Genomic DNA, 57,671 nt, shown 5'->3' with positions numbered 1-57,671 from the left:
GCCCCGGTCGACGAGGAGCCCGTGCTCGAACGCCGGGTCGACGCGGAGCGTGAGGGAGGAGCCCGGTTCGAGCTGGATCTCGGCGCCGAGCAGGGGCGTGAAGGTGCGCACCGGTGACGTGTCCCCGGCCAGCGAGCCCAGGAACACCCTGATCTCGGCGCCGTCGGTCCGCACGGGCACCGGCACGTGGTGCTGGAAGTCGCGCGGGGCGTGACGGTGCGCGTCCGGCAGCGCCACCCACAGCTGCACACCGTGCAGCGTGCCGGTGCGGGGGGTGGACACCTCCGAGTGGCTGATGCCGTGCCCGCCCGTCATCAGGTTCAGCTCACCGGGCCGGACGTAGGCGTGGCTGCCGAGACTGTCGCGGTGCTCGATCTCCCCGCTGAACAGCCAGCTCACCGTCTGCAGGCCGGTGTGCGGGTGCGGTGCGACGTCCATGCCGCCGGTGCGGGCGACGTCGTCGGGGCCGTAGTGGTCGGCGAAGCACCAGGCGCCGATCAGGGTCCGGGCGCGCTGCGGCAGCGTGCGCCGCACCGTCATGGCGCGGGGGCCGCCCAGGGGCACGTCGCGCGGGGTCAGTACGTCCACCCGCCCCTCGTCCGATCGCTCGCCGCCGTCCGTGGATCCGCAGCGCGTCTCTGCGGGTTCCGTCTCCACATTGCTCATCGGGGACCACCTCCTGTCATCATGATACTTTCATATTCAACAACTTGCCGCACCCTTGGACGGCGGCGGCGTGTGAAGGAGTCCGTGTTGAGCAGCCCCGTGCCGGCGTCCGACGCCCGGCGGATCTTCATCGACAAGCAGAGCCCCAAGGCCTATCACGCGCTGGTGCAGACGTCGGAGGCGGTCCGCACGGTCGCAGCCGAGGCGGGACTCGACCGCACTCTCGTGGAACTGGTCAACCTGCGCGTGTCGCAGATCAACGGCTGCGCCTACTGCCTCCACGTGCACACCCGTGCCGCCCTGAGGGCCGGCGAGACGACACAGCGTCTCGGCGTGCTCGCGGCCTGGCGGGACACCGAACTGTTCTCTCCCGAGGAACGCGCCTCCCTCGCTCTGGCGGAGGCGACGACCCACCCGGCCGACGCCGGCGCACAGGACGCCGCCTACGCCGCCGCGCGCCAAGTGCTCACCGACGACCAGATCTCCGCGGTGATCTGGGTGGCCCTCACCATCAACGCGTTCAACCGGGTCTCGATCATGAGCAGGCACCCCGTGCGGCCGTGACGGCCGGCCACGGCCGGGGCACCGCCGATGTCACCCGACTTGAACCGCTCGTTTCCTTGAGCTGTTCGTGTCTGGGGGAGTAGGTTCTCCGCCATGACCGGATCCCGGGCGCCGAAGACCGCCGAGGAACTGCGCGACGCCGGTCTGCGGGTGACCGCAGCTCGCGTCGCGCTGCTCGAAACCGTACGGGCCGGTGACCACCTCGACGCCGAGGCCATCGCCTCGGGGGTGCGCGGCCGCGTGGGCCACATATCCCTGCAAGCCGTGTACGACGGTCTCCACGCGCTCACCGCGGCGGGACTCCTGCGCCGCATCGAACCACCGGGCAGCCCGGCCCGGTTCGAGGGGCGCGTCGGGGACAACCACCACCACCTCGTCTGCCGTTCGTGCGGTGCCGTCGCGGACGTCGACTGCGCGGTCGGCACGGCGCCCTGCCTGACCGCGTCCGACGACCACGGGTTCTCCGTCGACGAGGCCGAGGTCATCTACTGGGGCCTGTGCCCCGACTGCTCCACCGCTCGCAGTACCTCAGCACCTTGATCCGCTTGGTCCGGAAGGATTCCCATGTCCGAGAACCACGACGCAATCGTCACCGACGCGAAGACCGAGGAGGCCGGCGGCTGCCCGGTCGTGCACGGGCGCGCCCCGCACCCGACGCAGGGCGGTGGGAACCGCCAGTGGTGGCCGGAGCGGCTGAACCTGAAGATCCTCGCCAAGAACCCCGCCGTGGCCAACCCCTTCGGCGAGGACTTCGACTACGCCGAGGCCTTCAAGACCCTCGACCTCCCGGCCGTGAAGCGGGACATCGCGGAGGTGCTGACCACCTCCCAGGACTGGTGGCCCGCCGACTTCGGCCACTACGGGCCGTTCATCATCCGCATGGCCTGGCACAGCGCGGGCACCTACCGGATCAGCGACGGCCGCGGCGGCGCCGGGGCGGGTCAGCAGCGCTTCGCGCCCCTCAACAGCTGGCCGGACAACGGCAACCTCGACAAGGCCCGCCGTCTGCTGTGGCCGGTGAAGAAGAAGTACGGCAAGAGCCTGTCGTGGGCCGACCTCATGATCCTCGCCGGAAACGTGGCCCTGGAGTCGATGGGCTTCAAGACCTTCGGCTTCGCGGGCGGCCGTGAGGACGTCTGGGAGCCCGAGGAGGACGTCTACTGGGGCCCCGAGTCCACGTGGCTCGGCGACGAGCGCTACACCGGCGACCGTGAGCTCGAGAACCCCCTCGGCGCGGTGCAGATGGGTCTCATCTACGTCAACCCGGAGGGCCCCAACGGCAATCCGGACCCGATCGCCGCGGCCCGCGACATCCGGGAGACGTTCCGCCGCATGGCGATGAACGACGAGGAGACCGTCGCCCTGATCGCGGGCGGCCACACCTTCGGCAAGACCCACGGCGCGGGTCCGGCCGACCACGTCGGGCCCGACCCCGAGGCGGCCTCGATCGAGGAGCAGGGCCTGGGCTGGCGCAACTCCTTCGGCACCGGCAAGGGCGCAGACACGATCACCAGCGGTCTCGAGGGCATCTGGACGGACACCCCGACGACCTGGGACAACAGCTTCTTCGACATCCTCTTCGGCTACGAGTGGGAGCTGTTCAAGAGCCCTGCGGGCGCGCACCAGTGGCGGCCCAAGGACGGCGCCGGGGCGGGCACCGTGCCCGACGCCCACGACCCGTCGAAGCGCCACGCGCCGACGATGCTGACGACCGACCTCTCCCTGCGGTTCGACCCGGTCTACGAGCCGATCTCGCGGCGCTTCCACGAGAACCCCGAGGAGTTCGCCGACGCCTTCGCCCGGGCGTGGTTCAAGCTGACCCACCGCGACATGGGCCCGGTCGTGCGCTACCTCGGCCCGGAGGTCCCGGCCGAGACGCTGCTGTGGCAGGACCCCCTTCCCGAGGTGACGCACGAACTCGTCGACGCAGAGGACGTCGCCTCGCTCAAGAGCCGGGTTCTGGCCTCGGGTCTGTCGGTGTCCCAGCTGGTCTCCACCGCCTGGGCGTCGGCCTCGTCGTTCCGGGGCAGCGACAAGCGCGGCGGCGCCAACGGGGCGCGCATCCGTCTCGAACCGCAGCGCGGGTGGGAGGTCAACGAGCCCGACCAGCTGGCGACGGTCCTGCGAACCCTGGAGGGGATCCAGGAGTCCTTCAACGAGGGCCGGACCGACGGCAGGCGGATCTCGCTCGCCGACCTGATCGTGCTCGCCGGCGGTGCGGCGGTCGAGCGGGCGGCCAAGGACGCGGGCTTCGAGGTCGAGGTCCCGTTCACGCCGGGCCGCGTCGACGCCTCGCAGGAGCAGACCGACGTGGAGTCGTTCGCCGCGCTCGAGCCGACGGCCGACGGCTTCCGCAACTACCTCGGCAAGGGCAACCGGCTGCCGGCCGAGTACCTGCTGCTCGACCGGGCGAACCTGCTGACCCTGAGCGCTCCGGAGATGACGGTCCTCGTCGGTGGCCTGCGCGTACTGGGCGCGAACCACCAGGGCACCCAGCTCGGCGCTCTCACCACGACCCCCGGGGCCCTGACCAACGACTTCTTCGTCAACCTGCTCGACCTGGGCACGACGTGGAAGGCGACGTCCGAGGACGCGAACACCTTCGAGGGCCGCGACGCGGTCACCGGTGAGGTCAAGTGGGCGGGCAGCCGCGCCGACCTCGTCTTCGGCTCGAACTCCGAGCTGCGCGCGCTCGCGGAGGTCTACGCGAGCGACGACGCGAAGGAGAAGTTCGTGACCGACTTCGTCGCGGCCTGGACCAAGGTGATGAACCTGGACCGGTTCGACCTGGTGTGATCCGAGGTCCGGGCCGGCCCGAGCGGGGCCGGCCCGGACCCGGCCGTCCCGGTCTCCTCGGCCTTCTCGTCAGGAGGCCCCCGGGACGAAGACCCCTGCCCGTGCCGCTGCCACCGCGGCGTCGGCGGCGCGGTCCGCAGCCGCCTCGTCGAGCGGCTCGCCGGTGGTCAGCAGGCGGTAGTAGAGCGGCGCCGAGACGGCGCGCACGACCTCACGGGTGTCGGTGCCCGCGGGCAGTTCGCCGCGGGCGACGGCCTGACGGACGCAGGGTTCCCACTCCGTGACGCGGATGTCGTAGAAGCGCCGGAGGGCGGCGGCCGCCTGTTCGTCGCAGGTCGCGGCGGCGATGACCGCCCGGAAGAGCGCCCCTTGGCGCGCATCTGCCAGCGTGCGCTGCACGAGCCGGGCGTTGGCGCGCAGATCGCCCTCGAGCGTGCCCGTCTCCGTGCGCGGGAGCGACTGCTCGGCCATGTCCGCGAGCAGATCGGCGACCAGGTTGGCCGGACTTCCCCAACGGCGGTAGACCGTCGTCTTCCCCACCTCGGCGCGACGGGCGACATCGGCCAGGTCCAGCCCGGCCAGGCCGCCCTCCGCCAGTGCGTCGCCGGCGGCCCGCAGCACGGCGGCCCGCACCCGGGCGGTACGGCCACCTGGGCGGACGGCACCTGGGCCCGCGCTCGCAGACGTCATAACGGTACTCCAGTTCCATTTAGGCTTCGGCCTCTGCTAGGCTGCGTCCCATCTTAACGGAACGCGTGTCCCGTTAGCGGCTGGGTCGGGACCGCGGGAGAAGAGGGGAAGCCGTCATGGAATTCAGGAGGCTGGGCGCGTCCGGACTCATGGTCCCGGCGCTGAGCTTCGGCGCCGGCACCTTCGGCGGACGCGGAGAGCTCTTCGGCGCCTGGGGCAACACCGACGAGGCGGAGGCGCGTCGCCTCGTGGACATCTGCCTCGACGCCGGCGTCACCATGTTCGACACCGCCGACGTCTACTCCGGCGGGGCCTCCGAGGAGGTCCTGGGTGCCGCGGTGAAGGGGCGCCGCGATCAGGTGATCCTCTCCACCAAGGCCGGCCTGCCCATGGGCGACGGGCCGATGGACGCCGGGACCTCGCGGGCACGCCTGCTCAAGGCGGTCGACGACGCCCTGCGCCGGCTCGGCACGGACTACATCGACCTGTTCCAGCTGCACGCCTTCGACGCGGGAACCCCGGTCCAGGAAGTGCTCTCCACCCTCGACGACCTCGTACGGGCCGGCAAGCTCCGCTACACCGGCGTCTCCAACTTCAGCGGCTGGCAGCTGATGAAGTCGCTGGCCGAGGCGGACACACACGGCCACCAGCGGTACGTGGCCCACCAGGTCTACTACTCCCTCGTCGGCCGGGACTACGAATGGGACCTCATGCCGCTGGGCCTCGACCAGGGCGTCGGCGCCGTCGTCTGGAGCCCGCTGGGGTGGGGACGGCTGACCGGCCGGATCCGCCGCGGCCGTCCCTTGCCCGCGGACAGCCGGCTGCACGACACCGCGGACTACGGCCCTCCCGTCGAGGAGGAGCTGCTGTTCCGGGTGGTCGACACCCTGGACGACATCGCCCAGGAGACCGGCAGGACCGTGCCCCAGATCGCCATCAACTGGCTGCTGCGGCGCCCGACCGTCTCCTCGGTCATCATCGGCGCCCGCAACGAGGAACAGCTCCGCCAGAACCTCGGCGCCGTCGGCTGGGCCCTGAGCGCGGACCAGGTGGCCAGACTCGACGCGGCCAGCGCCAGGACGGCCCCCTACCCGCACTTCCCCTATGAACGTCAGGAGGGCTTCGCCCGCCTCAACCCCTCCCCGGTCCGCCCGTTGATCGGCGACGCGGGGGCGCTCCGGGGGTGATGCGCGCCGGGCGTGGGTGTGCGACATGCCAACGGGACGGAAAGGGGAGCCGGTTGTCAGTCCCTTGCTGAAGAATGCCGTTCAGCGAGATCATTACCGGCCCGACAGGGTAGGCGGTCTCGAGCCCCTGTTCTGGAAAGGCCACTGCTGATGCCGTTCACCGCCGATCTGCCGCCGGTTTCCCACCCCCGTACTCAGGGCCGCCACGGCCGTGGAGGACCGCTCCACGGTGCGCCCGCCACGCGCTCCTGCGCGCCGCTCGGCCAGGCCGAAGCCGAGGTTCTGCGTATCGTCGCCGACGCGCGTACCCCCGTGTTCGTCACCGAGTTCGCGGGCGGACGGCGCAGATACAGTTACTGGCGGCCGCTGGACTCCCGTACCGGCCGCGGCGGTTGCTATGTCGCACTGCCCACCGCCGCGTGCGACGCCCTGCACGCCGCCGGGCGGATCACGCTCGGTGAAGCGATCACCGATCCGACCAGGACGACGTACCGGGTGCGGGCGGCCCGCGAAGCGAGCGCGTCCGCGCGAGCGGAGCGGCGATGGGCCCGGGCGGCCTGAGCGCCGGCCGTGCACGGGGTGTCTCCGGCAGCTCGCGCCCGGCCGGGCCGGCGTGCGGCGGAGCCGGATGGAAAAGCGGTGGCCGCGCGGCGGCCGCGGTGCTGAGATGGCGCGATGCGACACGAGGCGTCAGTGACCGTGGACCGGGGCCGGTACCAGGACTCGGTGACTCCGTGGGAGCAGGAGGCATGGCGGACCGCGGCCCTCGGCTGGGTCGAGGGCGAGCTCGCCGCGCGTGGCCTGCGGATGACCGGGCAGAGACTGGTGCGGCTGCGGCCGTGGTCCGTCCTGATGCGGGTGGCGGTCGAGGGACGTGACGCCGTCTGGTTCAAGGCGAACCCGCCGGCCAGTGCGTTCGAAGGCGCGCTGACCGAGGCGCTGGCCCGCTGGGTGCCCGAACACGTGCTGGAGCCGCTGGCGGTCGACGCCCGCCGGGGCTGGTCGCTGCTGCCCGACGGCGGAGAGCTCTTCAGGAGCGTGCTCGACCGCGAGGCAGCCGGCCCCGAGGCCTGGGAGGAACTGCTCCGCCAGTACGCGAGCATGCAGGGCGCCCTGATTCCGTACGCATCCGAGATCGAACGGCTGGGCGTCCCCAGCGCCCGGACCACCGCCCTGCCCGACGTCTTCGACCGGGTGGTCGCGGAGAACGCCGCCCTGCGCGCGGACCAGCGCGGGAGACTCGCAGATCTCCGGCCCGCCCTCGTGGACTGGTGCGCGGAGCTCGCGGCCCTCGGCATCGCCGACTCCCTCGACCACGCCGACCTGCACGACGGCCAGTTGTTCCACCCGCGTCCGGGGCGGTTCACGTTCTTCGACTGGGGCGACGCCGCCGTCTCCCACCCCTTCTGCAGCCTGGTGGTCCCCGCCGGAAGGGCCTGCGCACGGTACGGACCGGCCGTACTGCCACGACTGCGGGACGCCTATCTGGAGCCATGGACGGGCGCGGGCCGAACGGCGGCGGAGCTACGACGTGCCGTGAGCCTCGCATGGCGGCTCGGTGCGCTGGGACGCGCCTGCTCCTGGGGCCGGCTGTTTCCCTCCGCCGACGCCGCGGGCACCGCGGAGATCGCCGGCGGGCTGCTGGAACTCCTCACCGATCCACCGCTCTAGCGGATGCCCGCACCGCAACCACCGCCGTCCGCGGCCCTGGCCGTCGCGGCGTCCCGTCCGGTGGGAGAACCCGCACCGTGCTGCCCCCGCCCCGGCCGAGGCCACTTCCCCGGCTCCGTAGACTGCCCGTATGGCTGACCAGAGGAAGAGCGAGACGGACCGCACCGGCGTGGACGACGACGAGATGCGGCCGTCACTGCCGGCGACCAGCTGGGCGGTACTGGGCCTGCTCTCCTTCGGGGAGGAGCTGTCCGGCTACGACCTGAAGAAGTGGTCGGACTGGTCGCTGCGCTTCTTCTACTGGAGCCCGTCGTTCAGCCAGATCTACGGCGAACTCAAGCGCCTGGAGCGAGTCGGCTACGTCTCGTCCCGGATGGTGGCCCAGGAGACGGGCAGCCGGGACAAACGGGTCTACCGGATGACGGACGAGGGCCTGGCGGCCGTACGCACCTGGGCGCGCGAGGCGCCCGTGGAGCCGCCGGTGCTCAAACACGGCGTCATGCTGCGGTTGTGGCTCGGGCACCTGCTGGAACCGGAGCAGATGCGCGACGTGCTGGGCCGGCACCGGGAGTACGCCGAGCGGATGCGGCGGCGCGCGGCGGCGGACGCCGAGGGGTCACGGGACAAGGAGGAGTGGGCGTATCCCGCGCTGACCCTCAAGTGGGCCGAACGCTACTACGCATCGGAGCGGGACCTGGCCGACGCCATGCTCGCCGACATCGAGCAGCTCGCCTCCGGCGGCGACGGCACGGCCCGACCGTAGGCCCCGGGGGAGTACACCGGCACGGTGCCGACCGGATCGCACCCGCTCCGGGCCGGCGCTCCGTCGAGCGGCCGCGCGCCGGTGCTCCCGGCTGCCGGGCGAGAATGAGTCCGTGCCGAACAGCAGCAAGAAGCCCACGATGAAGCCGTCGCCCGAGCGCCGAGAGGAGATCCTCGCCATCGCCGGCGAGGTGTTCGCCGCTCAGGGCTACAACGCCACCACCGTCCGGAAGATCGCGGACGCCGCCGGCATGCTGGCGGGCAGCCTCTACTACCACTTCGACTCCAAGGAGTCGATGCTGGACGAGATCCTCTCCGCCTTCCTGGACGAGCTCTGGGCGGGGTACGACATGGTCCTCGCCGCCGGGCTCGGGCCCAGGGAGACCATCGAGGCGCTCGTGACCGAGTCCTTCCGGCAGATCGACCGGCACGGCGCCGCGGTGTCGATCTACCAGAAGGAGTCCAGGCACCTCTCCGCGCACGACCGCTTCGCCTATCTCTCCGACTCGCAGCGGAAGTTCGAGAAGGCATGGCTCAGCACGCTGGAGCGCGGAGTCGCCGCCGGGGTCTTCCGCGCCGACCTCGACATCCGGCTCACCTACCGCTTCGTGCGCGACACCGTCTGGGTCGCCGCCTCCTGGTACCGGCCGGGCGGACAGCACAGCCCGGAGGAGATCGCCCGCCAGTACCTCTCCATGGTCCTGGACGGCATCGCGCTGCGGAACTGACCGCGGCCTGACCTGCTGCGCACCGAGGCGCCCCCGTCACCCACCGCTGCCGGGGAGCCTCACGCGCGCCGTACCGGCCCTACATCCACTCCGCGAAGCGCATCCAGGACATCATGGTGTCCACCTCCGCCCGGTTCATGACCTCCGCGGTGTGCGGGTCGTCCTGCGCCCCGGCGGCCACCGCCTGCCGTGCCGCTGTGCGCGACGGCCCGCGACCGAGGGCCGCGCGCCCCGGCCCGTACAGCGAGGCCCACACGGCCCGCGCGGTGCCGGCCACCGCGGGAGCCATCCGCTCCAGTTCGCGGTGCGTGCCGTTCCCGCAGACCGAGATCGACGCGATCGCGCGCCCCGCACCGCGCAGCGGTGCCGCCACACACGCCACACCCCGGAACGCCTCCTCCCGGTCGAACGCCACACCGCGCTCGCGGATCCGGGCCAGCTCCTGGGCGAAGTAGGCGGGACGCGTGATGGTGTACGGGGTACGCGGCCGCAGCCCGGACCGCACCACCTCCGTCACCAGAGAGGGCTCGCTGAAGGCGAGGATCGCCTTGCCCGTGCCGGTGCAGTACGCCGGCTGCCTCCCGCCGATGCGGGACGGCACGGACGAGTCGGCGGCGCCGGAGATCCGCTCCAGGTACACCACCTCGGGCCCGTCGATGACGGCGAGGTGCACCACGTGACCCAACTTCTCGTGCAGTGCGTGCAGATGGGGCAGGGCCGCCCTGCGCAGCCGGTTGTGGTGCGAGGCCATCGCGCCGAGCTCCAGCATCCGCATGCCGAGGCAGTAGTGGCGACCGTCCCGATCCAGCCAGCGCAGCTGCACGAGCTGGTCGAGGATGCGGTGCGCGGAGGAGCGGGGGAGCCCCGAGCGGTTCACCACCTCCGTGAGCGTCAGTCGTGGCGTCGACCCCTGGAAGGCGCTGAGGACCAGGGCCGCCTTCTCCAGCAGTGACGGGGGCGGCTGGACCTCGCGGCCGGCGGGGTGGACGGGCTGCACTGCCATCGGCGACTCCTCCGAGGAGAGGGGCGGGCATGGGGAGACCCAGGGGAAACCACGGGTTTCGGCCATGTCTCCTGGCGTTGTCGAGAGGTTGCCACGGTTCCCGCTCAGTGGGAACCCTGTATTTCGTTCCGAAATAACAAGCCGTAGGTTCATGGCACTTTCCCACCTCCGCACCTCGACCCGAGAGAGGCCGCCATGAGCCACCGAGAGGTCCTCGCCGCCGTACGGGAACTCGCCCCGACGCTGCGTGAGCGCGCCGCCGAAGCCGAGGAACTGCGCCGGGTCCCCGACGCCTCGATCAAGGAGATCGAGGACACCGGGTTCTTCCGCCTCCTGCAGCCCCGTGCGCACGGCGGCCACGCGGTGGACCCCGTGATCTTCTACGAGGCGGTCAAGGAGATCGCCAGGGCCTGCGGCTCCACCGGTTGGGTCGCCTCCGTCCTCGGCGTCCACCCCTGGCACGTCGCCCTCTTCGACCCGAAGGCGCAGGAGGAGGTGTGGGGCGCCGACCCCACGACGAGGATCGCGTCCTCCTACGCACCGACCGGGACGGTCACGCCCGCCGACGGAGGGTTCCGGATCTCCGGGCGCTGGCACTTCTCCTCGGGCTGCGACCACGCCGACTGGGCGCTGCTCGGCGGCCTCGTCCTCGGCGAGGACGGCGCACCGCTGGACATGCGCACCTTCCTCGTGCCGCGGGCGCAGTACACGGTCGACCCCGTGTGGGACACCGTCGGGCTCCGCGGCACCGGCAGCAACGACATCGTGCTCGACGACGTCCTCGTGCCCGAACACCGGGCGCTGAGCTTCGGCCCCGTGACGGCGCTCAGGGCGCCTGGGCAGGAGCTGAACCGGGAACCGCTGTACCGGCTGCCGTACGCGACGGTGTTCACCACCACCATCTCCACCCCGATCGTCGGCATCGCCGAGGGCGCCTGCGAGTCCTACCTCGACGCCACCAGGAAGCGGTTCCGGGTCTCCTACGGACAGAAGGTCGCCGAGGACCCGTTCGCGCAGGTGCGCATCGCCCGGGCGGCGAGCAACGTCGACGCCTCCTGGCTCCAGTTGCGCCGGAACATCGAGGAGCTGTACGCCTGCGCCCGGCGTGGCGAGGACCCGCCGACGCACCTGCGCGCCCGGGCCCGCCGCGACCAGGTGCTCGCCACCGAGCGCTGTGTCGCGGCGGTCGACCTGCTCGTGGAGAACGCCGGCGGCAACACCATGCGCACCGGTCCCGACCCGGTGCAGCGGGCCTGGCGCGATGCGCACACCGGCCGCGGACACGCCGCCAACGACCCCGAGCGCGCCCTGCTCCTCTACGGCCAGGGCGCCCTCGGCCTCGACATCCAGGACACGATGCTCTGACAGGAGCCGAGGTGACGGACGCCGGTCACGAGTCGGCCTCCCGGGGAGCGACCGCGCGCCTCCCTCGACGTCCGGGTGCCCGACCCGGGCACCGCCACCGCCGCGGCCACCCCGGCCACGTCCCGGTCCGTGCCCCGTGGGGCGCGAGCCGGGACGACCCCGACACGACGAGGCAGAAGCGATGAAACACACAAGGGACACCTGGGACCACACCTACGACGTGGTGGTGATCGGGTCCGGCGCGGCCGGAATGGCCGCCGCCCTCACCGCCCGGCTGCGCGGACTCAGCGCGCTCGTGGTCGAGAAGACCGACCGCTACGGCGGCTCGACCGCACTGTCGGGCGGCGCGATATGGGTTCCGAACAACCTGCACCTCGACGCGGCCGGCGTCGGCGACACCCCGGAGAAGGCCCGCGCCTATCTCGACGCGACCGTCGGGGACCGCGTCCCGGCCGAGCGCAGGGACGCCTACCTCGAACACGGGCCGTCCATGGTGCGCGAGTTCCACGAGAAGACGGCCGTGCGCTTCGTCCACACGCCCGGCTACTCCGACTACTACCCCGAGCGGCTCGGCGGCTGCCCGCAGGGACGTTCCGTCGAACCGCGGATCTTCGACCTCAACCGGCTCACACCGGAGCAGCGCGCCACCATGCGGCGCGCGGGCCTGCCCACGTACGGACTGACCATCACCTCCCACGACTTCCGGTACCTCAACATGGTCGCGCGCACCTGGGCGGGCCGCAGGACGTCCGTGAAGGTCGGCCTGCGCGCCCTCAAGGCCCTGGCGACCGGGAAGAAGCTGCTCTCCCTCGGGGAGGCGCTGGTGGCCAGGATGCGGTACTCGCTCCACGAACTCGGCGGTGAACTGTGGCTGTCGACCCCTCTCACCGGACTCGTGACCGGGCCGGACGGCGCCGTCACCGGCGTGCGGGTCCGCCGGAACGGCGAGGAGGCGACCGTACGGGCCACCGGCGGCGTCGTCCTGGCGTCCGGCGGCTTCTCGCACAGCCAGGCGCTGCGGGAGAAGTACCTCCCGGCGCCGACCTCCACCGCGTGGACGTCCGCGGCCGAGGGGCAGACCGGCGACGCGCTCCAGATGGCGATCGAGGCCGGCGCGGCGGTCGACCTGATGGACAAGGTCTGGGGAGCACCGTCGGCGGTGCCGCCGGGCGGGAAGCCCTTCTTCCTCGTCGCGGACCGCGGCATCCCGGGCATGGTCATCGTGAACCAGGCGGGCGAACGCTACGCCGACGAAGCGGCCCCGTACCACGAGTTCGTCGACGCGATGTACGCGAACCACACCGCCACGGCCCCCACCGTGCCGTCCTGGCTGATCCTCGACGCGGCCTCCAAGGCGCGCTACCTCTTCATGGGCCTCTTCCCGGGACAGCCGTTCCCGAAGAAGTGGATCGACAGCGGCTTCGTCAAGAAGGCCCCCACGCTCGACGCTCTCGCCGCCGGGACGGGCATCCCCGCCGAGCGGCTGCGCGCGACCATGGAGCGCTTCAACGACTTCGCGGACCGGGGCCACGACGAGGACTTCCGGCGCGGCGAGAGCGTCTACGACCGCTACTACGGCGACCCCACCCTCCCCAACCCCAACCTGGCCCCGCTGCGGAAGGCTCCCTTCTACGCCGTCCCGATCCAGCCCGGGGACATCGGCACCAAGGGAGGCCCGGTCACCGACGCCGGGGCGCGGGTGCTGCGGGAGGACGGTTCCGCCATCGAGGGGCTGTACGCGTCCGGCAACGTCTCCGCCGCGGTGATGGGGGACACCTACCCCGGACCCGGCGCGACCATCGGCCCGGCCATGACCTTCAGCTGGATCGCCGTCAACCACATCGCCGACGCCCTGTCCGACCGTTGACCCGGTCATCGACCGTCCCGCTCGTCGAGGGCGCGGAAGTGCGGGACGAGCCGCTCACGCCACTGCCGGAGGACCACGTGGATCCCACTCAGCGGGAGGACGTCGTTGCCGCCCGTGGCAGGCCGCCGTACGGTCCCACGAGCCCGGCAGCCGCAACGAGTTCACGACGAGGAGAGCACAGGGTGTCGAGTCTTCACGGCAGGACGGTGATCGTCACGGGCGGCGCGCGAGGGCTCGGGACGGCCGCCGTCCGGGCAGCCGTCGAGGCCGGCGCGCGCGTGGTCCTCACCGACGTACGCGAGGAGGAGGGCCGGGCCGTGGCCGAGGAGCTCGGCCACGACGTGCGCTTCCTCCGGCACGACGTCACCTCCGAGGACGGCTGGAGGCGCGTCGTCGCCTTCGCCGTCGACGAGTTCGGCGGAGTCGACGGGCTGGTCAACAACGCGGGCGTCTCGGGCGGCTCGCACCTGCTGGAGGAGCAGTCGGCCGACGCCTTCCGCCGCGTCGTCGACATCAACCTGACCGGCGTCTTCCTCGGCATGCGCACCGTGATACCGGTGATGAAGGAGCACGGCGGCGGCTCCATCGTCAACATATCCTCCGCCGCCGGCCTGACGGGACTGGGCCTGACCGCCGGGTACGGAGCGGCCAAGTGGGGCGTACGGGGACTCACCAAGGTGGCGGCGGTGGAACTCGGCACCGACCGGATCCGGGTCAACTCCGTGCATCCCGGCATGATCTACACCCCGATGACGGTCGGTGTCGGAATCCGGCAGGGCGACGGCAACTTCCCCGCCGCACCCATGGCGAGGGTCGGCGAAGCGGTCGAGGTCGCCGACGCGGTCACCTTCCTCCTGTCGGACGCCGCCTCCTACGTCACCGGCGCCGAGCTGGCCGTCGACGGCGGCTGGACCGCCGGACCGGTGTTCGCGCAACGGGACCGCCATTGACACGCCCGACGCTCCGTCCGGTGTCCCGACCGACGACAGGGAGAACACCCATGGACCGCTTCGCAGGACGACGGGTACTGGTCACCGGTGCCGGATCGGGCATCGGCCGGGCGACGGTGCTGAGGCTCCTCGACGAAGGCGCGGCCGTCGTCGCCGCCGACGTCTCGGACGCCGGCCTCGAGGAGACCGCCGCCCTCGGCCGGCGGGCCGACCGCCTGCGCACCAGGGTGATGGACGTCTCGGACGAGTCCGCAGTACGGGACGGCGTCACCGCGGCCGTGTCGGACCTCGGGGGCCTGGACGTCCTGGTCAACGCGGCCGGCATCCTGCGGTCCGAGCACACCGAGCGGATGACACTGGACCTGTGGAACAGGGTGATCGCCGTCAACCTCACGGGTTCGTTCCTGGTGACCCGTGAGGCACTGCCCGCACTGCTGGCCGACGGCGCCGGCGTGGTGGTCAACTTCAGCTCCACGTCGGCCTCGTTCGCCCATCCCTACATGGCCGCCTACGCCGCGACGAAGGGCGGCATCCAGTCCTTCACCCATGCCGTCGCGATCGAGTACGCACGGCGGGGACTGCGCGCCGTGTGCGTCGCGCCCGGCAGCATCGCCAGCGGCATGACCGCGGACCCCGGGCTGCCGGCGGACGCCGACATGAGCCTGTTCACCAAGCTGGCCCCGGCCCTCGGCGAGGGCTTCGCGGACCCCTCGGCGGTGGCCGGCGTCGTCGCCATGCTCGCCTCGGACGACGGCGCCTTCGTCACCGGCACCGAGCTGCGCATCGACGGCGGCACCCACATGTGACCACGATGCCCTCCCCGGTCAGCGGGGCGCCGGCGGGACCGTGACGGTGGCGCGAGCGGCCCGCAGATCCGGGCAGTTGTCGCTGGACCTTCCCGCCAGCCGGCCGTCCGGCTGCTCCACGGTCACCTGAGCGACGGCCAGGTCGGGGTCCTGGTGCAGACGTGCCGCGGCGGCCGTGCAGGCCAGCTGGTCGATGGCCGTGTCGTTCAGCGCTCCCAGGTCCGGCGGCAGCTCGATGGAGACCGTGCCGCCGTCGATCCGTATCGTCGGCGTCGTCCTGACCCGCGGCAGCTCGGTCGCGAGCCCGTCCTCGCGTTCCTGCACGGTCGGGCCCTTGAAGACCATCAGCACGGCGCTCACGGGCTCGGCGGAGCCCTGCACCGGCCGGGTCACCGACACCAGGGACCCGTCCATGACGAAGTAGAGCGGGACCGCGTCGACGGGCACGGCGGGGCTCGGGTTCCGGGCCGCGGCGGTGGCACCGGCCGGATCCTGGACACCGGTGGCGGGTTCCCCCGCTTCGACCACGCCGGTCTCGGGGATGCCGCAGGCCGAGAGCGGGAATGCGGTCGCGAGCAGGAGGGGGAGCACACGTCGGACGCGTCTGCGGACGGGTCTGACGGCCGGTGCGGCACCCGTCGCCGGCGAGGGCGTCATGACCGGTCTCCCTTCCGCGGGCGGGCCGCCCGCCGTTCCGTGTCCTCCGGCCCGACCGGCAGGACGACCGTGAAGACGGCACCGCCCTGAGGTCGGTTGGCGGCCCGTACGGTCCCGCCGTGCAGGCGTACGTTCTCGGCGGTGATGGCCAGCCCCAGCCCGCTGCCCTCGCTGCGTGTCCGGGCGGCGTCCGACTTGTAGAAACGGTCGAAGACATGGGGCATGACGTCCTCCGGGATGCCTTCCCCGCTGTCCGCGACCTCGATGACCGCTTGCCGTCGCCCGCCCGCCTCCTGCTGTCCGTGGAGGCGCAGGTGCACGGGGAGAGCGCCGTGACGGAGGGCGTTGGCGACGAGGTTCGCGACGACGACGTCGAGGCGCCGCGGGTCGACACGTCCGCGCAGCACGCCGGGCTCCGGAAGGCCGGTGTGCACCGTCTGCAGCCAGCCGCGGGTGGCGAGAGTGCGCCGTACGCACTCGGCGAGGTCGATGTCGTCCAGGTGGAGGGCGGCCGCGCCCGCGTCGAACCGGGAGATCTCCATGAGGTCGTTCACCAGGTCCGCCAGCTTCGTGGTCTCCTCGCTGATCAGGCGTACGGCCATCGCGGTGTCGTCGTCCAGGCCGGCCGCGTCCTCGTCCAGCACGTCGGTCACCGCCGACATCGCCGCCAAAGGGGTGCGCAGCTCGTGGGAGACGTCCGCGGCGAACCGGCGGGCACCGGCCTCCATCCGCCGCAGCTCCGTCACCGACTCCTCCAGCGCGGCGGCGGTCTCGTTGAAGGTGTGGGACAGGTCGGCGAGCTCGTCGGACCCGTGCACCGTCAGCCGCGTGTCCAGGCGGCCCTCGGCGATGCTGCGCGTCGCCCGGCGCAGCGCCCTGACCGGACGCAGCACCCCTCGCGCGGCCAGGAGGGCGAGGAGGACGGCCAGGGCGAGCGCGGGCACCGTGGCCCGCTCGATGGCGGTGACCAGGGCGTCGACGTACCCCTGCTCCTCGGTCTGCGGAACGGTGAGATAGACCTCCAGCCCCGACGCCCTCCGCTCGGTGCGGTACTGCCCGGCGAAGGTGACGGGCATGCCGACGACGAGCGAGGGCCGGCCGTCCACGGTGACCCGCTGGAACACCGTGGCGCGGCGCGCGTGCACCGACTCGCGCATCGCCGGGGACAGCTCCCGGAAGGCGTCGCCGGTGACGGAGGTCGCGTTCAGCTCCCGGTAGACGGCCAGCACCCGCCAGTTGTCCGACCGTCCGCCGCGCGCCACGTCGGAGGCGAACGACTCCAGGTCCGACCGGGCGGGCGGGAACCGGTAGTTGGGCACCAGCGTGTCGACCCGCTCCCGGAAGTCCTCGATCACCGTGTCCTGGCTCTGCTGCAGGACCCCGGTACGCGCCTCGCGGAACGTGAACGCGCCGGTGGTCACCGTCGCCACGGCGGCGACCAGGGCGAAGGCCACCACCAGCCGGACGCGCAGGCTGCTCAGCGCGCGCAGCAGTCGCGGAGCTCTCACCGGGCCCCGAACCGGTAGCCGAAACCGCGCACGGTGTGGATGTACCGGGGGTCGCCCGGCACCTCACCGATCTTGGACCGGAGACGCTTGACGCAGGCGTCCACGAGACGTGCGTCCCCGTGGTAGCTGTGCTCCCACACGGCTTCCAGGAGTTGCCGGCGGCTGAACACCTGCCCGGGCGAGGCCGACAGGACGAGCAGCAGCCGGAGTTCGGAGGGCCCGAGCGCGACGGGGACTCCCTGGTGGGTGACGGTCAGCCCGGCGCGGTCGATGGCCAGGTCTCCGTGGTGCTCGGTCCGCGGTGTGCCGTACTCGGCCGGCGGGCCGCTCGTGCGCCGGAGCACCGCCCGGATGCGTGCGTCGAGGACACGGGCGCGGACGGGTTTGACGACGTAGTCGTCCGCTCCGGCCTCCAGGCCGACGACGACGTCCGTGTCGTCCCCGCGGGCGGTGGCCATGATGATCGGCACCTGGTCGTGCACACGTATCCGGCGGCACACCTCCAGCCCCGGCATGCCCGGCAGCATCAGGTCGAGGATCACGGCGTCGGGCCGGAACGACCGCAGCCGCGCCAGGCCGTCCTCGCCCGTCGCGGCGGCCTCGACCTCGTGTCCCTGGCGGCGCAGGGCGAGCCGCAGGCCCTCCCGGACGGCGCGGTCGTCTTCGATGATCAGGACACGTGGCATGGACCTCAGTATGCGCGGAACCGGTTCGTGCTCCGCCGGCCGGGTGGCGGCTGTTACAGAGCGGTCCACAAGCGGTCCACGGCCGATCACACGCCGGCGGCAGTCTGAACGATCATGAACGTGCACCGATCGACGTCCTCGCCGTCCGCCGCGGCCCACCGTCGCCGCCGCGGTGGCCGTGCCCGCCGCGGACGGGGCCGGAAGACGGCCCTCCGGGCGAGCCTCGCGGCTGTCGTGCTCCTCGTCGCCGGCGGCACGGCACTCAAGGGGTGGACGGCCGACTCCCACCGCCCGGCTCGTACCACCGGACAGGCGTCGACGGTGACCGTGGAGGCGTCACCCGGCGCTTCCGCGTCGTCCGCGCGCCCGGCGCCGAGCCGGAACACCGAGAAGGAGCGGCCCGGGGATTCCTCACCGTCCGTCCCGCCGTCGGGACCGGGAACGTTCGCCACCGCCGGAGGCCGGAGCGAGAGTGTCGGGGGGAGCGAGCGGACGCTGACCTACCGGGTCGAGGTCGAGGACGGCATCGGTATCTCCCCGGACGACGTCGCGGCCGAGGTCGAGGACGTCCTCGCCGACCCCCGGGGCTGGACGGCCGACGGGAAAGTGGGGTTCCGGCGGGTCTCCGGCGGCACCTCCGACTTCCGGGTGCGGCTCGCCACAGCGGCCACGGTGGACCGGATATGCGGTCAGTACGGCCTGGACACCGGCGGCGAGGTCAACTGCAACGTGGGCCAGGACGTCATGGTGAACCTCAAGCGGTGGCTGCTGGCCACGCAGTACTACGCGGACGACGTGCCGTCGTACCGCGCACTGATCATCAATCACGAGGTCGGTCACTTCCTCGGCCACGGCCACGAGGGCTGCCCCGGCCCGGGGCAGCTCGCGCCCGTGATGATGCAGCAGATCAAGGGACTGCACGGCTGCAAGGTCAACGTCTGGCCCTACGACGGCGGCGGCCGGCCCGTCACCGGTCCCCCGGTGCCCTGAGCCGTGTGCGGCCCGCCCGGCCGGGCGAGCCGCACACGGACGCCGGCTCAGCGGCGGTCGGCAGGGCGTTCCCCCGGGGGATAGCCCGTCGGGAGGTCCACCGGCACCCCGTACACCCGCATCTCCGCGGCGGCCGCGAACGGCTGCCCGTTGAGCGCGTTCAGTGCCGTGAACCGGACGTGGGAGGCACGGACCCGGTCGAAGGAGACCCGCTGCATCTGCGGAGCGTCCTTCATGGTGCCCCTGGCCACCGTCGTCCAGTGCGTGCCGTCCTGCGACACGGCGACCTCGTAGTCGGCGACGCGTCCGTTCTGGCCACCGCTCTGCCGGTTCAGATAACCGAAGCCGTCGACGTCCGCCGCGCCACCGAGCTTCAGCGTCACCCAGTGCGGATAGGGGGCGACGGAGTCGGTGTAGTCGGTGTGCCAGATGGTGCCGGCGTCACCGTCGAGCACGTTGGACGCCGGCCCCTCCCCGGGACCCGAGGAGCGGTTCTCCGAATCGGCGGAGGCCGTCATCGAGCCGGGTGACAGCACGGGCTCGGTGGTCACCGTAGCCCGGGCGTCGGCCGACACCGTCCTGGTGGCCCCCGCGTGGGCGTACGTGGCGGTCGCCTTCCAGGCGGGGGTGGTGCCGGCCGCGTCGGCCGGAGGCGTCAGGAGCCACGTGGTGCGCACGCTCGCCCCCGGCTTCACGGTCGGGAAGAGGTTGCCGTCCTTCTCCTTCACCTCCGCCTTCCAGCCCTCGGGCAGCCCCTGGAGCCGGACGCCGACGTCGACGGCGTCGGCCGGCTCGTGGTTGGTGAACGTCGTGACGTACTCCCCGGGCACCCCGGGGCTCAGCTCGGCGCCGGACGGCACCGTGACGCCGGCGCAGGCGGTCCCGGCCTCGGCCCTGCCCAGGTCGGTCACGGTGAAGTCGTCGATCACGAGGTCCGTGCCCCGGGCACTGCCGAGCTTGCGCAGCCCGACCCAGGTGTCCCCGCAGCCGGCGACGATCTCACGGGAGTAGGCCGCCGTGTCGAGGGCGGGTTCCAGGACGTCGCGGGCGATGTCCCGGGAGGCGGCCCTGCCGTCCGCGATTCGGTCCGCGCCGGTGACCCAGGCCCACTGGCCCTCGATGTTGGTCTGGTACGAGAACGAGATCGCGTACCGGTGCCCCTCCTGGAACGGCACGGTGGCGGGGGTGGTGCGGTAGACCAGCCCGGTGTTCTCCGCGTGGGACTTCAGCGAGTGCCGCCCGGCGAGCACGTCGTCGACCGCCTTGCCCTTCAACGTGCCGGCGTCGTACGGGGAGTAGGTGTTCTTCCACGCCTTCTGGCTGTAGGGCTCGTGCAGGTCGCTGACGCTGGTGCGCGGGTCGGTGACACCGCCGGCGTCGCCCTTGACGAACGGCCCCCAGCCCGGCTGGTTGCCCTCGAAGTCGTCGTGGGCCACCACGGTGCCCTCCTCGCCGCGGGGGAGCGGCGCGGTGGTGTCCGCCATGACGCGTACGTCGTCCAGGACGACCGCCGGCCCGCCCGCGACGGCGCCGAGCTCCACGGTGACCTTGCCGCCGGGCGGTGCGGTGAAGGACACGGCGGCCCGCTGGGCGTAGGTGTCCCGCTTCTCGTCGGCGGCCATCTTGTTCTGCGCCGGCGTGATGTCGAACGTCCTCACCGCCGGTTCCTTGCCGCCGCGCACCCGGAGCGTCGTGGTCCGGCGCTCGCCGGGGCCGATCTCGACGTCGGCGCTGAGCGTGTACCGGCGGCCCGGTGCGAGCCCGGAGACCTTCTGGGAGATGCCGGAGGCCTCGCCGCCCAGCCGGACGACGTTGTCGCCGCCTGCGGCCCGGACGATCCGTGCGCCGCCCCGGGCGTTCCAGTCGTCCAGGTTCCCGCCGTTGAAGCCGGGGTCGGAAAGACCGGTGAACTCGCCGTAGCGCGGGTCCTCGTGGGGCGCCTTGCCACCGTTCGGCACCAGGACGTAGGGCTGTCCCTTCTCGGCGGTGAGCGTCACCCGTCCATGGTCGGCCTTCACCCGGGCCTTCTTCACCCGGCCCTGGTCGGTGAGTCCGTAGAGGGTGAAGTTCTCGTGGCCGGCGAACTGCTCGGTGAGCCGGAAGGTGTGCGTGCCGCCGGAGGCACTGTGGAAGTACATCTTGTCGGCGTCACTCGGCGAGGAGGTGCCGTTGCCCTTGCGGGCGTTCCCCCACGGCAGCAGGTAGGTGTCGCCCTTGAGCACGACGGCGTCGCCCATGGAGATCTGCCGCTGTCCGTCCACGGACCGCACGCTCACACCGCCGGTGAGCTTCGCGGACCTGCCGAGGTCCCAGTCCAGCACCTGGTAGTGCTGGAGGAACTTGGTCGGCAGGTTGTCGGTCCAGATGTTGCGGTAGAAGGCGTTCCAGTCGTCCTGGCCGGTCCAGCCCTCGAACTCGACGATGTTGGCACCGCCGAGCAGCGGGTCGACGTTCCACACGTCGCGGTCGGCGTTGGCGATGAAGCGGACGATGTTCGAGTTGATGCCCTTGTTGGTGGCGCCGCCGTAGTTCTTGTCGGCGGCCCAGTGGGACCACAGGGAGGAGCCCTCGAACTTGTACGACCATTCGGTGGCGACCTCGAGGCCCGTCCTGCGCAGTTCGGCGGCCAGTCCGTCGGCCAGCCAGCCGCTGGAGTAGTAGGCGTCGATGTAGACGGTTCTGACGCCCGGCGCCTCTTCGCGGAGCTTCTTGAACCGGTCCAGGACCGCGCCGGAGCCGAGGTCCTTCCTCTGGTCGATGTGGTAGGCCTGGTTGAGCCAGTCCCACCCGTTCTTCTGCCCCTCGACCAGGTCTTCGCTGAACGTCTTCGCCTGCGGGTAGGCCTCGGTGGCGTTGACGTGCACGCCGAAGTCGGCGTTGTAGCGGGCACCGGTACGGGTGAGCCTGTTGAGGTCCTTCAGCCCGCCCGCGCGGACGTTCTCGTTGCCGCCGTAGTCGGGGTGAGCGGAGTCGTGGCCCTCGCTGGCGTAGCCCTTCTCCAGCACCCACTGCCCGAGGTTGTCGGTGGCCATGGAGATGCGCTTGGTGTTGTCCAGCGTCTTCAGGAACGGATTGGTGGCCTGGCTCGCGAAGTTGAACGGGATCCGCTGCACCACGCGCTCGGGCACCCGGTCCGCGCCGAGCGGACGCCGCATGTGCTCCCGGTGCGCGATGGCGCCGTCCTGCCAGTCGACGGTGCCGTCGTCGTTGGCGTCGGCCGCGAGGACCACGGTCGCCCGGGGCAGCTCGTAGGTGTCGACGCGCGGGTCGGTCGCGCCCTGGGGCGCGTAGGTGTAGGTGCCGACCGACAGCTCCGCCCGGCGCCGGCCGTCCCCGGCGTCGACGACGCGCGACTGCAGGCGGGTGTTCCAGTTCGTGTTGTCGTTCTGCGGCGAGTCCTCGGTCGCGTTGGTGACGATGCCCGCCGACAGCTGTGTGTTGCCGACGAACGCGTACGGGGTGCCGACGGGCTCCTTGTCGGGGGCCGTGCCGGCGGTGACGGGGATGAACCGGTCGGCGGTCGTCGTCGAGTCCGTGGAGATCTTGGTCCGGGCGAGGTTCGCGCCCGGCTCGGAGGAGTCGACGGAGACGAGGGACTGTCCGGGGATCGCGAGGGTGCGCACCGTCGAGGCGGCGTCGCCGGAGATCTTCTCGACGGCGAACACGACCGTCGTCTCCCCGGTGACCGTGATGGTCGAGGTGATGGTGAGGTGGGGCAGGTCCTCGAAGGTGGAGGTGTAGGTCGCCCTGCTGCCCTCCGCCTTCATGGTGGTGGTGGCGCGGCGCGGTGTGCCGTTGACGGTGAAGCTGTCCAGGGCGGACGCCTGCCCGCCGAGGCGGCGATCGCCCAGCCGGTAGGAGATGACCTGGGGGAACTCCTCGGCCACGGTGACGGTCAGCCCGCCCCGGGTCAGCTCCACCGGTGTCGCGGCCGGTGCCGGGAGCGAGACGGCCCGGGGGAGGGCCGCGCCGGCCGGGACGGCGGCACTCGACAGCATGCCCAGGGTGAGGACCAGCGCCGCGGCCACGGCGCCGGGGCGTGGCCCGCGTCTGCGTCCGGGCGGTCGAGGTGTTGGGGACGTCATGCTTTCCACCTGGTACTTCCTCCTCGGATCGGGTGAGGGACGGGAGACGGTGGTGCGTTCGTGGCGGGGGTCGGACGGGTCAGGAGAAGGTCTCCACGTACTCCTCGGCGGGCCCCAGTTCGGGCCGGTCACGCAGCGCCACGTGGTCGCCCGGTCGCTGGAGTTCCAGCAGGGTGAGGGTGTTCTCGCCGGGGACGAGCAGGGGCGCGGGCAGGTAGAGGGTGCGCTGCGGGCCGATCTCCCAGTACCGGCCGAGCAGGACGCCGTTGACCCAGACGAATCCCTTGGCGAAACCGGGGAGGGCGAGGAAAGTGTCCGCCGGCTCTGCGATCGTGAACCGCGCCGTCGCGAATCCGGCGCGACCGTCCGGTTCCGCGGCCGACGCCGCGCGGGCGAGGTGGTCCGGCGTCCACGTGTCGAGCGGCAGCGGGTGCATCGTCCAGCCGTGCACCAGCCGGCGGCCGACCGCCACGCCGCCGAGGATGCCCTTGTGCCCGCCGAGCCGCGGTCCGTAGTTGACGCGTCCCTGGTTCTCCACCAGCAGCTCCAGGCGGACCCGTTCGCCCCGGCCCGGCACGTCGAGCGAGGCGGTCTCCCGGTCGAGGACGCCGACGGGAACGTCGTCCACGAAGACCTGCGCGCGGTCGTGCAGACCGGAGACGGTCAGGGTGTGCGTGCCGCTCGGCAGTCTCGGCTCGGCGCGGTACAGGACGAGGCCCGATGCCTGGTCCAGTTCCTCGAAGCTCAGCGGACGGGGCGCGCGAACCGGCTCGGAGGCCGCCCTCAGCGCCCCCAGCAGACCGGCCCCCGCGGTGACGGGGATCCTACGGGGGGTCAGCAGGCGCGGCTGAGGGGGCAGCGGACGCTCCGGCGCCCCGGTGACGGCACGCAGCCGGTCGCGGAACGCGAAGAACTTCGGGGTGAGCGCGCCGTTCTCGGCGATCGGCGCGTCCGAGTCGTAGCTGGTCACCGTCGGCTGGAGCGAGTCACCGTCGTGGTTGGCACCCGACCACAGGCCGAAGTTCGTGCCGCCGTGCGCCATGTAGAGGCTGACCGAGCCGTCGGCGCCGAGGATGTCGTCGAGCGTCCGCGTGGCGCTCTCCACGGTGCGGACGTGGTGCTTCTCGCCCCAGTGGTCGAACCAGCCGTTCCAGAACTCGGCGCACACGAACGGCTCGTCCCTGCGGCGTGAGCGCAGCAGCCCGGCGGCCTCGTGTGCGCGGGAGCCGAACGTCGCCGCCGCGAGGTGACCGGGGAGGGAGCCGCCGTCCTGCATCAGCTCGGTCGGCCCGTCGGCCGTGTAGAGCAGCTCGGTGACACCGCGCGCGACGAGGGCGTCCCGCACCCAGCGGACGTAGGCGTGGTCGTCCCCGTAGCTGCCGTACTCGTTCTCGATCTGGACGGCGACCACCGGTCCGCCGCGGGACGCCTGCAGAGCGGCGATGCGCGGGATCAGCTCGTCGAACCAGCGTCCGACCTCCTCCAGGTAGGGCTGGTGGGAGCAGCGCAGCCGCATCCCGTGTCGCCCGGTCAGCCAGACGGGCAGCCCGCCGTTGTCCCATTCGGCGCAGATGTACGGGCCGGGGCGCACGATCACGTCCAGGCCGGTCTCCTGGGCGGTCCGGACGAAGCCTTCGACGTCGTGTCCGCCGGTGAAGCGGTACCGTCCCGGGCGCGGTTCGTGGAAGTTCCACGGGACGTAGGTGTCCACGGTGTTGAGGCCCATGGCCGCGACCCGCCGGAGCCGGTCGGCCCACTGGTCGGGGTGGACACGGAAATAGTGCAGCGATCCGGCGAGGACGCGGTGCGGTCGCCCCGCGCGCAGGAGCCGTCCCCCGGGGTGGGACAGGACGGGCTCCGGCCGGGGCGCGGGATCGTCCTGGGTCGGCGTACCGCTCACGTGACAGCTCCCTGCGATGTTATCGATGCCATTTCGGCGACGTCCCGTGCCCTCGGTGCGGGCACCGGCCTTTGACTGCGAACCCGCGGGACGGGTTCCACGCAACGGCCGGAACTATGGCAGAGCTTGTTATCGATGCCAATAGGGCCTGCGTGGCTAGACTCCCTCGCGGGAGCAGCACCTGCGACGACGCGGCCCGGCCGCGGTTCGACTGGAGAAGCGAGCGATGTCATCGGAAACACCGGAAGCCGGCAAGGGACCCGTGAGGAAGCGGACGGCCGGTGACGGCGTCGCGCGGCAGCCCGGCATGACCGATGTCGCCCGGCTCGCCGGGGTCTCCGCCCAGACGGTGTCCCGGACCCTGGCCGGCCATCCCAACGTGCAGCCGAAGACCCGGGCCAAGGTGCTCGCCGCCGTGGAGCAGCTCGGCTACCGGAAGAACAACGCGGCGCGGATGCTGTCGTCGGGGCGCAGCCGGACGATCGGCGTCGTGACCCTGCAGACCAACTTCTACTCGCGCACCAACCTGACGTTCGGCATCGAGACGGCGGCGCGCGAAGCCGGGTACGCGGTCAGCACCGCTACCACCGCGTCGCTGGACACCGCGGCGATCGAGCAGGCGATGTCGCGGCTGGCGGAACAGGGGGTCGAGGGGGTCGTCCTGTCGGTGCCACTGGTCCACGTCAGCCCGAGGATCGAGCAGCTCACCCGCTCGGTGCCGACCGTCACCGTCGACGGGTCGCGGACCCCGGCCACCGAGGTCGTCGCCGTCGACCAGACCCTGGCGGCCCGCCTGGCGACGCGTCACCTGATCGAGCTGGGGCACGAGAGCGTCTGGCACGTCGCGGGACCGAAGGAGTGGCTCGACGCGGCCAGTCGCTGCGCCGGGTGGCGCGACACCCTCCAGGCGGCGGGGCTGGACGTGCCTCCGGTGCTGGAGGGCGACTGGACACCCGCCTCGGGGTATCGCAACGGGCTGATCCTGGGCAAGATCCCCGATGTCACCGCGGTGTTCGTGGCGAGCGACGAGATGGCCTTCGGGGTGATCCGCGCCCTCCACGAACTCGGCAGGAGGGTGCCGGAGGACATCTCCGTCGTCGGCGTGGACGACATCGCGCTGGCCGAGTACTGCTCGCCCTCGCTCACCACGGTCGCCCAACCGTTCACCGAGATGGGAGCGCTGGCGGTCGCCCACCTGCTGCGGCACATCGAGGACCCGGACGCGGCGCACGAACCCGCCTGTGTCGAGCCGGCGTTGATCGTCCGCGCCAGCACGGCACCGGTCGGCGGCCGTGCCCGCCCCCGGCCCTGAGCGACCGGCGGACGACGCCTCCCGCGGACGGACGCGCAGGCATCCGAGCCGTGCCCTCACGGACGCTTCGGTGCTCGGTACTGCTCGGAACAGCTACGTATCGAGCACGTATTGACATGCAACTGGCGAGCCCGCAGAGTCATGCTCCGACAGTGATGCAGGCCACCCACTGAGGAGTGTTGCCGTCATGTCCGAAATGCCCGCTGTCTCTCGCCGGTTGCTGCTGGGCGGCGCCGTCGCCACGGGCGCGCTCGCGGCCGGCATGAGCGCCGCGGCCCCGGCCGCGTCGGCGGCCGAGCAGGCACCCCGCCGCAGACCCGGCCAGAAGTCGATGATCGGCGTCCCGTACGACGTCCACAGAACCGTCCGTGTCGGCGTCATCGGCCTGGGAAACCGGGGCGGAGGCATGATCACGGGCTGGGCGGCCGTACCCGGCTGCACCGTGACCGCCGTCTGCGACATCCGCGCCGACCGCGCCCGACGCGCCGCCGACCGGCTGGTGAGCAAGGGCGAGCCACGCCCCGCCGAGTACGGGGGCTCCGCCGACTCCTACGCCCAGATGCTCAAGCGCGACGACATCGACCTGGTGTACATAGCCACGCCCTGGGAGTTCCACTACGAGCACGGCAGGGCGGCGCTGCTGAGCGGCAAGCACGCCGTCGTGGAACTGCCCATCGCCACCGAACTGCGCGAGCTGTGGGACCTCGTCGACACCTCCGAGCGCACCCGCAGGCACCTGATGCTGTCCGAGAACTGCAACTACGGCCGCAACGAGCTGGCCATGCTCAAGATGGCGCACGCCGGCCTGTTCGGAGACATCACCAACGGCCACGGCGGCTACTGCCACGACCTGCGCGAACTCCTCTTCTCCGACACCTACTACACGGACTCCTGGCGGCGGCTGTGGCACACCCGCAGCACCGCCTCCTTCTACCCCATGCACGGACTGGCCCCGATCGCGGCGGCCATGGACGTCAACCGGGGCGACCGGATGGCCACACTGAGCGCCACCGCGACCGCCCCCAGGGGACTGGCCGACTACCGCGAGCGCTTCGTCCCCAGGGACCACCCGTCCTGGAAAGAGACCTACATCAACGGCGACCTGATCACCTGCATGATCGAAACGGAGCGGGGCAGGACCATCCGGGCCGAGCACGAGGTCAGTTCGCCCCGGCCGTACAGCCGGATCAACACCCTCGCCGGCAGCCGGGGCATCGTCGAGGACTACACGGGCCCGTCCCCGACCGGCGCCCGGATCTACATCGAACCGGACCACAGCGGCCACTCCTGGCGCGACTTCGCCGGCTACCGCAAGGAGTTCGACCACTGGCTGTGGCAGAAGGTCGGGGACGACGCCGCGAACAACGGCGGTCACGGCGGCATGGACTACGTCCTGCAGTGGCGCACGGTCCAGCTCATGCGCGCGGGGCTGGTACCGGACATCGACGTCTACGACTCGGCGGCCTGGTGCGCACCCGTCCCGCTGAGCGCCGCCTCCCTGGCCAAGGGGGGACGCCCCGTCGAGATACCCGACTTCACCCGGGGCGCCTGGCGTGAGCGGAGGCCGGGCCTCGACTCGACACCCACCGACATGCCGCCCGTGGGCTGAGCCGAGTGCGCGTACGACGGCACCGCGCGGCCACCCGGCCGCACACCGCAAGGCCGCGGGCCCGGATCCCCGGCGTTCCCCCGCCCACCCACCGGAGAAGACCCATGAACCGTCAGTCCCGAGCGCGACTGCTCGTCTCCGCCCTGGCCGCCGCCCTGGTCGCCGCGCTGGTGCCGTCGTACGCATCCGCCCGCCCGTCCGACACCTCCGACGCCGTCGGAGGGCGGCTCGGCGAGGCCACCGGCTTCACCGCGGACGGTGACACCTACACCCTGGCCGCGGGCGACGCGAAGCTCCGCATCAGCTTCCCCGACGACGACCTCTTCCGCGTCCGTCTGGCTCCCGACGGCCACTTCTCCGACCCGGCCAACGACGACCCCGAGGACCCGGGCGCCCCGGACGCCGACATCGTCGTCAAGAACGACTACGAGGGTGCCCGCTCCACCCACACCGAGACCGACGACGCCTACGTCGTCCGTACCGACGAGGCGACGCTGACCATCACCAAGTCGCCCGTCACCCTGGCGCTCGCCGACGAGGACGGCAGACCGCTGTGGCGGGAGACCGCACCCCTCAGCTGGTCCGACGACGGCACCGTGCAGACCCTCCAGCAGGGCGAGCACGAGCAGTTCTTCGGCGGCGGCATGCAGAACGGCAGCTTCAGCCACCGCGGCGAGACCATCGACATCAGCCGCGACTACGACTGGAACGAGGGCGGCAACCCCAACGCGGCGCCGTTCTACCTCTCCAGCAGCGGCTACGGCGTGCTGCGCAACACCTTCGCCCCCGGCCGGTACGACTTCGGCGCGCCGGTGCGGACCACGCACCGGGAACAGCGCTTCGACGCCTACTACTTCGTCGGGGACGCCAAGGAGGTCATCGACGGGTACACCGAACTGACCGGCCGTCCCGCCCTGCTGCCGATGTACGCGCTGGAGGTCGGCGACGCCGACTGCTACCTGCACAACGCCAACCGCGGTGAACGCGAGACGCTGCGGGACTCCCGCGAGATCGCCGACGGCTACGCACAGCGGGGCATCCCCCTCGGCTGGATGCTGGTGAACGACGGCTACGGCTGCGGCTACGAGGACCTTGCCCGGACCGGCGACATGCTGAACGAGCACGGCGCCGAACTCGGGCTGTGGACCGAGGCGGACCTCACCGAGCAGGAGACCGAGGTCGCCGCCGGGGTGCGGGTGCGCAAGACCGACGTCGCCTGGGTCGGCCCCGGCTACCGCTTCGCCCTCGACGCCTGCGAGAAGGCACGGGACGGCATCGAGCGGCACAGCCGCGACCGCGCGACCGTCCTCACCATCGAGGGCTGGGCGGGAACCCAGCGCTGCGGCGCGATGTGGAGCGGTGACCAGTCCGGATCGTGGGACTACATCCGCTGGCAGATCCCCACGTACGCCGGTTCGACGATGTCCGGCCAGGCCGTGACGACCGGCGACATCGACGGCATCTTCGGAGGCAGCGCCGAGACCTACGTACGCGACCTGCAGTGGAAGATGCTGCTGCCGATGACGTACGGCATGAGCGGCTGGGCGGCGAGCGACAAGCAGCCCTGGCGGTACGGGGAGCCCTACACGGCGATCAACAAGAAGTACCTGCTGCTGCACGAGCGCCTGCTGCCCTACCTCTACACGCACCTGGCGAACGCGGCGAAGAACGGCGTCGGCCCCACCCGGCCCCTGTACCTGAACTACCCCGACGATCCCGCCACCTGGGGCGACAAGGCCAAGTACGAGTTCCTCGCCGGCGACGACCTCCTCGTCGCACCCGTCCACGAGGACAGCGACGTCCGCGACGGCATCTACCTCCCCGAGGGCCGCTGGGTCGACTACTGGACCGGCCGTGTCCACGAGGGCGGACGGACCCTCGACGGCTACCAGGCGCCGCTGGACACGCTCCCGCTGTTCGTGCGCGCCGGCGCGATCGTACCGATGTTCCCCGAGGGCACGACCGACTGGGCGAAGGGCAAGCAGTCCGGGCAACTCGACCTCGACGTCTATCCCGAGGGCGACTCCTCCTTCACCCTCCGCGAGGACGACGGCCGCTCCCGGGCGCACGCCGCGGGCGAGTCGGCCACCCAGAGGATCGAGGTCTCCGCACCGGACGCCCGCCGTCGCGGCCCGGTGGACATCCGCATCGGTGAACTCCGGGGCGAGTACGACGGCAAGCCGGCCCAGCGGCGCTACGGCCTGTCCGTGCACACCGACACCGACCCCTCGGGGGTGCGGGCCGCCGGACAGCGGCTGCGCGAGGTGTCCTCCGAGCAGGAGCTCCGGTCGGCGCCCTCCGGCTGGTACTACGACGGCCGGACCGGCGTCGTCCACGTCAGAACCGCCCCCGTGTCCACCGGCGAGCGGGTGACCGTGCGCATCGACGGGGCCGGCTCCGTCGGCGGCACGCACCCCCAGGACCGCGCCGTCCGCCTCGACGCCGGCACCGCGGCGGTCGGCACGGTCGGCCGGTCCCAGCAGGTCGACGTGGCGTTCACCAACGACACGGGCAAGCCCGTGACGGTGACCGGAACGGCCGTCGACGCCCCCGAGGGCTGGACGGTGGACTCCGCCGGGCCGGCGGGCACCCGGGACCTGCCCGACGGCGCCACCTTCACCGCCCGCTACACGGTGACCCCCGCCGAGGGAGCCACGCCGGGGAAGTACGAGGTCTCCGCCAGGGCGTCCTACGCGACGCGGAACAAGGAGTACACCGTGCGCACCCGGACCGGCACCACGCTGGCCCACCCCTCACTCGCCTCGGCCGCCGACAACGTCGGCGTGACGAAGCAGGACGACCCCGGACCCGGCGACATCGACGGCGGCGGCTCCAGCTTCATCGCCGAACGGCTGGCGGCGAAGGGCGTCTCGCCGGGCGCCACCGTGGAGGCGAACGGCTTCGCCTTCACCTGGCCCGACGCCGAGCCGGGCACCCCCGACAACGTGACGGGCAAGGGCCAGACCATCAAGGTGTCCGGTCGGGAGAAGGGCAACGCGCTGGCCTTCCTCGGCACCGGCACCAGCGGCAGCGCCGAGGGCACGGCGACCGTGCACTACACGGACGGCACGACCGGCGAGGCCGAGCTGGGCTTCCCGAACTGGTGCTGTCTGCCGACCGACCGGTACGGGGCGAAGACCGCGATCGCCACCAAGGGCAAGAACACCCCGTCCGGACCGGCCTACGAAACCGTCGAGTACCGCCTCTACACCAAGACCCTGCGCATCGACCCGGACAAGGAGGTCGCCGCGGTCACCCTGCCGGCCAACAGCGCCGTGCACGTCTTCGCCCTGGACGTGGGCGACGAGGAGATCGTCGCGCCGCCGGTCCCGGACGGCCAGTACGCGCTGGCGACCGCCGGGGGAGAGGGACGGCTGGAGGCCCCCGGCGACACCGACGCCGGGCAGTTGCGGATCGGGCAGCCCTCGACGTCGCCGGCCCAGAAGTGGAACGTGACCCGCGACGACGACGGCACCTACCAGCTCAAGAACGCCGGCAGCGGACTGTGCGCGGACGTGGCCGCGAGTTCCCAGGCGTCCGGGGCCGAGGTGGTCCAGTACACCTGCACCGGCACCGCCAACCAACGCTGGACCGTCACCGAGGAGAAGGGCACGCTGACACTGAAGGCCGAACACAGCGGACTCTCCCTGACCGCCACCGCAGCCGGCCTCGTCGTCCAGGCGACCGACGACGGCGGAGCCCTCCAGCGCTGGCGGGCCACGGCGAACTGACCCGCGCCGCACCGCGCCCGTCCCGCCACGGCACACCGGGAGCCCCGGCCGTGACGGGACGCGGCGCACCCGGCCGCCCCCACCCGTTCGCCCTCGGGGACTCAGCGGTCGCGCAGGCGGCCCACCTCCGCCAGGGCCCTGCGCGCGGTACGGGCCAGCCGGGGCCGGTCGCGTACGAAGCGGCGGGCGGTCCGGGCCGGCTCCCGGCCCAGCCAGTGGACGGCACCGCCGGGTCCGGGACGCACCACGGCGCCCTCGTACACCCGCAGGTCACGCGTCTTGAACGACTCCTTGTACCGCGCCGGACCGCTTCCGAGGTCGACCGTCCCGATCCCGTCGGCGGCCGCCGCCTCCAGCATCCGCAACAGCAGCACCAGTCCGGGCGAGTACTTGCCGAACTCGCGGTCGTAGGCCGGGAACCACCAGGACAGCACCGTGTGCGAGCGCAGCCCGAAGTGGGCGGCCACGGGCCGGCCGGCGGCGTACAGCACCGACAGCGCACCACGGCAGTCCGGATCGTCGCTCCGCGCGAGCAACTCCACCAGGCGGGTGATCCACTCCTGCGCGAACCGGTCGCGCCGACCGGTCCGGCGGTACTGGGCGGACTTCCACCGCATGAGCGTACCCAGCGCGTCGGAATCCCGGGAGTCGTACTCGAACCGCACTTCGCCGACCTGGCGGGCGAGCTTCCGTTCCTTGGCCAGGACCTGCTTGAGAAAGCTCGGTGAGCTCCGGCGCAGCCGCTCCGTGTAACGCTCGAACCCCTCTCCGACGTCGACGACCGGGGAGGCCAGCTCCTCGGCCGCGTGCGGCACGAACGGATGCTGGCCTGCCTCCAGGTTGTCGAACTCCCAGGACGACAGCCGGCATTCCCGCAACAGACGGCGGGCGTCGAGCCGGATCCCCCTGCGCAGGACAGCGCCTTGACTGTCCGACACTCCTGCCCCGATGGGCCTGCCGCGACCCGGTAAGCCCCTCTCGTACGGGAAGTAGCCCACCGGGTGGCCGTCCTCATGGAGCACCGCGACCCGGGCCCGTGACCGGACCTGCCCGACGGCCGCGGTGAACGCGGGGTCCATGAAAGGGTTCGCCGGTGCCCCGCCCTCGGCTCTGATGTCCCGCCAGATCTTGTGGTCGTCCGTGCTCAGGTCTCCCGGTCTCACCACGAGAATGCGCTTCTCCGACACGTCCGTCGCCTCCTGCGTCATCGATGGAGAACACACGAGGACCTGCTCGACACCGTGTCCCGGCACCAGGCAGTACGCAGGCCGCACGGCGCAGGCCCTGATCCGTACCGCCGTCACTCAGCAGCGAAATGTCTGCAATCCGGGCGCGGTCGGGCCGACAGCGTCCGCTCCGGGCCCGTCACCCGCTCGCGACGAGCCGGGCTCCCCGGCGTCGCGCGCCCCGGTGCATGCCTGAGCCGGAGCACCCGCAGACGCCTGGCCACCGGCCCCGGCCGTTCCCGCGGTCCTCGGCGAGCGCACCGCGACATGACGGACGGACGCGTCCTCCTCGCAGGGGCACGGCTCTCGGACGGCCTCGGCCTGCGCCGTCCCGCCGAGCGCTCCCGCGGTCGGCGCGGCGGTGGTCCCCACCGCCGCGACCCGGTCCGGCGCGGACTGCGGGACGAACAGATGCAGCAGCACGGACGCCAGCAGGACCATCGCCGCCGCCCACCGATGCCGCAATGCCGGACTCCTGACCTGGTACCGACGGGGGCCGACATACAGCCTGACACCGGACGAGTCCCCCGAATACGCCCCGACTGCGCCTTCCAGTAGGCCGAGTGCCCTTCCGCGTCGTCAAGCGGTCGTGCGGTGATTCGGTACCCCCGGCTCGGCCCGGGCACGTAGTGCTCCGTTGCCGATTCGCACCGGATGTCTACGGGAGGTGGACGCCGGCTGCCATGGACCGTGGAGGACCTGCCTACTTCGACAGTTCCGCGTTCGGCCCCATGACGACGACCGGCTTCCTGGCCGGGTCGAGGGCCCGCAACAGTGCCCGCATGTGATCCTCGCTCAAGGAGATGCAGGCGCTGGTGGGCCCGCGGTGGTCCACGTGGATCCACACACCGCCGCCCCTGGCCGCACCCATCGGCTTGGTCTCGTCCAGTGGAGTGGTGCCGGAGACGCGGTTGTAGTCGACGGCGACCACGTAGTCGAACGAACCTTCGAGCGGCTCGCCGAGGTGGCCGGTGCCCTCGGCGCGGAACAGCGGGTCCTGGTCATAGGGGAGCCTGGTCCCCGGATCGGGCAGCAGGCCCCCGGCGTCACTGAGGCCGAAGACCCCGACGGGCGTGCGCAGGTCACCGACCCAGTGGTCGGTGGTCCAGCCCTGCAGGCCGTTGTGCGCGCGCCACGGGCCCGCGACGAGGCGCCAGCCGTGTCCGGCGTCCCGTTCGTAGAGCGCGGCCCGCGCCCGGTTCGCGTCCTGGGTCGTGCCCCTGACCACCAGGGCCTGGGTGGTGGTGGCGGGCACCCTGCCCTGCATGGCCGGCCCCAGCCCCGGGAGCAGACGGGCCGGCGCGGCCGGAGCGGCCGGAGCGGCGGGGTGGGGTGGAGCGGGGCGCGGCGCGTCGCTGCTGGGCGTGCGTGGCTCCCGGGCGGAGGGGGCGTCCGGCTCCTGGGCGCAGCCGGTGCCGAGTATGCCGGTGCACAGGGCGACGCCGATCGTGAAAGCCACGGTCTTCCTGACGGGCATGACATCCTCCGACTCCGGGTGCGGGCTGTTCGTCCCAGCTTTTCCGGAACATGGTGCTCTGTCGTGTTGCGCGTTTCCCCCGTACGGCGCAGGCGATGGGCGTGTCCCTGGACGAGGAGGTGCACACACGAGTACAGCGCTGCCCCGCCGAACGGGTGGGAGGTCCCTCGCGCGCCGCCACGGTGATCGGCACAGGGCCCTTCCTGCTCACGGCGCCGGACGGGCGCAGGTGAGCGATTCCGCGCAGAATGAAGGCGTGGCCACATCCGAGCTGTCGTAGTCGCGGCGCATCACCAGGCACTGAGGACGTGCGGGCCGGGAGGAAGTCATGCAACGCTTCTTCGAACCGGACGGCCGCCCGGACACCGGGAGCGACCACGCGACCAGTGCCGACGTCGCCCTCGCGGTCAACGGCATGGGCACCTTCACGTGGGACGTGACCGACGGCGTGATGCGCTACGACGACGCGGGTCTGGCGGTGATGGGGTTCCGGCCGGGCGAGTTCGACGGCCGCCTGGAAACCCTGAGTGAGCGGATGGTGGCGGAGGAGCTGCCCGCGATCCAGGAGCTGGTGGACCGCGCGCTCAGGGAGCGTTCCGGCTTCAGCCTCTACTTCCGGGTACGGCACCGCAACGGCAGACTGCGCTGGACACACACCCAGGGGCACATCGTCCGGGATCCGCAATGGCGCCCCGTCCGGGTCATCGGCGTCATCCGGGACGCCAGCCAGGAACTGGTGGCCTTCGACCAGACCGAACAACTGCGCCAGGCCAGGAACGACCGCCGCCGCCAGGCCGACATCGTCGGGCACGTCAGCGACGTGCTCGTACCCACCGTCACCGTGGAGGACGTCGCCGAGGCGCTGACGACCAGCCGCCTGCTGGAACGGATCGGCGCCTCCGGCATCGTCCTCGGCCTGATCGACAACGGGCGCATGGAACTGGTGGGCTCCAACGGTGTGCCCGAGAACCTGATCCGTGACTTCCACCTGTCCAGGCTGGACGCCACCCTGCCGCTGACCGAGGCGGTGCGCACCCGCAAGCCGGTCTTCCTCACCAGCAAGGCGGCGCTCACGGAGCGCTACCCCGCGCTGGAGCCGTACGTGACGAGGTTCTCCGGGACCGTGGCGACGGCGTACCTGCCGTTGATCGCCCAGGACACACCGATCGGTGCCGTCGGACTGACGTACGCGGGCGGGGCACGGTTCCCGCCGGACGAGCGGACGGTCCTGACGGCGCTGGGCAGGGTCATCGCCCAGTCGCTGCAGCGGGCCCTCCTCTACGACCAGGAGCACGAACTCGCCGCCGGGCTGCAGACGGCGATGCTCCCGGGCCGCCTGCCGCAGGTGCCCGAGCTGGCCCTCGCCACCCGCTACCGCCCCACCCGGGCCCGCGGCGGCATCGGCGGCGACTGGTACGACGCCCTCACGCTGCCCGACGGCCGGATCGTCGCGGTCGTCGGCGACGTGCAGGGACACGACGTGACGGCCGCCGCCGTCATGGGACAGCTCCGCATCGCGCTGAGCGCGTACGCCGCCGAGGGGCATCCGCCGGCCACCGTGATGGCGCGGGCCTCCGCCTTCCTCGCCGAACTCGACACCGACCGCTTCGCCACCTGCCTCATCGCCCTGCTGGATCCCGGCACCGGGATGACCTCGATCGTGCGCGCCGGGCACCCCGAACCCGTACTGCGCCGCAGGGACGGCAGCAGCGTCTGGATCGCCACCCCCGGCGGTCTCCCGCTGGGGCTGACCGCCCCGGGCACCCAGCCCGCCTACCCGGCCCTCGAAACGGTCCTGGAACCCGGCTCGACCCTGGTGCTGTGCACCGACGGTCTCATCGAGTCCCGCGCCCGGGACATCGACCAGGGCCGCACCCGGCTCCTGGACGCGATCACCACCGGCCCCGGGCCCCCCGAGGTCCTCGCCGACCACCTGCTGGACACCATGGCCGCCTACACCGGCGAGGAGGACGACGTGGCCCTCCTCGTGCTGCAGCGGTCACGGTCCGGGCCGGACCCGGCGCCGCAGATGGAGGCCACGATCTCCCCCGCCGACCCCGACGCACTCGGGGCCGCACGGCTCGCCCTGCGCACGGCACTGCACGCCTGGTCGCTGGAGGCACTCGACGACACCGCGGAGCTGCTGGCCTGCGAGCTGGCCACCAACGCCCTCCTGCACACGGGGGGCCACGCCATACTGACGGCCAGGCCGGTGCGGCACGGCGGGCGGGGCCTGCGGCTGGCGGTGAGCGACGCCTCACCGGTCACTCCCCGGCGCCGAGCCGCCAACGAGCAGTGCACCTCGGGCCGCGGTCTGATGCTCGTCGAGGAACTCGCCACGTCCTGGGGCATCGAACCCCGCGGCACCGGCAAGACCGTGTGGTGCGAGATATCCCTGAACCAGCTGTGAGCCGCCCGCGCCCCCGGAGCCGTGGACGGTAATTCGCTGGCCCGCGCCGAGGGGCCGTGCCTACGCTGTGGCCCCGTCGTCGACCACGTACCGGGCCCACGGCCCGGAGGGGGTGTCTTGATGTCCCGGCTCGCGCCGAGCGCGCCTCGCCGTACCGCACAGCCAGTCGTTGTCCCGGCTCGCCGCCCCTGACCGGCGGCCCCGCGTGAGGATCCGGCGACCGCTCGGCCTGCTCTTGCTGTCATCGCAGAGAACTCCCAGCAAGGAGCACCCGGGTGTCCAACCCCAGCAACAGCCTCAAGATCAGCACCTTCGTCTGCACATGGTGCGATCTGACCGTGTCGGCCTTCGCCGCCGACGGCACACGGCGCAACCACTGTCCGTCGTGCCTGCACTCCCGGCACGTCCTCGACCAGGTGGAGGGCGGGCCCACCGACTGCCTGGGCCGCATGTCGCCCATCGCCATCGCCGTGCTGCGCACCGGCGACTGGATGGTCGTCCACCGCTGCGTACGGTGTGACGAGCTCACGTCGAACCCGGTGTGCAAGGACGACAACCAGCTCATCCTGATGCGGATGGCCGTACGGCCACTGGCGCAGACGCCCTTCCCGCTAGAGGCGTTCGGCACCCTCTGACCACCCAGGGAAGGAGGAGCCGACGCATGCCACGACGCAATCGATCCGACGGACGGGACGGGACACGACGCCCGCAGCGGCACAAAGGCGTCCCGGGCGACCGGGGCGTGCCCCGCACCGGGGACTTCCGGTGCGTGCAGTGCCGGCTGGACGTGCCGGTGACGGCACCGGGCACGGCGCACCGCAACCACTGCCCGAACTGCCTGGCCAGCCTGCACGTCGACCGGCGTGTTCCCGGCGACCGCGCGTCGGACTGCCGTGGACGCATGGAGGCGCTGAGCGTGTCGGTACGGCCCGACGGTGAATGGCTGATCGTCCATCAGTGCCTGACCTGCGGCGAACTCAGCGCCAACCGCATTGCGGGCGACGACAACGCCCTCGTCCTGGTCCGCCTGGCGCTCAGACCGCTCCGGGACGGATCGGTCCCGGGCCGGATCCTGCTCGCCCTGTGACCGGCGACCGGGCTGTCGGGAACCGTGCGGTGCAACGGTCCCGGCAGCCCGGCTCGCGCCCCGCCCGGGGCAGGGCCCCAACTCCGGCCCCTGAAGCCGACGATGGGGGCGCCGCCGACCGGTTGCTGAGCGGTTCGGGGCGGAACCGGAGGGGGTCACACGCCGGCGATGGACTGGACCCAGGAGCGGTAGGCGGTCACGTTCGTGTAGGCCGTGGTGCTCTGCCGGTCGCTGGTCGAGGCGACACCCACCTGGACGCCCCCCGCCATCATCGGTCCGCCGGAGTCGCCGCCCGCGGTGATGCCGTCACCGGGACGGGCGCAGATCGCCGAGCCGTAGTAGGCGTCCCGGCAGCCGCCGGTCACGGTCAGGCTGGCGACCTTCAGATACCGGGACTGGCAGTTGATCTCGGAGCCGCACCGGGAGGTGGCGCCCCAGCCGTAGACCTGCACGGCCTGTCCGACCCGCACCGTGCCCGGCTGCCCCAGCTGGGCGTAGGAGGCGGCGACGGACCGGTCGAGCCGGACCAGCGCCAGGTCGGCCGAGGAGTGGGTGTGGACCTGGGTGCCCTGGGCCACGGTGCCGCCGGAGCTCTGGTCGAGGCTGCCGATGCGGAAGGAGAGCCCTCCGCCGCCGACGCAGTGCTTGGCGGTCAGGATCCACGTGGGGGCGATGACGGTGGCACTGCACGTCTGGGTTCCGTTCGAGAACAGCCGGGCCGCCCAGGGAGCGTTCTGTGCGTATCCGCCGCCGATGATCGGCTGCGGACCGCCGCTGCCGGGCCGCTGGTCCGCGGCGAAGGCGCTCGGAGCGAGGGCGAGGACGGACAGCACCACGGCCATCAGGGCAGGGATCAGTCTGGATATGCGCAAGGCTCCTCGTTTCCGCCGACACGCGTACGGTGACGTGTGTGTGGGGTGTGGGAGCGCCCAGGATCTCGGGCGTGGCCCGATGATCACCAATACCGATCTGCCATAACACGGCGTTATGTCCCCGCCGAGGGACGGCGGATGCCCGGCGAGTGGCCCGGCTCACATGGCGTAGCGGGGGTGCCATCGACACCATGGTCTTCGTCACCGGCAGGCTGAAGGGATCGACAATGTTCCGCAAGGTGCTGGTCGCCAACCGTGGTGAGATCGCGATTCGCGCGTTCCGTGCAGGCTACGAGCTGGGCGCCCGAACCGTCGCCGTCTTCCCGCACGAGGACCGCAACTCGCTGCACCGGATGAAGGCCGACGAGGCATACGAGATCGGCCGGCCGGGGCATCCGGTGCGGGCCTACCTCTCCGTCGACGAGATCGTCCGTGCGGCGCGCCGTGCCGGAGCGGACGCCGTCTACCCGGGCTACGGATTCCTGTCCGAGAACCCCGAGCTGGCCCGTGCCTGCGAAGAGGCGGGCATCACCTTCGTCGGGCCGAGCGCCCAGATCCTGGAGCTGACGGGCAACAAGGCGCGCGCCGTGGCCGCCGCCCGCGAGGCCGGCGTACCGGTGCTCGGATCCTCCGCGCCTTCCACCGACGTGGACGAACTCGTCCGCGCCGCCCAGGACGTCGGGTTCCCCGTGTTCGTCAAGGCGGTCGCGGGCGGCGGCGGGCGCGGCATGCGGCGCGTGGACGACCCCGCCCAGCTGCGGGAGTCGATCGAGGCGGCCTCGCGGGAGGCGGCGTCGGCGTTCGGCGACCCCACGGTCTTCCTGGAAAAGGCCGTGGTCGACCCCCGCCACATCGAGGTGCAGATCCTCGCCGACGGACAGGGCGACGTCATCCACCTGTTCGAACGGGACTGCTCGGTGCAGCGCCGGCACCAGAAGGTGATCGAACTCGCTCCCGCGCCGAACCTCGACCCGGAGCTGCGCGAGCGGATCTGCGCCGACGCCGTGCGGTTCGCCCGGCAGATCGGCTACCGCAACGCCGGCACCGTGGAGTTCCTCCTCGACCGCGACGGCAACCACGTCTTCATCGAGATGAACCCGCGCATCCAGGTCGAGCACACGGTGACCGAGGAGGTCACCGACGTCGACCTCGTGCAGTCCCAGCTGCGCATCGCCGCCGGCGAGACGCTGGCCGACCTCGGCCTCGCCCAGGAGACCGTCACCCTGCGGGGCGCCGCACTGCAGTGCCGTATCACCACCGAGGACCCGGCCAACGGCTTCCGCCCGGACACCGGCCGGATCAGCGCCTACCGCTCGCCCGGCGGCTCGGGCATCCGCCTCGACGGCGGCACCACCCACGCCGGTACGGAGATCAGCGCACACTTCGACTCGATGCTGGTCAAGCTCACCTGCCGGGGACGGGACTTCGCCACGGCGGTGGGCCGCGCCCGGCGTGCCGTGGCCGAGTTCCGCATCCGCGGCGTCGCCACGAACATCCCGTTCCTGCAGGCGGTCCTCGACGATCCGGACTTCCAGGCCGGACAGGTCACGACGTCGTTCATCGAACAGCGCCCGCACCTGCTCACCGCACGCCACTCCGCCGACCGCGGCACGAAGCTGCTCACCTACCTCGCCGATGTCACCGTCAACAAGCCGCACGGCGAGCGCCCCGACCTGATCGACCCCCTGACCAAGCTGCCGGCGGCGCCCACCGGCGAGCCGCCGGCCGGGTCCCGGCAGCGACTGGCCGAGCTCGGCCCGGAGGGCTTCGCCCGCCATCTGCGCTCGTCACCCACCCTCGGCGTCACCGACACCACGTTCCGCGACGCCCACCAGTCGCTGCTCGCCACCCGGGTCCGCACCAAGGATCTCCTCGCCGTCGCACCGACGGTGGCGCACAGCCTGCCCCAGCTGCTGTCGCTGGAGTGCTGGGGCGGCGCCACCTACGACGTCGCCCTGCGCTTCCTCGCCGAGGACCCGTGGGAGCGGCTGGCCGCCCTGCGGGAAGCCGTGCCGAACATCTGCCTGCAGATGCTGCTGCGCGGCCGCAACACCGTGGGCTACACGCCGTACCCCACGGAGGTGACGGACGCCTTCGTCCAGGAGGCCGCGGCCACCGGCATCGACATCTTCCGCATCTTCGACGCCCTCAACGACGTCGACCAGATGCGGCCCGCCATCGACGCCGTACGACAGACGGGCACCGGCGTCGCGGAGGTGGCCCTGTGCTACACCTCCGACCTGTCCGACCCCTCCGAGCGGCTCTACACCCTCGACTACTACCTGCGCCTGGCCGAGCGGATCGTGAACGCGGGCGCGCACGTCCTGGCCGTCAAGGACATGGCGGGCCTGCTGCGGGCACCGGCGGCGGCGACCCTGGTCTCCGCCCTGCGCCGGGAGTTCGACCTGCCGGTGCACATCCACACCCACGACACCGCCGGCGGGCAGCTCGCCACCTATCTCGCCGCCGTCCAGGCCGGCGCGGACGCCGTCGACGGAGCGGTGGCGTCGATGGCGGGCACCACCTCCCAGCCGTCCCTGTCGGCGATCGTGGCCGCGACCGACCACTCCGAGAGGCCCACGGGGCTGGACCTCCAGGCCGTCGGTGACCTGGAGCCGTACTGGGAGAGCGTCCGCAAGGTCTACGCCCCCTTCGAGGCGGGCCTGGCCTCGCCGACCGGCCGCGTCTACCACCACGAGATCCCCGGCGGACAGCTGTCCAACCTGCGCACGCAGGCGATCGCGCTCGGCCTCGGCGACCGCTTCGAGGACATCGAGGCGATGTACGCCGCCGCCGACCGCATGCTCGGTCACCTGGTGAAGGTCACCCCCTCGTCGAAGGTGGTCGGCGACCTGGCCCTCCACCTGGTGGGCGCCGGCGTCGACCCGGCGGAGTTCGAGGCGGCACCGGACAGGTTCGACATCCCCGACTCCGTCATCGGCTTCCTGCGCGGTGAACTGGGCACGCCGCCCGGCGGCTGGCCCGAGCCCTTCCGCAGCAAGGCGCTGCGCGGCCGCGCCGAGCCGAAGCCCGTGCAGGAACTGACCGCGGACGACCGCACCGGTCTCGCGAAGGAACGGCGGGCCACCCTGAACCGGCTGCTGTTCCCTGCGCCCACCCGCGAGTTCGAGACGCACCGTCAGGCCTACGGCGACACCAGCGTCCTCGACAGCAAGGCGTTCTTCTACGGGCTGCGCCCCGGCAAGGAGTACGCCGTCGACCTCGACCCCGGTGTGCGGCTGCTGATCGAGCTCCAGGCCGTCGGTGACGCCGACGAACGCGGTATGCGCACGGTGATGTCCTCCCTCAACGGCCAGCTGCGGCCCATCCAGATCCGCGACCGTTCGGCGGCCTCCGACGTGCCCGTCACCGAGAAGGCGGACCGGGCCAACCCCGGTCATGTGGCGGCGCCGTTCGCCGGCGTGGTGACCCTCGTGGTCGCCGAGGGCGACGCGGTGGACGCCGGTGACACGGTGGCCACCATCGAGGCGATGAAGATGGAGGCGGCGATCACCGCCCCGAAGGCCGGCACGGTGGGCAGGCTGGCCATCAACCGCATCCAGCAGGTCGAGGGCGGAGACCTCCTGGTGGAACTCGCCTGAGCGCGCCGGAAGACACGCGCGGAGACCGGGCCGGGGCCGTCCAGGGACGTCCCCCGCCCGGTCCCGCCGGGACAACCACGGCGCCCGGACCCCCTCGGTCGGGGCCGGCCCGCGAACAGCACGGCGCGAGACCCCGAGCCGGCCGACGCCCGGCCGGCCGCGAGGACGGCGATGTGCGCCGCGTCGAAACGGCTGCCGGGAGGAGAGACGCTCGCCGCGGCGGTCCGGTGCTCCTCGCGACCGCGTACGCACCGCGTGTCCCAGGGCGCCTGTCATCCGCCGTCACCCAGGACTGCCCGGATCACGTGCCGGGCGTTGTGCGCCATGGCCGGGTTCGTCCTCCGGTAGTACGGCAGCGCGATCAGCGCCTGGGAGAGCGTCCGCCCCCGGCCGCGCCGCCAGGTCGCGTCGTCGACGTCGAGCAGCGCACGGAAGACCTGCCGCGCGCCGGCCGGCAGCAGGTTCCACGCCGGGAACAGGTCACACGCCGGATCGCCCACCCCCATGCACCCGAAGTCGATCACCGAGGCCAGCCGGCCGCCGTCGACCAGCAGATTGCCCGGCATGAGATCGGCGTGCAGCCACACCGGCGGCCCGTCCCAGTCCGGAGCCCGCAGCGCGTCCTCCCACGCAGCGACGGCGGCATCGCAGTCGACCCCCTCCTGCGGGATGCCGCGCAGTTCCTCGATCGCCGCCCGCGTCGACGCGTCGAGCGAGGCCAGCGGGCCGCCGCGGTAGGCGTCCGGTGCCCCCGGGAGCGTGACACTCCGCATCGCCGCCACGAACCCGGCGAGATCCCCGGCCAGCGGCACCGGATCGCTCAGCGCCCCGGCCTCGGGGTTCTCCCCGCCCAGCCACCGGTACACCGACCACGGCCAGGGATACCCCTCGGCGGGCTCGCCGGCCCCGAGTACCTCGGGGACCGCCGTGGGCAACAGGGGCGCCAGACGCGGCAGCCACTCCAGCTCCGTCGCCACGTCCTTGGCGCCGCCCTCCACCAACGGCAGTCGTACGACCATGCCGTCGCCCAGCCGGTACATGGCGTTGACCGTCCCCCCGGACGGAAACCGCTCCACCGTGAGCCCCGCCCACCGGGGGAACCGTCCCGCGATCAGCCGCCGGACGAGTTCCTCGTCGACAGGATGCCGGCCGCGATGCGTCTCCACTGTGTCCATGGGCGTCATCCGAACGCCGGACGCGGACGGTCGTCAAACGCTTTCATGCTCCATGGCCCATGTCCGGTGACCCGGGAACCTGTGGGTGAGTACGCTTCGAGGCGGAAGTACGGACTTCCTCACCGGCCACGGAAGCCGAGGAGCGGCGTGAAGAGCATCCCTGACCTGACGACCGCCCAGAAGGTGCTGGCGGCCCAGCCCTTCAGCAATCTGCTGGGCGCCCGGCTGACGGCCTTCGACGAGGGCGAGGCGACCCTCGAACTGGACGTCCGCGACGACCTGCGTCAGCAGAACGGATTCGTGCACGGTGGCGTGCTCGCCTACGCCGCGGACAACACACTGACCTTCGCCGCGGGCACCGTCGCCGGCGCCCGGCTGCTGACCGCCGGCTTCACCATCGACTACCTGCGCCCCGCCGCGGGCACCCTGCTGCGGGCCCGCGCCCGGGTCGTGCGGGCGGGCCGCTCCCGCGTGGTGTGCCGCTGCGACATCTCGTCCGTGGACGACGACGGGGTGGAGACCCTGTGCGCCGTCGCGCAAGGCACGATCTCGGTTCCGGACAACCGCACGGGAGTCGATGCGGAGACCTGACACGGTCGGGCCCGGCGGTTCAGGGGGTCCGGTAGCGGCCGGCGAGTTCGGGGCTCTGGGCTCCGAAGGCCGCGAGGTCGGCCCGGAAGACGGCGTCGAGAAGGCCCGCGTCCTCCACACCGGGGGCACAGACGACCTCCCCGAGTTCGAGGCCGCGCAGCCCGGCGGTGACGACGTCGTCGGCGGTCATGCGGGGCACGACGCTCATGTCGATGCCCTGACGCTCGTGGAACTCCGTGGCCACCACACCCGGGCACAGGACCTCGACCTTGACGCCGGTGCCCTCCAGCTCCGCGCTCAGGGCCTGGGACATCGCGACCAGGTGGGCCAGGGTGCCCGCGTAGACGGCGCGGCGGGGCAACTGGGAGTGCGGGGCCGGGCCACTGAAGGCGATCATGCCGGCCACGTTGATGACGGCCCCTTCGCCGCGGTCCCGCATTCCCGCCACGGCGGCGCGGGTGATCATGGTGGGGGCCAGGACCTTCACGGTGACGAGTTCGCGGGCCTTGTCGGCCGGCAGCTCCGCGAGCGGCATGTAGTGGGCCACGCCCGCGTTGTTCACGAGCAGGTTCACCTCCTCGGTCGCGCAGACCTCGGCGACCGCGTCGATGCCCTCGGCGGTGGACAGATCGGCGACCAGGGGGCGGACCTCGACGTCGGGGAACTCCGCGGCGAGTTCCTCCAGGCGATCCGCGCGCCGGCCCACGGCGACCACGTCGTGGCCCTGGCCGGCCAGTCGCCGGGCGAAGGCACGCCCGATGCCCGAGGAGGCCCCGGTGACGAGGGCCAGGCGGCTCCTGCCCGCTCCGGTGTGCGGTGTGTCTTCAGTGCTTTTCATGCCTTCACTGTGCGCCGCGCGTCCGCGCACAGCCACGGCTCCCGCGTTCCTGGTACCGGCGGTACCAGGCAGCGGGTGACGTCCTGGAAACGCCCCGGGGGCCGTCGGCGGGGCAGGGGGACGCACCATGAATGCCCCGGTGTCGTCGTGGGGATCACTGCTCGGGACGCGCGGCGTCGGACGTGAGGCGAAACGGAGGATCGCTGGTGACGGCCCTTCACGTGACGGTGTGGGACGAAACGGGCGGCAAGGGGGTTCCCGCGGTCTTCGTGCACAACATCTTCCCCTGAGGCAGTGGCGAGGCGTACGGTTTCGCCGCCCAGCGACCGCCGGCCGATCGTTGCCGCCTGCTCCTGGTGGACCGTCGTGGCTACGGCCGCAGCCCCGACACCGACGGGAGCGACTTCGAGACCGACGCCGACGATCTGGTGGACCTGCTGTCCAAACAGGACGCCGGCGCGCATCTGGTCGGCCATGGCAACGGGGGCCTGGCGGCCGTGCTCGCCGCCGGGCGCCGTCCCGACCTCGTGCGCTCGCTGACGCTGATCCAGCCCGCCGCGTTCTCCGCGGCCGCCGGTCACCTGGTGGTGGAGGCCATGCTCGCCCGGGTGCGGGACGGCGCCGGTGTGCCGGAGTCGGTGACGCCGGAGCAGTACCTTCGCGCTTCCACGGAGGGACTCGGGATGACCATGCCGCCCCTGCCCCGGACCGCCTCCGTGCCGTGGCCGCCTCCATGCGGGAACGCCCGGTCTGGGAGGCGACGGTTCCGCTGGAACCGCTGCGGTCCGCCCCGTGGCCGACGCTGGTGATCCGCGGGACCTGGGAGGACGCGCCGGAGCCGTACCGCACCTACGCGGGCGAACCGCTGATCGCCTGTGCCGAGGCCGTGGCCGACGCCGTCGGCGCCCGTCTGCTGCGTGTGCCCGGCTACTACCCGCACACCCAGCAGGCCGCCACCGTCAACGCCGCCCTGCGGGACCTGTGGCGGTAGTCGACGGCGCCCGTCCGGACGGCGCGAAACGTGAGGACGGACACACGTGTTCGAGTCTGGGGCTGGTGTGCGCAAAGTTTCCCGTGGGCAGTCAATGCATGTTCGGCGAAGGAGCGTGATCGTCCTGGGGAGAAACGTGCGAGCGTGCGTGATCGGTGCGGGTCTGTCGGGCTTGGCTGTGGCACACGTCCTCAAGGGCCGCGGCATCGAATTCGTCTGTCTGGAGAAGGCCCCCGACGTCGGAGGTGTCTGGCGGCAGCCGCAGGCCGGCGAGCGGGGCCCGGGTTACCTGTCACTGCACCTCAACACCGCCAAGCAGCTGACCGGTTACGCCGACTTCCCCATGCCGTCGTCGTATCCGCTCTACCCGCGGCACAGCGAGGTCGCCGACTATCTGCGGTCGTTCGCCCGGTGGGCCGGCCTGCTGGACCACGTCGAACTGCGCACCGAGGTCGTGTCCGTTCGCGGGGACGCCGAGGGCATGTGGACGGTCGTCAGCCGGGGACCCGACGGTGCGGTGGTGTCGCGGCGGTTCGAGCACGTGATCGTCGCCTCGGGGCACCACACCGAGCCCGCCCTGCCCGATCCGCTTCCGCCGGGCTCCGACGCCTTTGCTGGAACGATTCTGCACTCCCTGGACTACCGCGACGGCAGCGACTTCGCCGGACAGCGCGTCGTCGTGGTCGGCCTGGGCGCGTCGGCCGTGGACATCGCGGCCGACCTCTCCCGGCACGCGAGACAGACCGTGCTCTCGGTGCGCCGAGGCCTGCACATCGTGCCGAAGCAGCTCTTCGGGACGTCGGTCGACGAGATCGCCGAGGCCCCTTGGTGGAACGACATGTCCTTCGCCGAACAGCGCCGCTTCGTGGAGCAGGCCCTGCTCGTCGCGCGGGGCAGACTGGCGGACTACGGGCTGCCCGAGCCCGACCACCCGATCTTCTCCTCCGCCGTGACCATCTCGGACGAGATCCTCAGCCGGATACGTCACGGCGCCGTGACGCCGAAGCCGGCGATCGCCGCCTTCGACGGCCGGCGCGTCGTCTTCACCGACACCACCTCCGTGGAGGCGGACGCGGTCGTCTACTGCACCGGTTTCCGCATGGCCTTCCCCTTCCTGCCCGCCGGGTGTCCGGTGGGGCCGGACGGCTCGGTCGAGCTGTACAAGCGGATCGTCCCGCCCGACCGCCCGGGTCTGTACTTCGTGGGCCTCGTCCGGCCCGTGGGTGCCATCACCCGGCTGGTCGAGGCCCAGGCGCAGTGGGTGGCGCGGCTCATGGAGGGCGAGGAAACGCTTCCTCCGGCGGCGGCGATGCGCGAGGAGGTCGGCGCGTACCTCGAGGGCATCTCCCAGCGGTACGGCCGGACCCAGGGTGCGTCGATCCAGGTCGACGTGGGCCCGTACCTGGGGGAGCTGCGGGAGGCGCTGAAGGTCTAGGCCGCCCCGCGGAGGCGCGGCGCCCTGTACCGCGACGCCGTGCGGACGGCGTGCGGCTGCCGGCCGGGCAGCCGCGGGCCGGTGCGGCGCTCAGCCGACGTGGGCGGCGATGGTTCGCGCACACGCCATCGACTCGGTGTGCGTCGTGTCCACCTCCAGGTCGTAGAACACCCCTCGGTGAACCACGTCCGCCTGCGACGCGGCCATCCCCTGGACGCGATCCCCCCGTGCGATCTCACGGGCTGCGGCGACCGCGCTCTCACACCTGACGCCCACCCACAGCACCTCCAGGCCGCCCAGAGCCTTCCGCCACCGCTGCTGGGAAGCCGCTCCGCCGAGGAACACGTCGTCGATGACGACCCTGGCACCCGCACGGGCCATCGCCGCCACGCCCTCCGTCCAGGCCGCCTCCAGCGCCCGGAAGTCCGACCCGACGCTGACCTCGCCGTCCGCCGCGAACACGATCCCCTCGTCGGACGCCTGCATCTTCGCGGGCAGGGCGTCGACGAACGAATCGCACCCGAACGCCAGCCACGGATCCGGCAGTACGGCCTGCAGACACCGTACGATCCCCGACTTCCCCGAGCTGGAACCGCCGTTGAGAATGATCATCCGAGTCGTCACCGCGTCACAATAGGACGCCTCCCACCCGGCACGAAACGAATTCCGGCGCGAGGTGCCCGATGAACTCACCGGGCACCTCGTGCCGTTGTGACGGGTCGCTCAGTGCACCGCCACCGTGTGGCGGGGGGCCTCGGCGACCGGGGGACGGACCGCGTACGCCTCGCAGGAGAGGTAGGCGGTCACCCTGGGCGGGCGGTCCTGCTGGTGCGCCAGCGCCAGGTACGCGATCAGCCCGACGCCCTCCTCGGGCCGTCGCTGCGTGACGGCGGCCAGGGACCGGGGGAGCACGGCGGCGTCGAGGCCGAGGCGGCGCAGCACACTCGCCGCGCGCGCCAGGGCCTCCCCGTCGTGACGCGCGTAGTCCCGGACGGGAACGTGGAGGGTGAAGCCGCTCGGCCGCGCGGTGCCCGTCTCGGTGAACGAATGGCAGGAGAGGCCCGGCCGCCTGTTCAGGCGCGTCGTGTGGCGTCCGGCGCCGCCCGCGGCCGTGAGGAAGAACTCCTCGATCGCCGCGGGGCGGGGGCCCGGGTCCATGCGGGACAGCCGCCCGGCCCGCAGCGCCGTGAGGCCGTCGTGCCGCAGATAGACCTTCACCCGGGGCTCTTCCCAGTCGCCCAGATCCAGCGCGACGAACGGGTACCCGTCGGCCTCGGGCAGGGCCGCGAAGGCGTGCCGGTGACCCAGCCGGCGCAGGGCCTCGCGTACCGTCGCGGCCGCGTTCCGCGCTTTGGAGGCGGCCGGGTTCAGATAGACCTTGACCTTGGGTGTGCCGCCGGGTCGCAGCTCCAAGGCGCACCACAGGGCCAGGGGCCCCTGCGGGGAGGGCGGCAGGAAGAGGTCCTGGAGTTCGTCGAGCGGGTCGGTGGCGAAGTTCCAGCGCTTCGCCATCGCGTGGACCGTCGCGAGGCCGATGCGGCCGTTGTGGTCCAGGCTGTCCGCGCCGCAGCCCGGTTCCACGAGCACCCTGAGAGAGGGGGCCGCGCCGGCTTGCCAGGAGAGCGAGAACTCGACGGGGGTGTGGTCGTCGGACAGGAAGGTGCGGGTGGGGGGCGGCAGGTTCAGCGGCCGTTCGCTCACCGGGCCCAAGGACTCGGTCAGCACATGGGCGTAGGTATCGACGTCGGCGGCGGACAGGCCCGCGACCGCACCGAGTCTTCGCAGCTGGCCGCTCGTGAAGGCGCCGAGGGTCGGTCTGCCTGCCGCCTCTGCGCCCGTCGGGGCGGCAGTCACCGGCCCGCCACGCGCTGGACGCGCACAGAAAGATACCCGCCTGCGAGGGCGGGTATCGGGTGGTTCACCGGCGGGAAAGCGGCGTCCGTGGATATGTGGTCCATGGCACCTCCCTTTCTTCGTCAGCAACTCGAATACCGCGTTGCTGACTACCCCTGCCGTTGAACCTTCATGCGAAAGGGGCTGGTTGGGCAGGTGTTACAAGCATCACCTCGTGAGCCAGTTCAGGAACTGGCTCCACAGGCCGGTCCGTTCGTGCGTGCGCGCGGAGCCGCCCGGCTTCTCGTGCGCGGACGCCGTGGTGTCCGACTGTGCTCCCGGCCGCCGCGTGGGCTGCACCGGGGTGAAGCGGGCCGGGAGCGTGGCCAGTGCCCGGTTGAAGGGACCCGGCCGCCACGTCAGGCTGTCCTCGGGGACGGCGAGCTCGACATCGGGCAGCTCGTTGAGCAGGTTCTCGATGGCGGTGACCGTGATGTGCCGGGCCGGCTCCTTGGACGGGCAGGCGTGCGGACCGGCACTCCACGCCAGGTGAGCGCGGTTGCTGCCGGCCTGGCGCGAGGCCTTGAGGGCGGGGCCGGTGTTGGCCGCGGCGAAGCTGACCAGCACCAGGTCGCCCGCCTGCAGCTGCTGTCCGGCGAACTCCATGTCGGCGGCCGGGTAGTGCGGCGCGTAGTTCGACATGGGCGGGTTCTCCCACAGCGTGTCGTCGAGGGCCTCGTCGATCAGACCGCCCTCGCGGGCGTACCGGTCGTTGGTGAGGAGCCGGTGCAACGTGTTGCCGATGAGGTTGCGCAGCGGTTCCGCGCCCGCCCCCAGCAGCAGCGCGAGCTGGTGGACCATCTCCTCGTCGGAGAGCGCGGCCTGATGCCGCATCAGCCAGGAGGTGACGTCGTCCCCGGGCTTGGAGCGCTTCAGTGCGACCAGCTCGCCCACGGCCTGGAACAGCACCTCGGTGGCCTTGTCGGCGTTGATCCCGTCGAACATGCCGGAGATGCCGAAGAGCACCCGGTCGCCGATGTCGGCGGGGCAGCCGAAGAGTTCGTTGAACACGAACAGCGGCAGCTGCTTGGCGTAGTCGCCGAGCAGGTCGGCCGAGCCTCGGGCGCTGAACTGCGAGATGAGGTAACCGGAGATCTGCTCGGTGCTGCGGCTCAGCCGGCGGGTGTCCACGCGCGCCATGCTGTCGGTGACCGCCTGACGCAGCCTCAGGTGGTCGGCGCCGTCGGCGAACATGCAGTTGGGCCGGTAGGCCAGCAGCGGGGCGACCGGGCTGTCCGGGCCCACCTTGCCCTCGTTGAACGCCCGCCAGCGACGCGCGTCCTTGCGGAAGGCACCCGAGTCCTGCAGCATCTGGAGAGCCGCCGCGTAGTCGGTGACCAGCGTCGCCTCCACACCCGGAGCGAGTTCGACGGGCGCGGCGGGCCCGTAGTGGCGCAGGTACTCGTAGTACTCCTGCGGGGCGGCGGCGAACTCCGGCCCGTACAGCGGCACGCGGCCGCCGGAGCCGTGGGCCGGGCACCCCGGGGGAGGCACCGGGGCCGTGTCGTGAGCGTCCATGTCTGCTCTCAGTTCCTAGCGGGAGCGGTCCAGCAAGTAGCGGACCAGAGTGGTAAGTGCCGCGGCCGAGGACCTCTCGTCGCGGGCGTCGCAGGTGACGACGGGGGTGTCGTCGAGCAGGTCCAGTGCTTCGCGCAGCGCTCGTTCGTCGCGGGGCGGCGCACCGTCGAAGTGGTTGACGGCGATGGCGTAGTCGAGCCCGTAGTGCTCGATCAGGTCGATCACGGGGAAGGAGTCCGCCAGTCGCTCGGGATCGACCAGCACGAGGGCTCCGAGCGCCCCACGGGCCATGTCCTCCCACATCTGCACGAAGCGCTGCTGGCCCGGCGTTCCGAAGAGGTAGAGCACGACGCGGTCGCTGATGGTGAGGCGGCCGAAGTCCATGGCGACCGTCGTCGTGGTCTTGCCCTGGACACCCTTGAGATCGTCGACCGACTCGGCGGCCTGGGTCATCGTCTCCTCGGTGGAGAGCGGCTCGATCTCGGAGATGGACCCGATGAAGGTGGTCTTGCCCACCGCGAAGTGCCCGACGACGAGGATCTTCACCGCGGTCTGGGTCTCCCCGCCGCGAACGTAGGCCTGCTCATCCAAACTTGGCGCGGAGACCATTGAGCACCTCCTCCAGGATCTCCTTGTCGGCGAGGCGGGCACGCGCCACCGGCGGGCGGGTGACGAGGTAGCCGCCCTCCGTGAGCGATGCCAGCAGGATCCGTACCACCCCCAGCGGGAACCGGGTGTGTCCGGCCAGCTCGGCGACCGAGAGGTAGCCGGCGGAGCAGAGGTCCAGCAGGCTCTGCTCCTCGGGGGACAGCCTGGTCGGCCGCTGTGTCCGGTCGGCGGACGCGGTGACCAGGGTGATGAGGGACAGCTGCTCCTCGTCGGGCAGGTCGCGTCCCTTGGTGATGACGTACGGCCGCACTAATTCGGCGGCCTCCGGCTCCCAGGCGTCCTGGCCGGTCATGAGCGGGTGCCGAGGTTCTCGCGGGGCGGGGTCGTCAGCCTCTTGCCGAGCTGGGAGACGAGCTGCTGCATCCGGAAGGTGATGTCCGCCATGTCGACCTCGGGGGAGGCGGAGACACCCAGGTAGGCGCCCTCACCGGCGGAGATCAGGAACACCCAGCCGCCGTCGAACTCGACCAGGGTCTGCCGCCACCGCTGGGCGGGGTCCTCACAGAAGAACCCCAGGGTGCGGCTGAGCGACTGCACGCCGCTCATCGCGGCGGCAACCCGGTCCGCGTCGTCCCTGTCGAAGTCCTTCGTCCGGGCCATCAGCAGACCGTCGGCGGAGATCAGGACCGCGTGCAGGGCCCCGGGAATCTCCAGGGCGCTGTCGAGCATCCATGACAGATCGTCGTTCACGAGACCTCATGTCCTTCGCTGCTTGCACCAGGTGTACTGCTCGTCCGGTCCCCGGCCTCCGGCCGTGCTGCCCGGCCGGACTGCGTGCCCCGCTGGAAGGCACCCATGACCTGCGCCTGCTCGGAATCGGAGCGGCCCGCGGGCCGCGGGGCCGGGTCGCTGCCGGGCACGATGGCCATCGGCCGCTTGCGACGCCGCCGGGGAAGGCCGTCGGCGGTCGGGGACGGGGCGAGCGCGGCGGCCTCGGGCCCACCGTCCAGGCCGGGTACCGCCGCCGCCCGGACGGCCGGGGCCGGTGCCTTCTTATCCGGCATGCTGGTGAGCAGCTCGTGCGGCAGCAGGACGACCGCGCGCACACCTCCGTAGGGGGAGGACGAGTCCACCGACACCTCGAAGCCGAATCGCTCGCACAGCACACCGATCACGGCGAAGCCGAACTGCGGCGGATTTCCGAGCCCCGCCACGCCCGAGGCGCGGTCACTGGCGAGCAGCTTCTCGGCGCGGGCGCGTTCCTCGTCGCTCATGCCGACACCGGCGTCGTCCACGACGACGCAGATGCCCTTGGGGACGGTCCGGATGTTGATCTCGACGACGGTGTCCGGACTGGAGTAACTGGTGGCGTTGTCCAGCAGCTCGGCGAGGGCCAGGGCCACGGGCTCGACGGCCCGGCTGGTGATGCCGAAGTCGACCTGGGAGAGGATCTCCACCCGGCGGAAGTGCCGGATGCGTCCCTGCGCGCTGCGGACCACGTCGTACACCGACGCGGTGTCGCGCCGGCCCCCCAGCCAGCCGTCGCACAGGACCGCGATGGACTGGGCGCGCCGGCCGAACTGCGAGTTCGTGTGGTCGATCTCCAGCAGGTCCTGCAGCATGGCGGAGTCGCCGTACTTGGTCTGCAGCCGGGAGAGCACCAGTTGCTGTTCGGCCGCGAGACCCTGAAGTGTCCGCATGGCGGATTTCAGGACGGTCTTCGTCTCGTCCTCGGCCCGCTCCTGAGCCGCCTGCACCGACTTTCCGTAATCGCTCTCCAGCTCCGCGTAATGGTCCTTGAGGCCCTGGACCTCCTGCCGCAGAGCCCGTGCTGCCCTGCGCTGGCGGATGATGAGCGCGACCGCGGCGACAAGGGCGACGAGAAGGGCCCAGAGCAGTGGGTTCCCTATGTATTCCGTCATAAGACTCTCTTCGGGCGACTGACGCCGGCTTGCTGAATTCCCGTCCGTGCGGGCGGTCCGGCGGACCGCCCGCACGGGGGTTGCTGCCCGGGCCGTCACCGAAGTCGGGGATGCCGTCTTTCACCCATCCGACCGCTCCGCAAACGCGGTGATCGTATCACCGCATGATCGGCTGAATTTACGTCAAGATGTTTACGGACAAGACCAGTTGGGAGCACCTGTGCCCGGTTCTCGGTGACGTCCCGCCACGGACGCCGGCGTCCACGCCTACCGGGGCCCCGCCCAGGCCCTCAGGGCGGCCGTCACGGCGTCGCGGTCGTCGCCGTCCGAGGCCCAGGCGACGTACCCGTCCGGCCGCACCAGCAGCGTCGCCGGGGCCTCGGGACCGGCCGGGGCGGCGGTGACCAGCCGTCCGGACCAGCCCGTCGGCGCCGCGTGCCGGCCGACGAGCACGAACCGGCAGGAGCGCAGCGCCTCGTAGAGACGCCTCGCGTCGCCCGGGCCCCGGGCCAGCTCCAGATCGGGGGCGCGCCTGCCGGCGAGGCGGTGGCTCCCGGGCGGCGCCGGGTAGGCGATGGAGAGCCCCGTGGCCTTGGCCGCCAGACGGTCGGCAAGGGGCGGGACCGCGACGGCGGCGTGCGACGCCGCGTTCACGACGGCGCGCACCACGGGTGAATGGACCAGCGCCATCCGCATCATCCTGCCGCTGTCCCGGATGACCGTCCGGCCGATCGGGTGCCGCTCGCTCTCGTACCCGTCGAGCAGCCCCTCCGGCGCCCACCCCCGCACCGCCGCGGCCAGCCGCCAGGCGAGGTTGGCGGCGTCCTGCAGGCCGGTGTTCATCCCCTGCCCTCCGGCCGGCGAGTGCACGTGCGCGGCGTCACCAGCGAGGAACACCCGGCCGAGCCGGTACCGCGGAGCCTGGCGCTCGTCGGTCTGGAAGCGCGACAGCCACCGCGGGTCGTGCATGCCGAAGTCGGTCCCGAGCGCCTTGAGGGTGATCGTGCGCACGTCGTCGAGGGTGAGGGGCGCGTCGACGGGCATCTGCCTGCCGCGGTCCCACGCGACGACCCGGTGCCAGCCGTCACCCAGCGGGGAGACGAAGGCGATCCCCTCCCGTACGGCGTTCGCCACCGGCATGGCCTGCGGCGCCGCCAGGCGGACGTCGGCGAGCATCACCGAGCGCAGCGCGGCCCGGCCGGGAAAGGGCAGGCCCAGCGCCTCGCGCACGACGCTGTTCATACCGTCGGCGCCGACCGCGTAGCCCGCACGCAACGTGCCCCGCGTACCGTCGGGCCGGCGCACGGACAGGGTGACCCCGTCCGCGTCCTGCCTCAGGCCGGTGACCTCGGTGCCGGTCACCACGTCGGCGCCGAGGGCCTTGGCGCGCCCGTGCAGCACCGCCTCGGTCTCGTACTGCGGCGTCAGCAGCATGTACGGGAACCCGCTCGGCAGCCGGGCCAGGTCGAGCTGGGCGCTTCCGACCATCTGGAGCCTGCCGATCCGGACGCCGGTGGCGACGAGTTCACCGGCGACCCCGCGCGCGTCCAGCAGCTCGAGGGTGCGGGCGTGCACCGCGAACGCACGGGTCAGCTGCGAGGTGCGGGCGCGACGCTCCAGAACCGTGACGCGGACGCCTGCCGCGGCCAGGTCACCGGCGAGCATCAGACCCGTGGGACCGGCACCCACGACCAGCACTTCGGTGGTTCCAGGCACGGATGCCCTCCAGACATGAGCGGCTGCGCGGACGACCTCCCCGCCATGCAATCCCCGGCCGGACGAAAAACGGTCGAACCTCGCTCCGTGATCGAAGCGGCGCCCCGGGACCGACGAAAAGGCCGGCTCGACACCCGTGGGGGTCGAGCCGGCCTTCTGCTCCCGGGAGCGGCGGACGGTCAGTCCGTGCCGAACTCCATGGCGGCGCGGTCCAGCATCTCGTCGTCACCGGAGACCTCGCCGCGCGAGGCGATGGCCTCGGCGCCGCCCTCCGGCATGGCGCCGATCAGCCCGGTCGCGGCCGCCTGGGCCGCACCGATCGCCGGACCGGCGGCGCCGATCAGGCCGAGCCCGGCGTACTGCTCCAGCTTGGCGCGCGAGTCCGCGATGTCCAGGTTGCGCATGGTGAGCTGGCCGATCCGGTCCACCGGGCCGAAGGCCGAGTCCTCGGTGCGCTCCATGGACAGCTTGTCCGGGTGGTAGCTGAACGCCGGGCCGGTGGTGTCGAGGATCGAGTAGTCCTCACCGCGCCGCAGGCGCAGCGTCACCTCGCCGGTGACGGCAGCGCCGACCCAGCGCTGCAGCGACTCACGGATCATCAGCGCCTGCGGGTCGAGCCAGCGGCCCTCGTACATCAGCCGGCCCAGGCGCCGTCCCTCGTTGTGGTACTGGGCGAGGGTGTCCTCGTTGTGGATGGCGTTGACCAGGCGCTCGTACGCGGCGTGCAGCAGGGCCATGCCGGGCGCCTCGTAGATGCCGCGGCTCTTGGCCTCGATGATCCGGTTTTCGATCTGGTCCGACATGCCCATGCCGTGTCGGCCGCCGATGGCGTTGGCCTCCATGACGAGGTCGACGGCGGAGGCGAACTCCTTGCCGTTGACCGTCACCGGGCGGCCCTGGTCGAAGCCGATCGTCACGTCCTCGGTGGCGATCTCGACCTCGGGGTCCCAGAACCGGACGCCCATGATCGGCTCCACGGTCTCCACGCCGGTGTCCAGGTGCTCCAGGGTCTTGGCCTCGTGCGTGGCGCCCCAGATGTTGGCGTCGGTGGAGTACGCCTTCTCCGTGCTGTCGCGGTAGGGCAGGTCGTGGGCGAGGAGCCACTCCGACATCTCCTTGCGGCCGCCCAGCTCGGTCACGAAGTCGGAGTCGAGCCAGGGCTTGTAGATCCGCAGGTGCGGGTTGGCGAGCAGACCGTACCGGTAGAACCGCTCGATGTCGTTGCCCTTGAAGGTCGAGCCGTCGCCCCAGATCTGGACGTCGTCCTCGAGCATCGCCCGGACCAGCAGGGTGCCCGTGACGGCGCGGCCGAGCGGCGTGGTGTTGAAGTAGGCGCGCCCGCCCGAGCGGATGTGGAACGCCCCGCAGGTGAGCGCGGCCAGGCCCTCCTCGACCAGTGCCGCACGGCAGTCGATCAGGCGCGCGATCTCGGCGCCGTAGGTCTTCGCACGGCCGGGCACCGAGGCGATGTCGGGCTCGTCGTACTGACCGATGTCGGCGGTGTAGGTGCACGGGACGGCGCCCTTGTCCCGCATCCACGCGACCGCGACCGAGGTGTCGAGGCCGCCCGAGAAGGCGATGCCGACGCGCTCGCCGGCGGGAAGGGAGGTGAGGACCTTTGACATAGGAAGAGTATGCATGATCTCGCATGATCATGCAAAGCCTGGCGCGAGGCGGTTCTCGTGCACCCGCGGCACAGCGGTGCATACAGCGTCCGTGTGGGAAGGCAGGGATTCCCTGCGCCCCTCACCGAGGACGACCACCCCCGAGGCGCTGGCGCCCTCCATGCTGCTGCCTGCCGCGCTGCACGCGAGCGGCTGACCGGCGCCGGGTGGCCGGTGCGCGTCGAAGACGCCTGCCCCGGCCGGACCGCCCCCGTGCTGGGCGGTGTGCCCCGACTGCCCCGACCGCCTCGCCCGGGACCGGCGGGCAGCCGACGTCTCCACCGCGCGGCTCGTCGCCGAGCGGGTCAAGACGGCGGCAAGGACGCGTGCCTCGGCGCGGTACGGAGGCCGGCCCGGTCTCAGGTGCCGGACAGCCCGGGCGAGCGATGCCCGGCCGCCTGCGCGGGGCGCAGCTGATCAACGTCCAGGAGGCCGCACAATTACGAACGGTGTGGTCAGTGTGTGAAGGACCGCGCCCGCTGACCCGGGCCTTCAACGTGGAAGAGATCACTGATGAGCGACTTCACCGACGTCATACTGCTGTTCAGTTATCTGGAGGACGCGGTATTGGAGGACATCGTCAGTCTCGATACCTTCAATGCCGGCCTGGGCAGCGGTAGCTTGAAACGGGTCAGCGGGGACCAACAGCTTGGACGCTGGGGAGGCAGCCTCCAGGGCGCCGAATGTCATGTAGCCGCAGGCACGTTCAACCACCTCAACCCGGAGAAACTGCGCAGAACGCTACGGGCGCTGCCATGGAAGTGCCCCCATGCAGTGCAACTCTTGCTGCACAACGAGAACGACGCCCTCTTCGGGGTGTGGATGCTCCTGGACGGGGCCTGGACGGAAGTGACCCTGCCACGAACCGTGCGTCACGAAGCCTCGGGACACCTTCGGCGAACCGACTGCCCCGACGACGAGTACGAGTAGCCGTGAAGCCTCTCACCATCTGACTTCCCCAACAGGCCCTAGGCACTGTCTGATAATTGATCTTGTGGTGGGTCGTGGTGAGTTGACGGATGAGGCGTGGGAGCAGATAGCGCCCCTGCTGCCTGGTGTTGACGGTCGTGGTCGTCCGTGGCGGGATCACCGGCAGGTGATCAACGGCGTGT

46 protein-coding genes and 1 pseudogene (1 of these 47 running past the window's edge) are annotated in these 57,671 nt (G+C 71.9%); 25 read left to right on the top strand and 22 right to left on the bottom strand.

The window, feature by feature from the left end; translation table 11 throughout:
- Positions 1–666, bottom strand: the 5' portion of a protein-coding gene (locus tag IE260_RS20110; RefSeq protein ID WP_189873780.1) for a pirin family protein. The gene continues 321 nt to the left of window position 1, outside the view; the window shows 666 of its 987 coding nt (coding positions 1–666); it begins with the start codon at positions 664–666; the stop codon falls past the left edge of the window.
- Between the two features lie 87 nt (positions 667–753).
- Here IE260_RS20110 and IE260_RS20105 point away from each other — a divergent pair, with 87 nt between their 5' ends.
- From IE260_RS20105 to katG, 3 genes are all read left to right on the top strand, one after another.
- Positions 754–1,230 (top strand): carboxymuconolactone decarboxylase family protein, encoded by a 477-nt coding sequence (locus IE260_RS20105; protein ID WP_229880938.1) that lies wholly within the window; start codon positions 754–756, stop codon positions 1,228–1,230.
- Between the two features lie 93 nt (positions 1,231–1,323).
- A complete protein-coding gene (locus IE260_RS20100) occupies positions 1,324–1,770 on the top strand; it encodes a Fur family transcriptional regulator (protein WP_189873776.1) in 447 nt (148 codons plus the stop codon).
- A gap of 24 nt (positions 1,771–1,794) precedes the next feature.
- Positions 1,795–4,026 (top strand): catalase/peroxidase HPI, encoded by a 2,232-nt coding sequence (gene katG, locus IE260_RS20095; protein ID WP_189873774.1) that lies wholly within the window; start codon positions 1,795–1,797, stop codon positions 4,024–4,026.
- Positions 4,027–4,095: 69 nt separating this feature from the next.
- Here katG and IE260_RS20090 read toward each other — a convergent pair whose 3' ends face one another.
- Positions 4,096–4,716, bottom strand: a complete 621-nt coding sequence (locus tag IE260_RS20090; protein WP_189873772.1) for a TetR/AcrR family transcriptional regulator — start codon at positions 4,714–4,716, stop codon at positions 4,096–4,098.
- Positions 4,717–4,832: 116 nt separating this feature from the next.
- On the opposite strand from IE260_RS20090, the gene IE260_RS20085 reads away from it, so the two are divergent.
- The 5 genes from IE260_RS20085 to IE260_RS20065 all read left to right on the top strand — a co-directional run bounded on the left by IE260_RS20085 (position 4,833) and on the right by IE260_RS20065 (position 9,064).
- Positions 4,833–5,903, top strand: a complete 1,071-nt coding sequence (locus IE260_RS20085; RefSeq protein ID WP_189873770.1) for an aldo/keto reductase — start codon at positions 4,833–4,835, stop codon at positions 5,901–5,903.
- A gap of 150 nt (positions 5,904–6,053) precedes the next feature.
- Positions 6,054–6,464 (top strand): hypothetical protein, encoded by a 411-nt coding sequence (locus IE260_RS20080; RefSeq protein WP_229880936.1) that lies wholly within the window; start codon positions 6,054–6,056, stop codon positions 6,462–6,464.
- 114 nt (positions 6,465–6,578) lie between these two features.
- Positions 6,579–7,574, top strand: a complete 996-nt coding sequence (locus tag IE260_RS20075; protein WP_189873768.1) for a phosphotransferase — start codon at positions 6,579–6,581, stop codon at positions 7,572–7,574.
- 130 nt (positions 7,575–7,704) lie between these two features.
- Complete coding sequence (locus IE260_RS20070) at positions 7,705–8,337, top strand: PadR family transcriptional regulator (protein ID WP_189873766.1); 633 nt, start codon at positions 7,705–7,707, stop codon at positions 8,335–8,337.
- Positions 8,338–8,476: 139 nt separating this feature from the next.
- Entirely contained in the window at positions 8,477–9,064 is a 588-nt protein-coding gene (locus tag IE260_RS20065) for a TetR/AcrR family transcriptional regulator (RefSeq protein ID WP_373303373.1), read from the top strand.
- Between the two features lie 79 nt (positions 9,065–9,143).
- Here IE260_RS20065 and IE260_RS20060 read toward each other — a convergent pair whose 3' ends face one another.
- Positions 9,144–10,067 (bottom strand): IclR family transcriptional regulator, encoded by a 924-nt coding sequence (locus tag IE260_RS20060; protein WP_189873762.1) that lies wholly within the window; start codon positions 10,065–10,067, stop codon positions 9,144–9,146.
- Between the two features lie 195 nt (positions 10,068–10,262).
- Here IE260_RS20060 and hsaA point away from each other — a divergent pair, with 195 nt between their 5' ends.
- The 4 genes from hsaA to IE260_RS20040 all read left to right on the top strand — a co-directional run bounded on the left by hsaA (position 10,263) and on the right by IE260_RS20040 (position 15,055).
- Positions 10,263–11,432 (top strand): 3-hydroxy-9,10-secoandrosta-1,3,5(10)-triene-9,17-dione monooxygenase oxygenase subunit, encoded by a 1,170-nt coding sequence (gene hsaA, locus IE260_RS20055; RefSeq protein ID WP_189873760.1) that lies wholly within the window; start codon positions 10,263–10,265, stop codon positions 11,430–11,432.
- A gap of 181 nt (positions 11,433–11,613) precedes the next feature.
- Positions 11,614–13,299 (top strand): FAD-dependent oxidoreductase, encoded by a 1,686-nt coding sequence (locus IE260_RS20050; RefSeq protein WP_189873758.1) that lies wholly within the window; start codon positions 11,614–11,616, stop codon positions 13,297–13,299.
- 182 nt (positions 13,300–13,481) lie between these two features.
- Positions 13,482–14,249 (top strand): glucose 1-dehydrogenase, encoded by a 768-nt coding sequence (locus tag IE260_RS20045; RefSeq protein ID WP_189873756.1) that lies wholly within the window; start codon positions 13,482–13,484, stop codon positions 14,247–14,249.
- Positions 14,250–14,299: 50 nt separating this feature from the next.
- A complete protein-coding gene (locus tag IE260_RS20040) occupies positions 14,300–15,055 on the top strand; it encodes an SDR family NAD(P)-dependent oxidoreductase (protein WP_189873754.1) in 756 nt (251 codons plus the stop codon).
- An 18-nt stretch (positions 15,056–15,073) separates the two neighbouring features.
- On the opposite strand, the gene IE260_RS20035 is transcribed toward IE260_RS20040, so the two are convergent.
- From IE260_RS20035 to IE260_RS20025, 3 genes are read right to left on the bottom strand one after another with little or no spacing between them, the layout of a single operon-like run.
- Complete coding sequence (locus IE260_RS20035; RefSeq protein WP_189873752.1) at positions 15,074–15,712, bottom strand: hypothetical protein; 639 nt, start codon at positions 15,710–15,712, stop codon at positions 15,074–15,076.
- Positions 15,709–17,220 carry a sensor histidine kinase gene (locus IE260_RS20030; protein WP_229880933.1) on the bottom strand — a complete coding sequence of 504 codons (1,512 nt, stop codon included), beginning with the start codon at positions 17,218–17,220 and terminating at the stop codon, positions 15,709–15,711. The genes IE260_RS20035 and IE260_RS20030 overlap by 4 nt, the downstream gene beginning before the upstream one ends.
- Positions 17,217–17,906 carry a response regulator gene (locus IE260_RS20025; protein WP_189873750.1) on the bottom strand — a complete coding sequence of 230 codons (690 nt, stop codon included), beginning with the start codon at positions 17,904–17,906 and terminating at the stop codon, positions 17,217–17,219. The genes IE260_RS20030 and IE260_RS20025 overlap by 4 nt, the downstream gene beginning before the upstream one ends.
- Before the next feature lie 114 nt (positions 17,907–18,020).
- Here IE260_RS20025 and IE260_RS20020 point away from each other — a divergent pair, with 114 nt between their 5' ends.
- On the top strand, positions 18,021–18,896 hold the full coding sequence (locus IE260_RS20020) for a DUF3152 domain-containing protein (RefSeq protein WP_189873748.1): 876 nt from the start codon (positions 18,021–18,023) through the stop codon (positions 18,894–18,896).
- Positions 18,897–18,943: 47 nt separating this feature from the next.
- Here IE260_RS20020 and IE260_RS20015 read toward each other — a convergent pair whose 3' ends face one another.
- Positions 18,944–22,981 carry an endo-alpha-N-acetylgalactosaminidase family protein gene (locus IE260_RS20015; protein ID WP_189873746.1) on the bottom strand — a complete coding sequence of 1,346 codons (4,038 nt, stop codon included), beginning with the start codon at positions 22,979–22,981 and terminating at the stop codon, positions 18,944–18,946.
- A gap of 79 nt (positions 22,982–23,060) precedes the next feature.
- Positions 23,061–24,881, bottom strand: coding sequence for a glycoside hydrolase family 35 protein (locus IE260_RS20010; RefSeq protein WP_189873743.1), 1,821 nt, complete (start codon positions 24,879–24,881; stop codon positions 23,061–23,063).
- A gap of 307 nt (positions 24,882–25,188) precedes the next feature.
- Here IE260_RS20010 and IE260_RS20005 point away from each other — a divergent pair, with 307 nt between their 5' ends.
- The 3 genes from IE260_RS20005 (at position 25,189) to IE260_RS19995 (ending at position 31,533) form a co-directional block, all read left to right on the top strand.
- A complete protein-coding gene (locus IE260_RS20005; RefSeq protein ID WP_373303372.1) occupies positions 25,189–26,193 on the top strand; it encodes a LacI family DNA-binding transcriptional regulator in 1,005 nt (334 codons plus the stop codon).
- A gap of 187 nt (positions 26,194–26,380) precedes the next feature.
- Positions 26,381–27,802 (top strand): Gfo/Idh/MocA family protein, encoded by a 1,422-nt coding sequence (locus IE260_RS20000; RefSeq protein ID WP_189873739.1) that lies wholly within the window; start codon positions 26,381–26,383, stop codon positions 27,800–27,802.
- A gap of 104 nt (positions 27,803–27,906) precedes the next feature.
- Entirely contained in the window at positions 27,907–31,533 is a 3,627-nt protein-coding gene (locus IE260_RS19995) for a TIM-barrel domain-containing protein (protein ID WP_189873737.1), read from the top strand.
- Between the two features lie 101 nt (positions 31,534–31,634).
- On the opposite strand, the gene IE260_RS19990 is transcribed toward IE260_RS19995, so the two are convergent.
- Both IE260_RS19990 and IE260_RS19985 read right to left on the bottom strand, forming a co-directional pair.
- Complete coding sequence (locus tag IE260_RS19990) at positions 31,635–32,741, bottom strand: GNAT family N-acetyltransferase (protein ID WP_189873735.1); 1,107 nt, start codon at positions 32,739–32,741, stop codon at positions 31,635–31,637.
- Between the two features lie 721 nt (positions 32,742–33,462).
- Positions 33,463–34,236, bottom strand: a complete 774-nt coding sequence (locus tag IE260_RS19985) for a hypothetical protein (protein ID WP_189873733.1) — start codon at positions 34,234–34,236, stop codon at positions 33,463–33,465.
- A 328-nt stretch (positions 34,237–34,564) separates the two neighbouring features.
- On the opposite strand from IE260_RS19985, the gene IE260_RS19980 reads away from it, so the two are divergent.
- From IE260_RS19980 to IE260_RS19970, 3 genes are all read left to right on the top strand, one after another.
- Entirely contained in the window at positions 34,565–36,646 is a 2,082-nt protein-coding gene (locus IE260_RS19980) for a SpoIIE family protein phosphatase (RefSeq protein ID WP_189873731.1), read from the top strand.
- Between the two features lie 275 nt (positions 36,647–36,921).
- On the top strand, positions 36,922–37,281 hold the full coding sequence (locus IE260_RS19975) for an RNHCP domain-containing protein (protein ID WP_189873729.1): 360 nt from the start codon (positions 36,922–36,924) through the stop codon (positions 37,279–37,281).
- 26 nt (positions 37,282–37,307) lie between these two features.
- Positions 37,308–37,733 carry an RNHCP domain-containing protein gene (locus tag IE260_RS19970; protein WP_189873727.1) on the top strand — a complete coding sequence of 142 codons (426 nt, stop codon included), beginning with the start codon at positions 37,308–37,310 and terminating at the stop codon, positions 37,731–37,733.
- Positions 37,734–37,888: 155 nt separating this feature from the next.
- Here IE260_RS19970 and IE260_RS19965 read toward each other — a convergent pair whose 3' ends face one another.
- Positions 37,889–38,605 carry a S1 family peptidase gene (locus IE260_RS19965; protein ID WP_189873725.1) on the bottom strand — a complete coding sequence of 239 codons (717 nt, stop codon included), beginning with the start codon at positions 38,603–38,605 and terminating at the stop codon, positions 37,889–37,891.
- A 227-nt stretch (positions 38,606–38,832) separates the two neighbouring features.
- On the opposite strand from IE260_RS19965, the gene IE260_RS19960 reads away from it, so the two are divergent.
- Entirely contained in the window at positions 38,833–42,207 is a 3,375-nt protein-coding gene (locus IE260_RS19960; RefSeq protein ID WP_189874140.1) for a pyruvate carboxylase, read from the top strand.
- 272 nt (positions 42,208–42,479) lie between these two features.
- Here IE260_RS19960 and IE260_RS19955 read toward each other — a convergent pair whose 3' ends face one another.
- Positions 42,480–43,382: an aminoglycoside phosphotransferase family protein gene (locus IE260_RS19955; protein ID WP_189873723.1), complete on the bottom strand. Its 903-nt coding sequence runs from the start codon at positions 43,380–43,382 to the stop codon at positions 42,480–42,482.
- Positions 43,383–43,529: 147 nt separating this feature from the next.
- Between IE260_RS19955 and IE260_RS19950 the strand changes: the two genes are divergently transcribed.
- Positions 43,530–43,973, top strand: a complete 444-nt coding sequence (locus IE260_RS19950; protein ID WP_229880931.1) for a PaaI family thioesterase — start codon at positions 43,530–43,532, stop codon at positions 43,971–43,973.
- Positions 43,974–43,992: 19 nt separating this feature from the next.
- Here IE260_RS19950 and IE260_RS19945 read toward each other — a convergent pair whose 3' ends face one another.
- Positions 43,993–44,811, bottom strand: a complete 819-nt coding sequence (locus IE260_RS19945; RefSeq protein WP_189873719.1) for an SDR family NAD(P)-dependent oxidoreductase — start codon at positions 44,809–44,811, stop codon at positions 43,993–43,995.
- 206 nt (positions 44,812–45,017) lie between these two features.
- Between IE260_RS19945 and IE260_RS19940 the strand changes: the two are divergent.
- A pseudogene (locus IE260_RS19940) lies at positions 45,018–45,802 on the top strand (alpha/beta fold hydrolase).
- Positions 45,803–45,938: 136 nt separating this feature from the next.
- The gene (locus tag IE260_RS19935) at positions 45,939–47,237 is read left to right on the top strand and encodes a flavin-containing monooxygenase (RefSeq protein ID WP_189873717.1); all 1,299 of its coding nucleotides are present in this window, start codon (positions 45,939–45,941) and stop codon (positions 47,235–47,237) included.
- Between the two features lie 90 nt (positions 47,238–47,327).
- On the opposite strand, the gene cpt is transcribed toward IE260_RS19935, so the two are convergent.
- The 9 genes from cpt to argG all read right to left on the bottom strand — a co-directional run bounded on the left by cpt (position 47,328) and on the right by argG (position 56,520).
- Complete coding sequence (gene cpt, locus IE260_RS19930) at positions 47,328–47,861, bottom strand: chloramphenicol phosphotransferase CPT (protein ID WP_229880928.1); 534 nt, start codon at positions 47,859–47,861, stop codon at positions 47,328–47,330.
- Positions 47,862–47,960: 99 nt separating this feature from the next.
- Positions 47,961–49,091, bottom strand: a complete 1,131-nt coding sequence (locus tag IE260_RS19925; RefSeq protein ID WP_189873715.1) for a tryptophan dimethylallyltransferase family protein — start codon at positions 49,089–49,091, stop codon at positions 47,961–47,963.
- Positions 49,092–49,298: 207 nt separating this feature from the next.
- Complete coding sequence (locus IE260_RS19920) at positions 49,299–50,648, bottom strand: cytochrome P450 (protein ID WP_189873713.1); 1,350 nt, start codon at positions 50,646–50,648, stop codon at positions 49,299–49,301.
- Positions 50,649–50,663: 15 nt separating this feature from the next.
- Positions 50,664–51,257 (bottom strand): GTP-binding protein, encoded by a 594-nt coding sequence (locus tag IE260_RS19915; protein WP_189873711.1) that lies wholly within the window; start codon positions 51,255–51,257, stop codon positions 50,664–50,666.
- Entirely contained in the window at positions 51,232–51,609 is a 378-nt protein-coding gene (locus IE260_RS19910) for a DUF742 domain-containing protein (RefSeq protein WP_189873709.1), read from the bottom strand. The genes IE260_RS19915 and IE260_RS19910 overlap by 26 nt, the downstream gene beginning before the upstream one ends.
- Positions 51,606–52,007 (bottom strand): roadblock/LC7 domain-containing protein, encoded by a 402-nt coding sequence (locus IE260_RS19905; RefSeq protein ID WP_189873707.1) that lies wholly within the window; start codon positions 52,005–52,007, stop codon positions 51,606–51,608. Before IE260_RS19905 ends, IE260_RS19910 begins: the two co-directional genes overlap by 4 nt.
- Positions 52,004–53,179: a sensor histidine kinase gene (locus IE260_RS19900; RefSeq protein WP_189873705.1), complete on the bottom strand. Its 1,176-nt coding sequence runs from the start codon at positions 53,177–53,179 to the stop codon at positions 52,004–52,006. The genes IE260_RS19905 and IE260_RS19900 overlap by 4 nt, the downstream gene beginning before the upstream one ends.
- Before the next feature lie 267 nt (positions 53,180–53,446).
- Positions 53,447–54,946, bottom strand: a complete 1,500-nt coding sequence (locus tag IE260_RS19895; protein WP_189873703.1) for an FAD-dependent monooxygenase — start codon at positions 54,944–54,946, stop codon at positions 53,447–53,449.
- A gap of 128 nt (positions 54,947–55,074) precedes the next feature.
- A complete protein-coding gene (argG, locus tag IE260_RS19890) occupies positions 55,075–56,520 on the bottom strand; it encodes an argininosuccinate synthase (protein ID WP_189873701.1) in 1,446 nt (481 codons plus the stop codon).
- Between the two features lie 552 nt (positions 56,521–57,072).
- On the opposite strand from argG, the gene IE260_RS19885 reads away from it, so the two are divergent.
- Together IE260_RS19885 and IE260_RS19880 are read left to right on the top strand one after the other, a co-directional pair.
- Positions 57,073–57,489, top strand: a complete 417-nt coding sequence (locus IE260_RS19885) for a hypothetical protein (protein ID WP_189873699.1) — start codon at positions 57,073–57,075, stop codon at positions 57,487–57,489.
- A gap of 64 nt (positions 57,490–57,553) precedes the next feature.
- Positions 57,554–57,671, top strand: a 118-nt coding sequence (locus IE260_RS19880; protein ID WP_189873697.1) for a transposase, incomplete at its 3' end; no start/stop codon positions are given.

The organism is Streptomyces viridiviolaceus (assembly GCF_014650995.1).
In the GTDB taxonomy this organism is placed as follows: Bacteria; Actinomycetota; Actinomycetes; order Streptomycetales; family Streptomycetaceae; genus Streptomyces; species Streptomyces viridiviolaceus.
This window is presented reverse-complemented; position numbering and strand designations above follow the sequence as displayed.

Coding starts and splice junctions, on each gene's coding strand:
- IE260_RS20100 (WP_189873776.1), top strand. CDS start 1,324: ATGACCGGATCCCGGGCGCCGAAGACCGCCGAGGAACTGCGCGACGCC.
- katG (WP_189873774.1), top strand. CDS start 1,795: ATGTCCGAGAACCACGACGCAATCGTCACCGACGCGAAGACCGAGGAG.
- IE260_RS20090 (WP_189873772.1), bottom strand. CDS start 4,716: ATGACGTCTGCGAGCGCGGGCCCAGGTGCCGTCCGCCCAGGTGGCCGT.
- IE260_RS20085 (WP_189873770.1), top strand. CDS start 4,833: ATGGAATTCAGGAGGCTGGGCGCGTCCGGACTCATGGTCCCGGCGCTG.
- IE260_RS20080 (WP_229880936.1), top strand. CDS start 6,054: ATGCCGTTCACCGCCGATCTGCCGCCGGTTTCCCACCCCCGTACTCAG.
- IE260_RS20075 (WP_189873768.1), top strand. CDS start 6,579: ATGCGACACGAGGCGTCAGTGACCGTGGACCGGGGCCGGTACCAGGAC.
- IE260_RS20070 (WP_189873766.1), top strand. CDS start 7,705: ATGGCTGACCAGAGGAAGAGCGAGACGGACCGCACCGGCGTGGACGAC.
- IE260_RS20065 (WP_373303373.1), top strand. CDS start 8,477: ATGAAGCCGTCGCCCGAGCGCCGAGAGGAGATCCTCGCCATCGCCGGC.
- IE260_RS20060 (WP_189873762.1), bottom strand. CDS start 10,067: ATGGCAGTGCAGCCCGTCCACCCCGCCGGCCGCGAGGTCCAGCCGCCC.
- hsaA (WP_189873760.1), top strand. CDS start 10,263: ATGAGCCACCGAGAGGTCCTCGCCGCCGTACGGGAACTCGCCCCGACG.
- IE260_RS20050 (WP_189873758.1), top strand. CDS start 11,614: ATGAAACACACAAGGGACACCTGGGACCACACCTACGACGTGGTGGTG.
- IE260_RS20040 (WP_189873754.1), top strand. CDS start 14,300: ATGGACCGCTTCGCAGGACGACGGGTACTGGTCACCGGTGCCGGATCG.
- IE260_RS20035 (WP_189873752.1), bottom strand. CDS start 15,712: ATGACGCCCTCGCCGGCGACGGGTGCCGCACCGGCCGTCAGACCCGTC.
- IE260_RS20025 (WP_189873750.1), bottom strand. CDS start 17,906: ATGCCACGTGTCCTGATCATCGAAGACGACCGCGCCGTCCGGGAGGGC.
- IE260_RS20020 (WP_189873748.1), top strand. CDS start 18,021: ATGAACGTGCACCGATCGACGTCCTCGCCGTCCGCCGCGGCCCACCGT.
- IE260_RS20015 (WP_189873746.1), bottom strand. CDS start 22,981: ATGACGTCCCCAACACCTCGACCGCCCGGACGCAGACGCGGGCCACGC.
- IE260_RS20005 (WP_373303372.1), top strand. CDS start 25,189: ATGACCGATGTCGCCCGGCTCGCCGGGGTCTCCGCCCAGACGGTGTCC.
- IE260_RS20000 (WP_189873739.1), top strand. CDS start 26,381: ATGTCCGAAATGCCCGCTGTCTCTCGCCGGTTGCTGCTGGGCGGCGCC.
- IE260_RS19995 (WP_189873737.1), top strand. CDS start 27,907: ATGAACCGTCAGTCCCGAGCGCGACTGCTCGTCTCCGCCCTGGCCGCC.
- IE260_RS19990 (WP_189873735.1), bottom strand. CDS start 32,741: ATGACGCAGGAGGCGACGGACGTGTCGGAGAAGCGCATTCTCGTGGTG.
- IE260_RS19985 (WP_189873733.1), bottom strand. CDS start 34,236: ATGCCCGTCAGGAAGACCGTGGCTTTCACGATCGGCGTCGCCCTGTGC.
- IE260_RS19980 (WP_189873731.1), top strand. CDS start 34,565: ATGCAACGCTTCTTCGAACCGGACGGCCGCCCGGACACCGGGAGCGAC.
- IE260_RS19970 (WP_189873727.1), top strand. CDS start 37,308: ATGCCACGACGCAATCGATCCGACGGACGGGACGGGACACGACGCCCG.
- IE260_RS19960 (WP_189874140.1), top strand. CDS start 38,833: ATGTTCCGCAAGGTGCTGGTCGCCAACCGTGGTGAGATCGCGATTCGC.
- IE260_RS19955 (WP_189873723.1), bottom strand. CDS start 43,382: ATGGACACAGTGGAGACGCATCGCGGCCGGCATCCTGTCGACGAGGAA.
- IE260_RS19945 (WP_189873719.1), bottom strand. CDS start 44,811: ATGAAAAGCACTGAAGACACACCGCACACCGGAGCGGGCAGGAGCCGC.
- IE260_RS19920 (WP_189873713.1), bottom strand. CDS start 50,648: ATGGACGCTCACGACACGGCCCCGGTGCCTCCCCCGGGGTGCCCGGCC.
- IE260_RS19915 (WP_189873711.1), bottom strand. CDS start 51,257: ATGGTCTCCGCGCCAAGTTTGGATGAGCAGGCCTACGTTCGCGGCGGG.
- IE260_RS19910 (WP_189873709.1), bottom strand. CDS start 51,609: ATGACCGGCCAGGACGCCTGGGAGCCGGAGGCCGCCGAATTAGTGCGG.
- IE260_RS19900 (WP_189873705.1), bottom strand. CDS start 53,179: ATGACGGAATACATAGGGAACCCACTGCTCTGGGCCCTTCTCGTCGCC.
- argG (WP_189873701.1), bottom strand. CDS start 56,520: ATGTCAAAGGTCCTCACCTCCCTTCCCGCCGGCGAGCGCGTCGGCATC.
- IE260_RS19885 (WP_189873699.1), top strand. CDS start 57,073: ATGAGCGACTTCACCGACGTCATACTGCTGTTCAGTTATCTGGAGGAC.